46 protein-coding genes, 2 tRNA genes, 2 pseudogenes, 1 riboswitch and 1 other annotated feature (1 of these 52 only partly in view) are annotated in these 46,164 nt (G+C 47.6%); of the genes and pseudogenes, 22 read left to right on the top strand and 28 right to left on the bottom strand.

The genetic code is table 11. The annotated features are described in order from the left end of the window. Together pheT and pheS are read right to left on the bottom strand one after the other, a co-directional pair. Window positions 1-739, bottom strand: partial view of a phenylalanine--tRNA ligase subunit beta gene (gene pheT, locus CZ379_RS22280; RefSeq protein ID WP_110933625.1) — the 5' end (the start) only. The gene continues 1,712 nt to the left of window position 1, outside the view; only the first 739 of its 2,451 coding nucleotides appear in the window; it begins with the start codon at window positions 737-739; the stop codon falls past the left edge of the window. A 29-nt stretch (window positions 740-768) separates the two neighbouring features. Beyond that, entirely contained in the window at window positions 769-1,803 is a 1,035-nt protein-coding gene (pheS, locus tag CZ379_RS22285; protein WP_110933626.1) for a phenylalanine--tRNA ligase subunit alpha, read from the bottom strand. 149 nt (window positions 1,804-1,952) lie between these two features. After that, window positions 1,953-2,261: a binding site (T-box leader), on the bottom strand. A gap of 169 nt (window positions 2,262-2,430) precedes the next feature. Here pheS and CZ379_RS22290 point away from each other — a divergent pair. Beyond that, window positions 2,431-2,643 (top strand): YwbE family protein, encoded by a 213-nt coding sequence (locus tag CZ379_RS22290; protein WP_110933627.1) that lies wholly within the window; start codon window positions 2,431-2,433, stop codon window positions 2,641-2,643. A gap of 71 nt (window positions 2,644-2,714) precedes the next feature. Here the strand turns inward: CZ379_RS22290 and CZ379_RS22295 are convergent, their stop codons facing one another. Next, window positions 2,715-3,422, bottom strand: coding sequence for a general stress protein (locus CZ379_RS22295; RefSeq protein ID WP_110933628.1), 708 nt, complete (start codon window positions 3,420-3,422; stop codon window positions 2,715-2,717). 206 nt (window positions 3,423-3,628) lie between these two features. Between CZ379_RS22295 and CZ379_RS22300 the strand changes: the two genes are divergently transcribed. After that, entirely contained in the window at window positions 3,629-3,919 is a 291-nt protein-coding gene (locus CZ379_RS22300) for a hypothetical protein (RefSeq protein WP_110933629.1), read from the top strand. Window positions 3,920-4,109: 190 nt separating this feature from the next. Here the strand turns inward: CZ379_RS22300 and CZ379_RS22305 are convergent. The 4 genes from CZ379_RS22305 to CZ379_RS22320 all read right to left on the bottom strand — a co-directional run bounded on the left by CZ379_RS22305 (window position 4,110) and on the right by CZ379_RS22320 (window position 7,732). After that, window positions 4,110-4,183, bottom strand: a tRNA-Gly gene (locus tag CZ379_RS22305). Between the two features lie 71 nt (window positions 4,184-4,254). After that, window positions 4,255-4,331 (bottom strand) — tRNA-Pro (locus CZ379_RS22310). A 115-nt stretch (window positions 4,332-4,446) separates the two neighbouring features. After that, window positions 4,447-6,582, bottom strand: coding sequence for a putative bifunctional diguanylate cyclase/phosphodiesterase (locus tag CZ379_RS22315; RefSeq protein ID WP_110933630.1), 2,136 nt, complete (start codon window positions 6,580-6,582; stop codon window positions 4,447-4,449). Window positions 6,583-6,772: 190 nt separating this feature from the next. Beyond that, window positions 6,773-7,732, bottom strand: a complete 960-nt coding sequence (locus CZ379_RS22320) for an aldolase catalytic domain-containing protein (protein ID WP_110934511.1) — start codon at window positions 7,730-7,732, stop codon at window positions 6,773-6,775. A 203-nt stretch (window positions 7,733-7,935) separates the two neighbouring features. On the opposite strand from CZ379_RS22320, the gene CZ379_RS22325 reads away from it, so the two are divergent. From CZ379_RS22325 to CZ379_RS22335, 3 genes are read left to right on the top strand one after another with little or no spacing between them, the layout of a single operon-like run. After that, the gene (locus CZ379_RS22325) at window positions 7,936-8,187 is read left to right on the top strand and encodes a FeoA family protein (protein ID WP_110933631.1); all 252 of its coding nucleotides are present in this window, start codon (window positions 7,936-7,938) and stop codon (window positions 8,185-8,187) included. After that, window positions 8,184-10,205: a ferrous iron transport protein B gene (feoB, locus tag CZ379_RS22330; RefSeq protein WP_110933632.1), complete on the top strand. Its 2,022-nt coding sequence runs from the start codon at window positions 8,184-8,186 to the stop codon at window positions 10,203-10,205. The genes CZ379_RS22325 and feoB overlap by 4 nt, the downstream gene beginning before the upstream one ends. Before the next feature lie 30 nt (window positions 10,206-10,235). Next, entirely contained in the window at window positions 10,236-10,403 is a 168-nt protein-coding gene (locus tag CZ379_RS22335; RefSeq protein WP_110933633.1) for a FeoB-associated Cys-rich membrane protein, read from the top strand. 22 nt (window positions 10,404-10,425) lie between these two features. On the opposite strand, the gene CZ379_RS22340 is transcribed toward CZ379_RS22335, so the two are convergent. The 7 genes from CZ379_RS22340 to ilvB all read right to left on the bottom strand — a co-directional run bounded on the left by CZ379_RS22340 (window position 10,426) and on the right by ilvB (window position 18,640). Then, window positions 10,426-11,571: an ATP-binding protein gene (locus CZ379_RS22340; RefSeq protein WP_110933634.1), complete on the bottom strand. Its 1,146-nt coding sequence runs from the start codon at window positions 11,569-11,571 to the stop codon at window positions 10,426-10,428. Between the two features lie 264 nt (window positions 11,572-11,835). Continuing rightward, the gene (locus CZ379_RS22345) at window positions 11,836-12,243 is read right to left on the bottom strand and encodes a hypothetical protein (RefSeq protein ID WP_110933635.1); all 408 of its coding nucleotides are present in this window, start codon (window positions 12,241-12,243) and stop codon (window positions 11,836-11,838) included. A gap of 261 nt (window positions 12,244-12,504) precedes the next feature. Continuing rightward, a complete protein-coding gene (gene leuB / locus CZ379_RS22350) occupies window positions 12,505-13,584 on the bottom strand; it encodes a 3-isopropylmalate dehydrogenase (protein ID WP_110933636.1) in 1,080 nt (359 codons plus the stop codon). A gap of 242 nt (window positions 13,585-13,826) precedes the next feature. After that, window positions 13,827-14,933, bottom strand: a complete 1,107-nt coding sequence (locus CZ379_RS22355; RefSeq protein ID WP_110933637.1) for a glycerol dehydrogenase — start codon at window positions 14,931-14,933, stop codon at window positions 13,827-13,829. 194 nt (window positions 14,934-15,127) lie between these two features. Continuing rightward, window positions 15,128-16,120: a ketol-acid reductoisomerase gene (ilvC, locus tag CZ379_RS22360; protein WP_110933638.1), complete on the bottom strand. Its 993-nt coding sequence runs from the start codon at window positions 16,118-16,120 to the stop codon at window positions 15,128-15,130. A 280-nt stretch (window positions 16,121-16,400) separates the two neighbouring features. After that, entirely contained in the window at window positions 16,401-16,895 is a 495-nt protein-coding gene (gene ilvN, locus CZ379_RS22365; protein ID WP_199925736.1) for an acetolactate synthase small subunit, read from the bottom strand. Then, window positions 16,895-18,640, bottom strand: a complete 1,746-nt coding sequence (gene ilvB, locus CZ379_RS22370) for a biosynthetic-type acetolactate synthase large subunit (RefSeq protein WP_110933639.1) — start codon at window positions 18,638-18,640, stop codon at window positions 16,895-16,897. The genes ilvN and ilvB overlap by 1 nt, the downstream gene beginning before the upstream one ends. A gap of 685 nt (window positions 18,641-19,325) precedes the next feature. On the opposite strand from ilvB, the gene CZ379_RS22375 reads away from it, so the two are divergent. Then, window positions 19,326-19,781, top strand: coding sequence for a GNAT family N-acetyltransferase (locus tag CZ379_RS22375; RefSeq protein WP_110933640.1), 456 nt, complete (start codon window positions 19,326-19,328; stop codon window positions 19,779-19,781). Between the two features lie 16 nt (window positions 19,782-19,797). On the opposite strand, the gene CZ379_RS22380 is transcribed toward CZ379_RS22375, so the two are convergent. The 5 genes from CZ379_RS22380 to CZ379_RS22400 all read right to left on the bottom strand — a co-directional run bounded on the left by CZ379_RS22380 (window position 19,798) and on the right by CZ379_RS22400 (window position 22,989). Beyond that, on the bottom strand, window positions 19,798-20,112 hold the full coding sequence (locus CZ379_RS22380; protein WP_110933641.1) for a hypothetical protein: 315 nt from the start codon (window positions 20,110-20,112) through the stop codon (window positions 19,798-19,800). A 217-nt stretch (window positions 20,113-20,329) separates the two neighbouring features. Further along, a complete protein-coding gene (rplT, locus tag CZ379_RS22385; RefSeq protein WP_055109039.1) occupies window positions 20,330-20,689 on the bottom strand; it encodes a 50S ribosomal protein L20 in 360 nt (119 codons plus the stop codon). Between the two features lie 30 nt (window positions 20,690-20,719). Continuing rightward, a complete protein-coding gene (rpmI, locus tag CZ379_RS22390; protein ID WP_019639356.1) occupies window positions 20,720-20,920 on the bottom strand; it encodes a 50S ribosomal protein L35 in 201 nt (66 codons plus the stop codon). A gap of 76 nt (window positions 20,921-20,996) precedes the next feature. After that, window positions 20,997-21,491, bottom strand: coding sequence for a translation initiation factor IF-3 (gene infC, locus CZ379_RS22395; RefSeq protein ID WP_110933642.1), 495 nt, complete (start codon window positions 21,489-21,491; stop codon window positions 20,997-20,999). 259 nt (window positions 21,492-21,750) lie between these two features. Further along, window positions 21,751-22,989 carry a glycosyltransferase family 2 protein gene (locus CZ379_RS22400; RefSeq protein ID WP_110933643.1) on the bottom strand — a complete coding sequence of 413 codons (1,239 nt, stop codon included), beginning with the start codon at window positions 22,987-22,989 and terminating at the stop codon, window positions 21,751-21,753. Between the two features lie 615 nt (window positions 22,990-23,604). Here CZ379_RS22400 and CZ379_RS22405 point away from each other — a divergent pair. Both CZ379_RS22405 and CZ379_RS22410 read left to right on the top strand, forming a co-directional pair. Next, window positions 23,605-24,132, top strand: coding sequence for a phosphatase PAP2 family protein (locus CZ379_RS22405; RefSeq protein ID WP_110933644.1), 528 nt, complete (start codon window positions 23,605-23,607; stop codon window positions 24,130-24,132). Window positions 24,133-24,184: 52 nt separating this feature from the next. Further along, window positions 24,185-25,318, top strand: coding sequence for an MGDG synthase family glycosyltransferase (locus CZ379_RS22410; RefSeq protein WP_110933645.1), 1,134 nt, complete (start codon window positions 24,185-24,187; stop codon window positions 25,316-25,318). 130 nt (window positions 25,319-25,448) lie between these two features. Here CZ379_RS22410 and trmB read toward each other — a convergent pair whose 3' ends face one another. Beyond that, entirely contained in the window at window positions 25,449-26,156 is a 708-nt protein-coding gene (trmB, locus tag CZ379_RS22415) for a tRNA (guanosine(46)-N7)-methyltransferase TrmB (RefSeq protein WP_110933646.1), read from the bottom strand. A gap of 385 nt (window positions 26,157-26,541) precedes the next feature. Between trmB and CZ379_RS22420 the strand changes: the two genes are divergently transcribed. The 4 genes from CZ379_RS22420 to CZ379_RS22435 are packed head-to-tail and all read left to right on the top strand — an operon-like array spanning window position 26,542 to window position 29,471. After that, window positions 26,542-27,492 (top strand): tRNA modification radical SAM protein MnmL/YtqA, encoded by a 951-nt coding sequence (locus CZ379_RS22420; protein ID WP_110933647.1) that lies wholly within the window; start codon window positions 26,542-26,544, stop codon window positions 27,490-27,492. Between the two features lies 1 nt (window position 27,493). Next, entirely contained in the window at window positions 27,494-28,075 is a 582-nt protein-coding gene (locus tag CZ379_RS22425) for a tRNA 5-(aminomethyl)-2-thiouridylate-methyltransferase MnmM (protein WP_110933648.1), read from the top strand. Window positions 28,076-28,102: 27 nt separating this feature from the next. Next, window positions 28,103-28,501 (top strand): VOC family protein, encoded by a 399-nt coding sequence (locus CZ379_RS22430; RefSeq protein ID WP_110933649.1) that lies wholly within the window; start codon window positions 28,103-28,105, stop codon window positions 28,499-28,501. 28 nt (window positions 28,502-28,529) lie between these two features. Beyond that, window positions 28,530-29,471 carry an alpha/beta hydrolase gene (locus CZ379_RS22435; RefSeq protein WP_110933650.1) on the top strand — a complete coding sequence of 314 codons (942 nt, stop codon included), beginning with the start codon at window positions 28,530-28,532 and terminating at the stop codon, window positions 29,469-29,471. A 577-nt stretch (window positions 29,472-30,048) separates the two neighbouring features. Here CZ379_RS22435 and CZ379_RS22440 read toward each other — a convergent pair. Both CZ379_RS22440 and recQ read right to left on the bottom strand, forming a co-directional pair. Further along, window positions 30,049-31,941 carry a B12-binding domain-containing radical SAM protein gene (locus CZ379_RS22440; RefSeq protein WP_110933651.1) on the bottom strand — a complete coding sequence of 631 codons (1,893 nt, stop codon included), beginning with the start codon at window positions 31,939-31,941 and terminating at the stop codon, window positions 30,049-30,051. A gap of 12 nt (window positions 31,942-31,953) precedes the next feature. Then, a complete protein-coding gene (recQ, locus tag CZ379_RS22445) occupies window positions 31,954-33,798 on the bottom strand; it encodes a DNA helicase RecQ (RefSeq protein ID WP_110933652.1) in 1,845 nt (614 codons plus the stop codon). Window positions 33,799-34,015: 217 nt separating this feature from the next. On the opposite strand from recQ, the gene rlmD reads away from it, so the two are divergent. Beyond that, window positions 34,016-35,596, top strand: coding sequence for a 23S rRNA (uracil(1939)-C(5))-methyltransferase RlmD (rlmD, locus tag CZ379_RS22450; protein WP_110933653.1), 1,581 nt, complete (start codon window positions 34,016-34,018; stop codon window positions 35,594-35,596). A gap of 54 nt (window positions 35,597-35,650) precedes the next feature. Further along, a pseudogene (locus tag CZ379_RS22455) lies at window positions 35,651-36,007 on the top strand (MFS transporter); the annotation flags it as partial. 182 nt (window positions 36,008-36,189) lie between these two features. Here CZ379_RS22455 and CZ379_RS27015 read toward each other — a convergent pair. Beyond that, complete coding sequence (locus CZ379_RS27015; protein WP_110933654.1) at window positions 36,190-36,321, bottom strand: AraC family transcriptional regulator; 132 nt, start codon at window positions 36,319-36,321, stop codon at window positions 36,190-36,192. Continuing rightward, complete coding sequence (locus CZ379_RS22465) at window positions 36,287-36,658, bottom strand: winged helix-turn-helix transcriptional regulator (RefSeq protein WP_110933655.1); 372 nt, start codon at window positions 36,656-36,658, stop codon at window positions 36,287-36,289. Before CZ379_RS22465 ends, CZ379_RS27015 begins: the two co-directional genes overlap by 35 nt. 238 nt (window positions 36,659-36,896) lie before the next feature. Between CZ379_RS22465 and CZ379_RS22470 the strand changes: the two genes are divergently transcribed. From CZ379_RS22470 to CZ379_RS26830, 3 genes and pseudogenes are all read left to right on the top strand, one after another. After that, window positions 36,897-37,472 (top strand): NAD(P)H oxidoreductase, encoded by a 576-nt coding sequence (locus tag CZ379_RS22470; RefSeq protein ID WP_110934514.1) that lies wholly within the window; start codon window positions 36,897-36,899, stop codon window positions 37,470-37,472. Window positions 37,473-37,967: 495 nt separating this feature from the next. Continuing rightward, the gene (locus CZ379_RS22475) at window positions 37,968-38,549 is read left to right on the top strand and encodes a DUF4256 domain-containing protein (protein ID WP_110933656.1); all 582 of its coding nucleotides are present in this window, start codon (window positions 37,968-37,970) and stop codon (window positions 38,547-38,549) included. A 6-nt stretch (window positions 38,550-38,555) separates the two neighbouring features. Further along, window positions 38,556-38,822: pseudogene (locus CZ379_RS26830) on the top strand (DUF1698 domain-containing protein); the annotation flags it as partial. Between the two features lie 139 nt (window positions 38,823-38,961). Here the strand turns inward: CZ379_RS26830 and CZ379_RS22485 are convergent. Continuing rightward, on the bottom strand, window positions 38,962-39,705 hold the full coding sequence (locus CZ379_RS22485; protein WP_110933657.1) for a metal-binding protein ZinT: 744 nt from the start codon (window positions 39,703-39,705) through the stop codon (window positions 38,962-38,964). 210 nt (window positions 39,706-39,915) lie between these two features. Then, a riboswitch (ZMP/ZTP riboswitch) is annotated at window positions 39,916-39,998 on the top strand. Between the two features lie 56 nt (window positions 39,999-40,054). On the opposite strand from CZ379_RS22485, the gene CZ379_RS22490 reads away from it, so the two are divergent. Further along, window positions 40,055-40,627 carry a DJ-1/PfpI family protein gene (locus CZ379_RS22490; protein ID WP_110933658.1) on the top strand — a complete coding sequence of 191 codons (573 nt, stop codon included), beginning with the start codon at window positions 40,055-40,057 and terminating at the stop codon, window positions 40,625-40,627. A gap of 30 nt (window positions 40,628-40,657) precedes the next feature. Here the strand turns inward: CZ379_RS22490 and CZ379_RS22495 are convergent, their stop codons facing one another. Further along, the gene (locus tag CZ379_RS22495; protein WP_110933659.1) at window positions 40,658-41,050 is read right to left on the bottom strand and encodes a VOC family protein; all 393 of its coding nucleotides are present in this window, start codon (window positions 41,048-41,050) and stop codon (window positions 40,658-40,660) included. A 262-nt stretch (window positions 41,051-41,312) separates the two neighbouring features. Here CZ379_RS22495 and CZ379_RS22500 point away from each other — a divergent pair, with 262 nt between their 5' ends. Further along, complete coding sequence (locus CZ379_RS22500; RefSeq protein WP_110933660.1) at window positions 41,313-41,741, top strand: MarR family winged helix-turn-helix transcriptional regulator; 429 nt, start codon at window positions 41,313-41,315, stop codon at window positions 41,739-41,741. Window positions 41,742-41,765: 24 nt separating this feature from the next. After that, entirely contained in the window at window positions 41,766-42,401 is a 636-nt protein-coding gene (locus CZ379_RS22505; protein WP_110933661.1) for a nitroreductase family protein, read from the top strand. Between the two features lie 42 nt (window positions 42,402-42,443). Here the strand turns inward: CZ379_RS22505 and CZ379_RS22510 are convergent, their stop codons facing one another. Then, window positions 42,444-43,277: a methyltransferase domain-containing protein gene (locus tag CZ379_RS22510; RefSeq protein WP_110933662.1), complete on the bottom strand. Its 834-nt coding sequence runs from the start codon at window positions 43,275-43,277 to the stop codon at window positions 42,444-42,446. Between the two features lie 289 nt (window positions 43,278-43,566). Here CZ379_RS22510 and CZ379_RS22515 point away from each other — a divergent pair, with 289 nt between their 5' ends. Further along, entirely contained in the window at window positions 43,567-44,166 is a 600-nt protein-coding gene (locus CZ379_RS22515) for a DUF2087 domain-containing protein (protein ID WP_110933663.1), read from the top strand. Window positions 44,167-44,330: 164 nt separating this feature from the next. On the opposite strand, the gene CZ379_RS22520 is transcribed toward CZ379_RS22515, so the two are convergent. Next, entirely contained in the window at window positions 44,331-45,248 is a 918-nt protein-coding gene (locus tag CZ379_RS22520; RefSeq protein WP_110933664.1) for an aldo/keto reductase, read from the bottom strand. 132 nt (window positions 45,249-45,380) lie between these two features. On the opposite strand from CZ379_RS22520, the gene CZ379_RS22525 reads away from it, so the two are divergent. Continuing rightward, the gene (locus CZ379_RS22525; RefSeq protein WP_110933665.1) at window positions 45,381-45,755 is read left to right on the top strand and encodes a MerR family transcriptional regulator; all 375 of its coding nucleotides are present in this window, start codon (window positions 45,381-45,383) and stop codon (window positions 45,753-45,755) included. The last annotated feature ends 409 nt before the right edge of the window (window positions 45,756-46,164 follow it).

Here is a 46,164-nt window from a genome sequence, read left to right on the forward strand (position 1 = left end):
GGTTCTGCATCCATTGCGGGGAAGTGCTGATCGTAACATCTGAGATGTATCTGACCGCATAACGGCTGCACAGCTCCTCCGCATTAATTTTTACCGCAATCCGTTCGCTTGCAGGCTCCGCTACCTCTATGAGCTTCTTGTCCGGCTCAGGCAATTTGATTTCCCTGCCCAAAATAGCCGCCACCTCGTAGGCTGCGCCCAGCATGCTCAAACAGTCGGATCTGTTCGGTGTAAGGTCGAAGTCGAGCACCTTATCATCCAGTCCGAGCAACTGTGTAATCGGTGTACCGATTTCAGTGCCCTCAGGCAGTACAAGGATGCCTTCCTGCTGTTCCTTCGGAAGCAGCTTGTCATTGAGGCCAAGCTCCTTGGCCGAACAGATCATCCCTTGAGAGAGCACACCGCGCAGCTTGGCCTTCTTGATGTCGAGCCCGCCCGGAAGCTTTGCCCCGACGAGAGCAACTGGCACCATTTGCCCAGCATCAACATTTTTGGCGCCGCACACGATTTGCAGCTCTTCCTCTTGGCCAGCATCAACGATACATACATTCAGCTTATCCGCGTCTGGATGCTTTTCCTTGCTTTTGACATAACCAGCAACAACTTTAGTGACTCCCTTATTCCGATTATCAATCGCATCGATCTCAATTCCGGAACGGGTAATTTGCTCTGCTAATTCCTCGATGTCTACTTGATCCAAAGATACATATTCCGACAACCATTCGGTTGATACTTTCATGCTTAAGATCCCTTCCTTCTTATACAGGATTAAATTCGGGCGAATTGCCCCAAGAATCGCATATCATTATTAAAGAAGTGGCGAATATCGTCTACGCCGTATTTGAGCATAGCAATTCGCTCTACGCCCATGCCGAAGGCAAAGCCGCTGTACTGCTCAGGGTCATATCCGCTCATTTCCAGGACTCGAGGATGAACCATGCCACTGCCCAAAATTTCTAGCCAGCCAGTATTTTTGCATACTCGGCAGCCGTTTCCGCCACACTTCATACAGGTAACGTCTACTTCGACGCTTGGCTCGGTGAATGGGAAGAAGCTTGGACGCAGCCGAATTTGCGTATTCGGCCCGAACATCTCGCGAGTAAATTGCAGCAAAGTGCCTTTTAAATCGCTCATGCGGATATTTTTGCCGATTACGAGTCCTTCGATTTGATGGAACTGGAACGAATGCGTTGCGTCATCATCGTCACGACGGTAAACGCGGCCCGGGCAAATCACCTTGACAGGCACCTCGCCTTTCATCGCCTCCATCGTCCGCACTTGTACCGGGGATGTTTGCGTACGCATGAGCAGATCCTCGGTCAGATAGAAGGAGTCCTGCATATCGCGGGCGGGGTGGTTTTTCGGCAAATTAAGAGCCTCAAAGTTATAATAGTCGGTCTCAACCTCAGGCCCTTCGGCAATACGGTAGCCCATTCCGATAAAAATGTCTTCGATATCCTGAATAACCTGGTTCAACGGATGCACACTACCTTGCTTCAGAGGCCGTCCCGGCAAGGTGACGTCTACTTTCTCCGCTGCAAGACGCTGTTCCGTCTCCAGCCGCTGAAAATGCTGCTGCTTCTCTTCGATCAGATCTTCAATCGCTGTACGAACTTCATTCGCGACCTGTCCAATGACAGGTCGTTCCTCTGCGCTTAATGCGCCCATGCCCCGCAGAATTTCAGTTAGCGCACCCTTCTTGCCCAAGTATTTGACCCGAAGGTCGTTCAATTGCACAGCATCGGCTACGGCATTCAATTGAGCCACGGCTTCCTGCTTGAGTGCTTCCAAACGTTCTTTCATGGATAATCCTCCTTAGGTTGAATAAGAAAAACGTCGATCGACGTACTCTTTATGGAGACTACGCGATATTTTTCTTGCGATATCAGGAATTCTTACTCGCATTTCTTATACTTTCTGATATCTAAATAAAAAAAAGCCTTTTCTCCCTGGAAAGGGACGAAAAGACCGTGGTACCACCCTTGTTAGAGCCTACAGCAGAATTGCATACTACAACCATCGTTAAAGGATGCGATGCCGCACTAATAAACCAACGGCAAGCCTGCTAATTGACTCTCACTCAAAGCGACGTAACGGGTCGCAGCCGGTATCCTCTACTTAAACGTCCGTAAAAACAAACGGTTCAAGGAACTGCTCCGGAGTGAACTTCAGCAGTCTGTTTCCCTAGAGACGCTCTCAATCTATGGCGACTCTTCCCTGTACGGAGGCTTCTGCCTACTCTTCTCCATCATTGCATTTACATTTAAAGGTCATCATATCCGCAGCCTAACCGGCGACGGCTTATCTGTTATTATATGCAAAGTTCACAGCGATGGCAAGGTGTCAGCCTTCTTTATTGCAAGCTTCTTTCATAAGGGTAAAGAAATATGCTAAATTATAATCACTGTACATCACCAAGGAGTTGAATTCATGAACGGCAATATACGCAGCAATATTAAACAAGGCCTAACCGTTGATATCGTCCTCAAAAAGGATCAGGCCACCGGACGGCTGACCCGCGGTATCGTTAAAGACATTCTGACCAATTCAGCGAATCACCCGCATGGAATTAAAGTGCGCCTTCAGGACGGCCAAGTCGGCCGCGTCAAAGCGGTTATCGCAAATTCCGGAAGCGAAGCCTAAGCGGAGATTCAAAATAGAGATGAATATGTAAAAAGAACGGACAGCGTAACTGCCCGTTCTTTTTTATATTTTCACCAGAATCTGCGATCTTGTCTGCGATCCCTGGATCTGCGGTAATCTTGTTCATCCCAATCTTCATCCCGCTCATTTACGGAATGATCACCGCCTTCCGGGGGTATTTCTTGATAAAATGTTCCCGCCGTTTCCCTCGTCTCCATTCCAGTTTGCGGCACTCCAGTCTCTCTATGAATTGCTGTATTCGAATGATGTGCATCGGTGAGTCCAAAATTTTTCGAATTCAATGCGTGATGCTCTTGAAAGATTCGATAAATATCTGCTCTTTGCGCTTCATTCGCGTCCACGAGTACGAGAATCCGGTCATGCTCTACATAGCTGCCGTATTCCTTAGCTTCATTCTCGGGAATGCCAAGGCCGATGAGCCCTCCAACAAGCCCTCCTGCCCCTGCACCTACCGCCGCTCCCGCCAATGCAGCAGCAATAGGCCCCGCCGCCACGATCGGGCCAATTCCTGGTATCGCAAGTGCGCCAATACCCGCCAGCAACCCTGTGAGACCGCCTACGATGCCTCCTGTCGCTGCTCCTGAGGCCACGCCTTCCGGCGCTTTCGTCCCAGTCTCTTCATTCATGGCATCCATGTGTTCCTTGTTCCTGCCGACGACTGAAATATTATCGATCGAATAGCCTTGTCGTTTTAATTCCTCTATTGCATTTGTTGCATCCTGTTCCGAAGCAAAGACGCCTACGATTTTCTTCATCATGTCGACTACCTCCTCAGGAATGTCAAAGCAAATACGCTACATTGGATAATTAACCACTACAACGACGTTTAAACTCAGCTAAAATTATGTTTTCCCGCGATTAGCCATGTCCACGCGCGTACACCAATCACATTTCGGAAGCATAGAGTGTATTTCAGAGATATTATTATCGAAACAAATATCTATAACGGAAGAGGGGAGTTCCCATGGCTTCTCCGTCAAAAAACGGAAAATCAAAAACTTCCTCATCCAAATCCAAAAAAAACAAAAGCCTGGAATATACCGTCGCAGCGCTTTTGTTGACCGGAAAATTAAGAGTCGATTCCGTGCAGTTATTTAGAGAAGCTTCGTTGGTCATTACCTTGACTGGCCAATACAAAACGCTGGCTATGAACGGAACGAATATAGATAAAATGGTGAAATTTTTGGATAATAACGGGGATATGACGTTAAACGAAGTGATTGAGGCTCTAAAGAAAAAATCGAATAATTCTTAGGTTTTTAGGAGGGATGAGGATGAGCAGCTTCAATGGCGAAGCCTTCGCCGAGCTAGTGATCATATTGATCATAGCGGGATTGTTCTTCTACGGATCGACAGATATCGAAAATCTCACGACCGCACCTACAAATGATTAAACTGCACCTCTACAACAAAAAAACTGCCATTTGGCAGTTAGCTTTTACATATGGAGCGGGTGATGGGAATCGAACCCACGCTATTAGCTTGGAAGGCTAAAGTTCTACCATTGAACTACACCCGCATCAGTACCCACAAAAGTGATGATATGCTTTGAAGCGAATGACGCTTACTTTTGCAGAGTTAATTGTATAGTGGTCGGGACGACACGATTTGAACATGCGACCCCCTGGTCCCAAACCAGGTGCTCTACCAAGCTGAGCTACGTCCCGAGGCTTCAACCGAGCAAACTGCTCGTGAAGACAAAAATAAATATACCACTTCTCTTACATCATTGCAACAGCTAATTTATTACAAATCCATTACCGCGTCACAGTAAACCTGACATTACGGAGCCTGTAAGCTTAATGCCATGCGGGTAAGGAAACGACGTTCGAACAATCCGGCAGGCACGGGCTTGCTGAATAAATATCCTTGTCCCTCGTGGCAATTCTGGAGCTTGAGGAATTCAAGCTGCTCCTCGTTCTCCACACCTTCTGCCGTTACTCTCAGCTTCAAATGGTGAGCCATCATCGTAATGGTAGAAACAATGGCGGCACCGTTTCCGTCCAGCATAACCTCTTTGACGAAAGAACGATCAATTTTAAGCCGGTCAATCGGCAGCATTTTCAAATAATAAAGCGAGCTGTAGCCGGTTCCAAAATCGTCGATGCTAATATGAACACCAAGCCGCTTTAGCCTCTGCAGTTGCTCAAATGCAATGTCGATATCGAATGTCATGCTTTCGGTCACCTCCAGCTCCAAGTACTGCGCTTCCAGGCCCACCTCCCGCAGGATCCCATCAATTTTATCGACCAAGTTATGCTGACGAAACTGCCGCATAGACAAGTTAACCGATATGCAAACAGGATCATACCCCTCATCCTGCCATTTCTTATTAATTCCGCAGGCCGTACGAAGCACCCATTCCCCAAGCGGAACGATAAGTCCGCTATCCTCGGCAACCGGAATGAACTCCCCCGGCGAGAGCAGCCCCTTGCGCGGATGGCTCCAACGCACCAATGCCTCCACGCCCACGACACGACCGCTATTCAGACTCACCTGTGGTTGAAACTCTAGAAAGAACTCTCCCCGCTCCAGTCCTTTACGCATATCGTTCTCCAGTTCTATTCTGGAATGGGTCTGATTCTTAATGGCCGCCGTATATCGAACGAATTCGAGTCCTTGTTCCTTTCCGTTGTGAACCGCCATATCTGCGTTCTGAATAATTTGATCTCCGCTATTTCCGTCTTTGGGGTAAATCGACAATCCCATGCTGAGTGAAATATGATATTCTGTTTCCTCAATCGTTACCAAAGGATGGATCGATTTAAGCAGTTGTAAGGCTCTAATCTCAATCGCGCGCGGATCAGAGTATTCCGGAATGATTACTGCAAACTCGTCCTCGCTCATGCGATAAACACCTTCCTCCGGCAAACAGCGCCGACTTAACCGCTCTCCAACCTCAGTCAGCAGCTTATCGCCCGCACGATATCCAAAGGAATCGTTGATCGCTTTAAAGCGATTGATGTTCATGACGGCTACCCCCGTGCAAAGTCCCGCCTTGCCTTCAGGCGCAAGATGTATAGCCAGTTGTTCTTTCAGCCGCCGGAGGTTGGGCAGATTCGTCAGATCATCGTGATAGGCCATGTGCATCATTTGTGCTTCTGCAAGCTGTTGGCCGCGAAACGGTTCCTCGATCGTCAGACGGTATACCCCTTTTAATACGTAGTAGTAAGAGATCCCCATAAACCATTCGCCAGCAACGTGAGCAATGCCGATTCCAAATGGGTCAGCAGCCGTTATTAATATATGGCCGATCATCATAAATAATAGTGCACAGACGACCGTTAGAGCCGCCGGCGGGCGCTCCTGCCGGTGTCTGTACAAAATTGCAAAAATCCCGAGGGCATAAAGAAACGGAATACCGATCCACATCGCTTGTTTGGTCGATCCGAGCGCTTGCGGGCCAAGCAGATGCGGAAGCTGATGCTGATATTTGTACAAGAGCATAATTACAATAAATAATACAATGGCCGATCCAGAAAATGCCGCTGCTTTATGGCGCGCTGACACCTGCTTATCCGGCACGCTGAAAATGATCAGCATCCCTGCTGCTCCGACTAGATGCGATAACAATATGAACCACGCAGAGATCGTATATCCCGGTATAAAACCAAACGCCGATATCCCTGTGAAGGCAGCGATATGAAGGATATCCAAAGTGCCGACTATAAAAAATAATACGGCAGAGTACAGCCGCTGTCTGGACAGCTTATCTGTAAACAGCATCCACCCCTGTGCGAATACCGCAAAGGCCACTGCTCCATACATTAGACCTGCCAGCAAATACATAGCCTGACGTACTGACGCTGAAATAACGGGAAAAGCCATTGTCGAAGAAAAGTAAACAACACAGAGCATAGCAAGTAAACCGAGTGTTCCCTGAATGACTGTAGTTTTCTCTTCTTTTCTGATTCGCATAGTGTTCAACCCCCGGAAATGGTATAATGCGGTGCCCAGTCGTGATGTTCATAACGAAACTAGGTATGATCCCGATGGTTATTAAAAACAGACTGTTGTAAATTAGAATAATTCAACATTTTTCGTTGAATTTCCTGCTTCTTACGCAAAAAAAGCACCATGGCTGAGGTTGACCACGGCGCTTTCTGCTTTATTTTTTCTCGAAGCTGACTTCAGGCGTTGTTAACTTATCATAGAACTCAACCGCGTTGTCTTTTTCCGCCGAGGCCCGTAAAGCCATTGCGGAACGAGGATGCTCATCCAGAGTTCCCGTAATCATGTAAGGAATGAGGTAACCCCACTCTTCCTTCTCGCGAAGCGGAATCATAAGCTCCTCCAATATCTCAAGCACAGGACGGAGGTTATATTTCGTGTTCTTTAGATGGGTAACCAGCAGCTCCGTAGGACAGTTTCCCGCCGCCCGGCCCATTCCGTAAACAGAGGCATCAAGCAGTTCTACGCCATTCTCGACAGCGACCAGTGTGTTGGAGAACGCCAGCTGCATATTATTGTGCGTATGCACTCCTAGGCGTTTATTAGGAAGATGCGTCTTAAACTTAGTAATCAAATGTTCCATATCTTTATAATCGAGGCTGCCATAAGAGTCAACAATATAAACTACGTCTACGACACTATTCTTAATCATTTCAAAAGCTTCCAGCAGTTCGTGCTCCATGACGTTAGACAGCGCCATGATATTGATCGTCGTCTCATAACCGCGGTCATGAAATACTTGCACCAGCTGCAGCGCTTTGTCTACATCCTTTACGTAGCAAGCTACACGAATCAAATCAAGAAGACTCTCGCTGCGGGGCAAAATATCATTCTCGTCAACACGTCCAATATCAACAAGCGCGGATAGTTTGGTATGGCCCTTTTGCGGAATAACCTTACGCAGGAATTCATCATCCAAGAAACGCCAAGGCCCTGCCGAATCTGCGCCCTTTAACAATTTTGGAGAGTTCTTATATCCGATTTCCATATAATCAACACCTGCTTCGTTTAAGCCGGCATAAAGCTTTTGTACAAACTCCACGCTGAAATCCCAATTGTTGACTAAGCCGCCGTCTCGAATGGTGCAATCTACGATCTTGCTCTGGTTCACTTTCATGTTACCGATTCCCTTCATCATATGTTTTACTATCCATCTTACTTTAATGGAATTAAGAAAGTAAAGTAATTATTGTCATGAACTTTATCACAGTGACAAAGAGTGCATCATGTTATATTAACTTCATATCTAATTGAGATTGATTATCACTATCCTTTAACTAAAAGTAAAAATCCGTACACATTTAAAGGAGTCGATGTCTGATGTACGCTAGCGACACTTGCAGCAAGTGCTTGCTTCATCTTAAACCTGGAGCCTCAGGCTGTATTCAGCATTTTGGCAATATTGATCCGATGCTAAAACAGCGGCTCGCCGATCTTGGAGTTACGGAAGGGTCTTATGTTACTGTTAAAAGATACTGCCCCTGGGGCGGTCCTGTCACGCTGGAAAGCGGCGGACAGCTTCTCGGTATTCGCAAGCAGCAAGCTTCATATATTGAGGTGGTCGTATCATGACCCTTGCCGCATTAATCGGAAATCCCAACACGGGAAAAACCTCATTATTCAATAAATTGACTAGCTCCTACGAATATATCGGCAATTGGTCGGGCGTTACAGTAGAAAAGAAAATCGGCCAATTTCGCAACAAGACAGGCTATCTTACCGATCTTCCCGGCATTTATACGCTTCAGCCTCTATCTCAGGATGAAGGAGTTGCAGCTTCATACCTGATCAACGAATCTCCGGAGTTATTCATCAACATCGTTGATGCCTCGCAATTGGAGCGTAATTTATATCTTACTCTTCAAATACTAGAGTATGGCAGACCTGTCATCATGGGATTGAATATGATTGATGTTGCCGAAGCAAGCGGGCTGGCCGTCGATTCAGAGCTGCTAGCAAGGCAGCTAGGGATCTCCGTAGTACCGCTAATCGCCAGGAAGGGAATTGGCACTGACTTCTTATTAGAAGAAATAAATTCAGCCGACCATTGCTTCCCGGACTTTACTCTAAACTACGGGGATATTATTGAAGAAGCAATTACATTAATTTCCCGGGAATTAATCGCTGTTCCTCCAGAGAATTTGAGCTATTCCTCAGAACGTTGGCTAGCTATACAAATATTAGAACAAAATTCTGTGGTTACTTCTTCGCTTTCTTCCTACGCCAGCCTGGATAAGCTCTCCTCCATCCAAAACGCGGCGAATGAAAAGCTAAGGAAGTCAGGTAACGCAGAATCGCTTTCGGATCGTATTCGCTTCATTCGCACGGCAAAAATTCAGGAAATCTGTCGTCAAGCCGTCGATACGTCCGGCCAAAAACCACACACTCTAACCGAAAAAATCGATAGAATTGCAGCGCATCCGGTATGGGGCATCCCCATCTTTCTTTTAGCCATGCTCGTCGCCTTCCAATTAACCTTTGATTGGCTTGGCAACCCGCTGTCCGACCTGCTGGACGCCTTCATCAGCGGGCCGCTTAGTGAGCTTGCCAGGCAAGGCCTTGCAGCTGTTGATGCTTCCGCTTTTACCCAGGCGCTTATTATAGACGGGATTATTGCTGGGGTAGGAGGCGTGCTTGTCTTTCTTCCGCAAATCCTCATATTGTTCTTCATGATTTCATTTATCGAGGATTCCGGCTATATGGCCCGGATTACTGTCATGATGGATAGATTTATGCAGCTGGCGGGTTTAAATGGAAAGGCAATGATCCCCTTCATTCTCGGGTTTGGCTGCAATGTGCCAGCCATTATGGCTTCGCGCAGCATTGAACAGCCCAAAGAGCGGACTTTGACGATGCTGTTGATCCCACTTATGTCCTGCTCTGCCAGACTGCCCGTATATGCATTGTTTGCCGGCATTTTCTTTACAAAACATCAGGCACTTGTTGTGCTCTCCTTATATATATTAGGGATTGTTCTTGCACTTCTACTAGCCAAATTATTCTCCCTAACGATGTTCAAGGACAAACATTCCTTCTTTATGATTGAGCTACCGCCTTACCGCATGCCCCAATCCATCACTTTGCTGCGAAGCACTTGGGAAAAAGGCAAAGGATTTCTGCGCAAGGCTGGGACTTTTATTCTTGGAGGTACCGTGCTGATCTGGCTGCTCACATACTTTGGCCCTGGCGGAGCCAACGTAGAAATGGACGATAGTTACCTCGCTGTTATAGGCGGCTTGTTCGCCTCTGTGCTGCAGCCGATTGGCTTTGGGACTTGGCAGTCCGGGGCATCGCTTGTGACTGGTTTCATGGCGAAGGAGGTCGTCGTATCGACGATGAACATCATTTACCATGTGCCGGATACGGCAGGACTGCAGGAGCAGATCTCGTTATCATTTACACCGCTTCAAGCCTACAGTTTTATGGCATTCATTCTTTTGTATACACCCTGTCTTGCGACAGTCGGTGTGCTTCGCAAGGAAACCGTATCTTGGAAATGGACGCTGTTCTCCATTGGATATTCACTGCTGCTCGCATACTTTGTAGCACTTGTTATTTACCAGGGCGGACGGTGGATTGGATTCATCTAACTAAATAAACAAAGAAAGAAGGAGCATACCATGATCGATTTTATCATTGTTGCCCTCGTGTTCAGTTATGCTGGCTGGGCTGTTTATAAAGGCTTTAAAAAAGGCAAAAAAGGCGCTTGCGCCTCCTGCTCCCAACAACGATCCTGTTCAGCAGGCTGCGATAATTCATCAGCACCTTCCCCAGACAAGCATTTGTAATTTTTAGTTCAGGAGAGCTTTGTTAGGAGCGCTGCTCTCCTGAAGACTCCACCACTTTAAAAGATACGATTGGAAGCGCTATCACAAAAACTGTCCCCATCCCTTTCATACTATCCACTGAAATATTGCCTCTGTGATTTCTAATAATACGGTAACTGACAGACAAACCGAGCCCGGTACCTTTCTCCTTCGTCGTGAAGAACGGGTCGAATAATCGACTTAGAAGTCCTTTATCCATGCCGTTGCCGTTATCCTGTATGGAAATATGCACATAATTATTTACGATCTTCGCATCCAAATGGATTGCCCCGGAATACTCGGGATCTTCTACTTCCCCAATAGCATCCATGGCGTTCTTAATGATGTTCAGCAAAACCTGCTTAATTTGTTTGACATCAATGGAGACATACATTTCCTCATCCATGACTTCTAAATGGATCTCGCAGCCTTTCATTAAAGCCTCGCTCTCAGTCAGCAGCACGACCTCCTTCAACAAGGATGGTACGCTGATTACGCTTTTTTGCGGCGCAGAAGGCTTCGACGAATTTAGAAACTCATGAATAATGTCATTGGCCCGATCGATTTCCGTTAATATAATGCGTGCATACTCATCGCGGCCAAGCTGTATCAAATGCGGACGTAGAAGCTGGATAAAACCCCGAATAGCGGTTAGTGGATTGCGAATTTCATGGGCAATCGCTGCGGAAATTTTACCAAGCATGGCAAGCTTGTCATTCTGATAGGCAGTCTGTTCAATCTGCTTGTAATCCGATACATCTTTTACACTAAGCAAATAATCTCCTTCCATCTGATCCCCGTAGGTAATCGTTATTAACCAATGGCGACCGTATTCATCGATAAGCTCATGATATGTTTTGCGATGAAAAATAGCTTCTCTGTATATTCGTAATATTCTACGCTTCTTGAAACGACTAAGGTGAGGGTGACGTAGCATCTGCAACAAGTTACAACCGATAAGTGACTGGCGGGGCATCTCCATAAGCTTGGCCATCTGTACATTAATAAATGTCAGCACGCCTTCGCTATCAAACAGCATTATTCCGCTATCGAGATTTTGTAGGACATTCTCATACTTGTTCTTGACAAGCTGCGTCGATTGAAATGCTTTGACAGACTGCAGCAAAGTTTCCTGGAATTCACTTAACAAGTTGATTCCCCCTTTTCCCACAACAATGGTATTCCTGCAAATATCGACAATATTCAACCCTACTTCAAACACGGCCTTACCGTTTCAAAAATTAAGCTCTTCTAATTGCTATATCTTAATTGAGAATTTTGATCACTATAATCATAGTAAACTTTTCCAATTAACGTCAATCAGAGATACTGTCGAAAAAAGATAGATCATAAAAAAATTTATAAATAAAAAAATAAAATAGTCCTCTACAGAGGACTATTTCATACTTGCGACCTATTTATTATAGTGCAGCCTAGCTTTCCGGCGACTCATCACTGCCAGTCGCTTCTTCAGCTCGCTCTCCCATTTCGTATCCTGAATTCCTTTTGCTACTGCAAGGAGATCCAGAGCCATGTCAATTTGACTCTGTACAATATCAAGTGGATCCTCATCCTCTACATTGACACAGTTGCCAAAAATCGTTTCTTCGTCCTCCATAATAAAGTCTCCGAAGTCGATTTCCGATACACCGTCCCCATGCGCATATTCCGCCAGTATTTCATATTCGTGTTCCACTTTATAATGAACTTCGACCCGATGACATACCGGACAAAGCAGCAGGGGAACATTATGAACCTGTGTACGATAATGCTTCAACGTTCCCTTCGTTCCAACCATGCTAGCTCCGCAACAAAAACTCATTCCCCATCACCCTTTCCCGAGTTAGACTTCGGTATATATTTTTGAGGTATCCTTATATTGCATTAGGCTTCCTTTAATTTATTCGCGACGGCTTCTTTAGATTCCTCCGGATACTCTTAATTATAAACTGTTTTTTGCAAATATTAAGCTTTAAGAACTAATTTCTTTGTATAAAAAACCCCTGTCTCTAGGCATAGCGCCAGACAGGGGTGTATTGGTAATCAGTAAATATTACGATTCGCTTGCCGATTTCCTGTAACTTTATTTACGGATTGCCGCTACGATCAGATCGCCCATTTCCTGAGTTCCGATCGCCTTGCTCTTGTCTACCGCAATATCACTCGTACGGTGTCCAGCGTCCAGCACCTCTGCCACCGCTGCCTCGATCGCATCCGCCGCGTCAGCATAACCGAAGGTTAAGCGGAACATCAGTGCAACGGACAATATCGTAGCGATTGGGTTTGCCAGGTTTTGTCCGGCAATGTCAGGCGCAGACCCATGTACAGGCTCGTACAAACCAAAGCTGCCTTCCCCAAGGGATGCGGAAGAGAGCATTCCGATCGATCCAGTCAGCATCGCCGCTTCATCGCTAAGGATGTCCCCGAACATATTTTCCGTAACGATGACGTCAAAGCTGGAAGGACGGCGCAGCAGTTGCATAGCGCAGTTGTCTACAAGCACGTGCTCCAATTCAACATCCGGGAACTCTGGAGCAATTCGGATCACCACTTCACGCCATAAACGGGAAGTTTCCAGTACGTTTGCTTTATCGACAGAAGCTAGTTTTTTGCGGCGCTTTTGCGCTATTTCGAACGCCTGGCGTACGATCCGCTCAACCTCATTAACATTATAAGCGCAAGTATCCACAGCTTCTTGTCCATTTTCCGTCTCGCGGCGGAACTTCTCGCCGAAATAAATCCCGCCCGTTAGCTCCCGAACAACCATCAGATCCGTTCCTTCAAGGACTTCCGGCTTCAGCGTAGAAGCATCCTTCAAACAATCGAAGACGACCGCCGGACGTAGATTCGAGAACAGTCCAAGCGCTTTACGAATACCGAGCAGCCCTGTCTCCGGACGAAGCTCCTTCGGATTGTTATCCCATTTCGGACCGCCAACAGCTCCAAGCAGCACAGCGTCAGCACGCTGACAAACTTCCAATGTTTCTTGCGGCAGCGGGGTTCCCTTCTCATCGATCGCAATGCCTCCAAACAAGGCATGCTCTGTTTCAAAACGGTAGCCGAACAGTTCCTCCGTACGCTTCAATACCTTCTCGGCTTCTGCAACTACTTCCGGCCCGATACCATCGCCTGCGATTACTGCAATTTTCTTCACTTCTGTCATGACCTACAACTCCCTCTCATTCGCTATACTTCACTGTACTCTTCGAACAATCCTCTCCTTCTGTTGTAACATAACGGGTAAGGATAGACAAAGATATAGAATCTATTAATGCTATAGGTTTTAACTATAACAGATATTATCGTGTAATATAAGGCCTGACCGAGAATGCAAAAAGGAATTAACCAGCCTTCTGTCTGGTTAATTCCTGAGGTAGTGGTGATTTCGTGTGTAACTCGAAAAAATTAGTCGCCGCGATATGATTCAGCTATAGCATTCGCTGCTACAATGGCATGATACACATCGTCCGGAGTTACCGGAAATGGCATATTGCCCATAGTATCCCCTTCAGCACAAGCGGCTTCTGCCACCTGCCGCCATTCCGATTCTACGAACTTCGTCACACCGAGGTCCTTTAAAGTCAGGGGAAGACCAACCTCTTTTACGATGCCGATTACCGCCTCCAGTTCCTCCTTAGGGGCATTCTCAAGTATGAGTTGGGCCAGCAGTCCGAAGGTTACCTTCTCTCCATGCTGTGCCTTATGGAGCGCCGGAACCGCGGTCATGCCATTATGTATGGCATGGGCTGCAGCCAGGCCGCCCGACTCGGCCCCGACTCCGCTCAAGTAAATCGTCGCCTCGATCGTATCCTCCACCGCTCTCGTAGCCACTCCTCGCTCTACTGCGCGCTGCGCTTTAACTGCGTTTTCGAGCAACGTGTCATAGCACAAGCGAGCTAAGCCGAGTCCAGTCGTCGATGGCTTCATCAACGCCAAATTATCGCCGTAAGCTTGGTAGCATGCTCTCGCCTCGAAATACGTAGCCAAAGCGTCGCCAATCCCAGCTGCAAAAAAACGCGGCGGGGCAGCAGCTAAAATTCCGGTATCCGCCAATACGATATCCGGATTGCTCGGCAGAAACAGATATTCATCAAATGAACCATCCTTCTTGTAAATAACCGCCAATGCCGTACATGGGGCGTCCGTCGAGGCAATCGTAGGAAAAATAACAACTGGCAGCTTCTCATAATACGCCGTAGCTTTGGCGGTATCCAGCGTCTTGCCCCCGCCAATGCCCACGACGATGTTGGCTTCGGCACCGCGAGCCAGCTCACGATGTCGATTAATTTCTTCCTTCGTGCACTCATAATTGAATTTTTCGAATACCGCTTTATTGCCGCCATCCTGGATCGATTTCCCCGCCTCACGCTGGGCACGCTCCAAAATAAACTCGTCGCAAATAATATAAGCGTTGTCCCCAAAAAACTTCATGTAGTCATTGAAGCTGGAAAGAAGCCTTTGGCCTGAAATGTATTTTTTAGGGGATGTCACTGATTTAACATTGTTCTTCATGCTTGTCTAGTCTCCTTTTGTTAAATTTCGTAGTTTGTTTTCCCCATTAAGGTAAGCCAATCATCTCTGATTTAAACATGCTTTATCTAAACAATTCGCATTGGTTGTTTGAGCGGATACGCAGCCAGCCGGGAAATAAAAAAGCCGCAGAGAGTAATCTCCACGGCTTGATTTAGAGCATATAAGTATAAATATTACTTCTTGATCCAGTGCATCAGACCGCGAAGCTCTTCACCAACAACTTCGATTGGGTGGCTAGCTTCATTGCGGCGAGTAGCTGTCAAGAACGCACGGTTGGATTGGTTCTCCAGGATGAAGTCGCGTGCGAATTTACCTTGTTGGATATCGGACAGCACTTCCTTCATCGCTTTCTTCGTTTCTTCGGTTACGATGCGAGGGCCTGTAACGTAGTCACCATATTCCGCTGTGTTGGAGATGGAGTCACGCATAGTAGCAAGTCCACCTTCGTAGATCAGGTCAACGATCAGTTTCAATTCATGCAAGCACTCGAAATATGCCATTTCTGGAGCATAGCCAGCTTCAGTCAATGTTTCGAAACCAGCTTTGATCAGGGCGCTTACACCACCGCACAGAACAGCTTGTTCACCGAACAGATCTGTTTCTGTTTCTTCACGGAAGGAAGTTTCGATAACCCCTGCACGAGTACAGCCGATGCCTTTAGCATAAGCAAGACCGATTTCTTTCGCTTTGCCTGTAGCATCTTGATGAATAGCAATCAACCCAGGAACGCCGAAGCCTTCAACATACGTCCGGCGAACCATGTGGCCTGGCGACTTAGGAGCAACCAGAAGGACATCGTTGTCTTTGGAAGGTACGATTTGTCCAAAATGCACGTTAAAGCCGTGAGCGAACAAGAGAGCTGCGCCTTTCTTAAGGTTCGGAGCAATTTCACTATGGTATACAGAAGCTTGAGTCTCGTCCGGCATCAAAATTTGAACTACATCCGCACGGCTAGTTGCTTCAGCAACCGACAATACTTCAAAGCCGTCTTCCTTGGCTTTGTCGAAGGATTTACCTTCGCGAAGACCGATGACTACGTTAAGTCCGCTGTCACGCAGGTTTTGAGCGTGAGCATGGCCTTGGCTTCCGTAGCCGATGATCGCAATCGTTTTTCCTTTCAATACGCTAAGCTCTGCATCTTTTTCATAGTACAAAGTAACTGCCATTTCTTATAGCCCTCCTAAAATTTACGGGGCCGCCTTTAGCGGCTCCCTTATATTAGTTTCTATCCCCATGGTGAGCGGGTGCTTCAAAGGGTCGTTGCCTTAGTGACGGGGAATCAGTATCTTCCGATCAAAGATCGATTCCCTTCAGAAGTCGATTGCTTGGCGAATTGAATCGATCCTCTCAAGCACCCGCTCAGCGATGCGGGATTTGAATATGAAGTATTGCCCTAGAAGCTGCCTAAGCATTAATCAGGTTAGTATCAAGCTACCTAATACTTTCCTAGGCGTTACCGCGAATCATCGCCGTCACACCGGTGCGAGACAGCTCGCGTATGCCGTATGGTTGGAGCAGCTCGATCATGGCGTCGATTTTCTCCGTGTCGCCGACGACCTGCACGATCATGCTATTCGTCCCGATATCAACTACAGCAGCGCGGAAGGTTTCGACGACGCCCATAATTTCCGGGCGCTCCGCCGGCTCCGATTTCACTTTGATCAGCGCCAGTTCACGGGCGACCATCGGCTTGGAGCTAAGATTAACTACCTTAATGACATCGATAAGTTTATACAGCTGTTTCTCGATTTGTTCCAGCGTCTTATCATCGCCTTGAGTCACGATGACCATCCGGGACAATCCCTCTTCCTCGGACTGGCCAACGGTGATGCTCTCGATATTGAAACCGCGCCGACCGAACAGGCCGGAAACACGCTGCAGAACTCCGGGCTGGTCATTCACTAATACCGCTATTGTATGGCTTGTCATTGTCGTTGTCATTATTCACAGTCCCCCATCAACATTTGATCAATGGTGGAACCCTGGGTGACCATCGGATACACGTTTTCCCCTTTGCTGACCACGAATTCCACCAGCACAGGCCCCGGCGTGTCCATTGCTTCGTTCCAGGCTTGCTTGGCTTCTTCCTTATTGGTAGCCCGCAGTCCTTTCACACCGTATGCCTCCGCCAATTTCACAAAGTCCGGACTTCCGGCTAGATCGATATAGCTGTAGCGATTCTCATATATGAGCTCTTGCCACTGGCGTACCATGCCGAGTACCTGGTTATTGATGACGACAACTTTTACCGGGATGTTATGGATGGCGCAAATCGCAAGCTCCTGCGCGCACATCTGCATGCCGCCGTCGCCGTTGATCGAAATGACGAGCCGATCCGGATGGGCCATCTGTGCCCCGATCGCTGACGGGAAGCCGAAGCCCATCGTACCAAGCCCGCCGGATGTGATCCAAGAACGCGGTTGATTGAACTTGTAATACTGGGCGGCCCACATTTGGTGCTGACCTACGTCAGTCGTCACGATTGCCTCGCCCTTCGTCGTATCATTCAGCAGTTCGATAACCCATTGCGGTTTGAGCTCTGTTTCGGAATCCTTGTACTTATACGGCTTGTCAGCCATCCACTGACTGACCTGACTTCTCCAAGCATCCGCTTTGTCGGCGCGTCCCACTAATGGATTAAGCAGTTCGAGGACTGTTTTTACATCGCCGACTACCGGGATTTCCGTTTGCACGTTCTTGCCGATTTCCGCAGGATCGATATCGATGTGTACTACTTTAGCATGAGGAGCAAATCCGTCAAGCCGTCCTGTGACGCGGTCATCGAAGCGAGCTCCGATGTTGATCAGCAAGTCCGATTGTTGAATCGCCTGGTTAGCCGTATACGTTCCATGCATCCCCGGCATGCCCATCCATAGGGAATTTCCGCTTGGGAATGCTCCTAAGCCTAGAAGCGTCGTCGTAATCGGAATTTCCGTCCGAGTAGCGAACTCTAGCAATTCTTCATGGCCCCCGGAATAGACGACACCGCCGCCGGCCAGGATCACCGGACGCTCAGCCTCTTTAATCGCTGCCGCTACCTTCTCCAATTGATGATGGTTCGGAACAACCTTTGGATTATAGCCGCGAAGGTTAACGGTCTGTACCGGCTGGAACAAAGTCTTGTTCGCGGATACGTCCTTCGGAATGTCGATCAACACCGGCCCCTTGCGCCCCGTATTGGCGATGTGGAATGCCTCATGAATGACACGCGGCAACTCCTCTACGCTGCGAACCAAATAGCTATGCTTCGTAATCGGCATCGTAATGCCGGTAATATCCGCTTCCTGGAAGGCATCCGTTCCGATCAGACTGGATACGACGTTCCCGGTGATAACCACCAGAGGAACCGAGTCCATGAACGCTGTAGCTATTCCGGTGACCGTGTTCGTCGCCCCCGGTCCCGAAGTTGCGATACATACCCCTACTTTGCCGCTCGCCCGTGCATAGCCGTCAGCCGCATGAATCGCTCCCTGCTCATGTCTTGTCAGCAAGTGATGAAAGTCGTTAAATCCATACAACGCATCATAGATGTACAATACGGCCCCGCCTGGGTATCCGAAGACGCATTCGACACCTTCCAACACCAAGCTCCGAAGCAATATTTCAGATCCCGTAATGACTTCTGGTTTCATCCATTTCTCACGTAATTGTTCTGTAGACCGCACTGCTGGTATTTGCGCGCTCATCAGTCATCCTCCTTCCAAAATTTAAGTATTTCTAAAGAAATACAACAAAAAAACCTTCCGCCCGCCAGAACAGTCTCCTGTTCCGAGGGACGAAAGGTTATCGCTTCCGTGGTACCACCCATTTTCACCTGACACTTCACAGTGCCAAGCCTTGACGAGTAGAGACAGCTATGTCCTTACCCGTGGTCTCTAACGCAGACCTAACGATTTTCCCTAATAGGCTTGCACAGAAATGATCGTGGTGATCATTCTTCGGCTTCGCTTTTCAGGAAAACAGCTCCGAGGTGAGCTCGCATTTAAGGGATTAATGGTGAATGGTCTCAGCAAATCCATCCACTCTCTGAGCAAAGAGCCCTTAAACCTTCGTCCTCTTCATCGCAGATACACTATGAACGTTAAAAATGTTTAGACACATTATATGATTAGTTCACGCATAGAGTCAATACCCTTTTGCCACATGTTTCATCGCGATTCCTCAAAACACCTCATCACACTGCTGAATTACAGGGATAAAAGGTCTTTGGAAAACTTATTTTCCCGGATCATTTCTTTGCTTTTAAAATCCTTCCAAGGAATTATATTCCCAGCATTGCCGCAGATTGATTTTATAGGAACCGATCCGCCTTCCCCCTTCATATGATGTATAAAGTGCCTAAATACGCAGTGCAAGGAGGAGTGCGAGCGAATGATCCGATATAGAAGACCTCAACAGGATGATCCGATCATCATCCAACTTATCAAGAAGGAGCTTGTCCCTCATTCCAGCATGTCCAAACCGGATTTGGAGAAAACAATTCAGGATATTCCCAAGCGGCTTACGCGAGGCATAACTCTCGTCGCCTCACCTTATTATGAGGCTGATCCCATAGGCTTTATCCATTTCATGATCCATGGTGAGCTGCTGTACATCGATATGATGGCCGTTGCTTCCCAGCAGCAGCGCAAGCGCCACGGCAAAACCCTAATCGCGCATGCAGAAAACTTGGCAGGCTCCAGAGGCTGCACTCAAGCAAAAGTCATGGTGGACCAGGATAATGCCCGGGCCCACCTTTTCTACCAAAAGTCCGGTTATGATATGGTTCGGTATATTCCCGTATCGCGATGCTATGAATTGGAAAAAAAGCTTCTTATGCGACTCTAGGCCAGTTATGGCGCTTCTACCGGTAATAACCGTATGGATAGCCGTAGCCTCCGTATCCGCCATAGCCTCCATACCCGTAGCCATAACCATAAGGATACCCTCCGTAACCATAGCCGTAGCCGTATGGTCCCGTTCCAATTGCCAGCAGATCAAATAAAACAAGTGGAATAAGCGCCTTTGTTTTCACTTTTTTGCCTGGCTGCCGAACGATAAGACGATTTCCGCTTATTTTAACCAGCTTGCCCGTAACGATGGTGCCATCTTTCTTCACAGCAGTTATAGATTTGCCAAGCCATTTCTCGGCTTCTTTTTTCGTAACCGATTTGCTCACTTCAATCTTCCTCCCCGAATAAGAGATTTACTTTCAGATCCGAGACAAAACGACCCGCCAGTTCATCCTACAAAATATTCGCTTCGTCTTCATATCAGTGTATTCAAGAGGGAGTCCTTTCGCTTCCACCATCGCCTTGCCTATATAAAAAAGCGTGTTGAGAGCAAATAAAAACAGGCGCCCCAAAAGGGGCGCCTGTTAAGCGCTGATGCAACAATTATGCGTTGATTTTCTCTTTAGCTACGGCAGCCAAGGAGTTGAATGCGTTCAAATCGTTCACAGCAAGATCAGCCAGCATTTTACGGTTGATGTTCACCTCAGCCAGCTTCAAGCCATGCATCAATTTGCTGTAAGTCAGTCCGTTCAGACGAGCTGCAGCATTGATACGTACGATCCACAATCTGCGGAAATCGCGCTTTTTCGTGCGACGATCACGATATGCGTACAGCAGGGATTTCATTACCTGCTCGTTAGCTGTTTTGAAAATACGGTGTTTCGAGCCAAAGTAACCTTTAGCAAGCTTCAATACTTTTTTATGACGACGACGAACAACGAATCCGCCTTTTACTCTTGCCATATCAATAAACCTCCCAGAAATTTAAGTGAATTATTTCAGATTTGCAAGCTGCTGTTTCAAACGTCTAACATCCCCAGCATAAGCTACAGGGCTGTTCGCCAGAACGCGTTTGCGACGGTTGGACTTGTGGGACAGCAAGTGGTTGCGGTTCGCTTTGTAACGTCTTACTTTACCCGATCCTGTAATTTTAAAGCGGCCTTTCAGGCTGCTGTGGGTTTTCATTTTAGGCATTGTACTTCCCCCTCAAAGTTTGTGGGCACAGCTTAGCAGCAGCTCTGTATCAACGGAGCTCCATGCAAGCGGGCGCTTAGTTTTTCGGTGCCAAAATCATAATCATGCTGCGGCCTTCAAGCCTAGGAATCCGCTCGATCGAAGAAATTTCTGCAACCTCTTCTTTCACGCGATCCAGAATTTTCCTTCCGTTATCAGCATGAGCAATTTCACGGCCACGGAAACGCACCGAGCATTTCACTTTGTCGCCTTCTTTTAAAAATTTGATCACATTGCGCAGTTTAGTCTGGAAGTCATGCTCGTCAATGTTTGCACGAAACCATACTTCCTTAATGTCCACTGTCTTCTGATTCTTACGGGCTTCCTTCTCTTTCTTCTGCTGCTCGTAACGGAATTTGCCGTAATCCATGATTCGGCATACCGGCGGCTTAGCCGTCGGCGCCACGTTCACCAAATCCAGATTCAGATCGATGGCCATTTGCAGTGCCTCGCGGATCGGCTTGATGCCGATTTGTTCACCTTCAGCGCCTACCAAACGGACTTCCTTCGCCCGTATCTCATCATTGATCAAATGTTCCTTACTGATAATTCTACACCTCCACTTTAATCTTCGGTCGTTATGACCTGTTTTAAACTAAATAAGGGATGCAGGTGTCCACCTGCATCCCAAATTGATCATCAATTCATCATGAATAGATATATTCATAAATCATCGGATCAAAACCAGCCGACATCATCGGACAGGTGAGAAGACAGCGCCTCTGCTTACAATCCATATTCTTTGTTCCATGCTCAAATAATTTACCACATCGTCAAACAATAGTCAAGCATTAACCTTGCTTGCTCTGAACTTCCTCCAAGCGAACGACGCGCGTATGCTCGGTGTGGCTCCACTGCTTGTTGTTCTGCGTGAAGAACGCATAGAAAGTGATCGGCCACCAGGAAATCAAGTACAACGGGAACAAGACGAGGTACGCGTAAACCTTCTTTGACTTAACCTCCTCGAGTACCATTGCAGCCAGGAAAATAAACACATTGGCCGCAATCGCAACGAACGATATCCATAACGGCAAATATCCGTACAACGTGGCGATATTCGGGCCGTTAAAGAAGGACTGGTCGATCCAGATCAAGGCGGTGAGCAAGAACGTAATGAGCACGATATATACGTTCGCTCCATAGAGTGCCATATCCAGCTTTACCATGCTCCGCTCTTTGATACTCTGCCAAAGAAGCGGGAAGAAATAGCGTCGAGCTACCGTAAAATGTCCTTGCATCCAGCGCAGACGCTGGCGAGCGGACGCTTTGAATGTGAGCGGCTTCTCGTCGAACAGCTTCGCGTCATAGTTGAACACAGGATGGATTCCCTTCTCGACGCAGCGCATCGTGAACTCGAGATCCTCTACCAGGCTTGTTGCACCCCAGCCAATCTCCTTCAGCAGTTCGGTCTCAAAGCACATGCCCGTACCGCCAAGGAAGTTAGCCAGGCCTAAATTATGCCTTGAGAGCTGCCATAGACGGTTGCAGTACCAGTACGAAATACCGTAAGCCGCAGTAATCCAGGAATCCTCCGGATTCTTCGTATCGATGTACCCTTGAATCACGCGGGCGCCAGAGCATAAATCGTTGTTCATTTCGTTCAGAAAATCCGGATGTGCCAAATTATCGGCGTCAAACATGACGACCGCATCATATTGGCGCGGCATTTTCCAAAGCTGCTTCAGCATCCATTCGATGGCATAGCCCTTGCCTCGCAAATTCTCATTCGTGCGAATGCAAGCGGTCATGCCATGGCTGCGAACGATGTCTACCGTTCTGTCGGTACAGTTGTCGCAAATGACAAATACGTCATAAAGCTCTTTCGGGTAATTCAGCTGCTTCAAATTTTCCATCAAGGCTCCGACTACAGTCTCCTCGTTATGCGCTGCTACCAGCACCGCAAATGACTTCGTCGGCGGGAATTGAACTTTTTTCTTTTTCTTGTACATCCCGAACAAAGCCAAGCCAAATTGATAGATCCCAACTACGGCCAGTACGATTTGCAACGATATCAAAATGGTGTCCATCATGATTTCGTATACCCCCTTTAACCCCTTTTAAATTTACGATTCTTTTTTTTCTCTAAGTGGGCTTTTGTTTCTCTAAGTCATGACCCTGCGTATTCATCGTTCCTGGAAAAAATTAAATCTTCTGCAGCGCATAAAGATTTTCCATGACTTTGCAGCATTTGTCAAAGTCCATCTTGTGCCATCCTTCCCCAAATATAAGCGAAGTCGCGCTATAATCGCATACGACGCCACCGCTACCTGCGGAGGGTGCGGTTATTTCTTATTTTCATCAATTTTGGCGTTTTTTATTTCATCTGCACCTCATGAATTGAGCGTAAGCAGCTTATATACACGGCCTTTGTAAACATAAACGAATAATAAAGCATAAAAGTTTACTAAATTGCTCATTTTATTTTAAACTTTTTTGCTATGATTTGAATCATTGTATAAGGTGGATAGGCGCAAAGTCAAAATTAGGGTAATAACTTCAAACAAAAAATAAGGCCTCTGTCCTTGAAATGATCACGGATTAAAAATATGATAAGTCTAACCTGAAAATGCCTTGCTGCATTTGACGGATTGGATCTATAGCAGTTTCTTGGCCGTTCTCGCGGGCAACTATAGCGGAGGGATTATATGACTCGATTATTGCAAATATTAAAACGGTTCGACCAAAAGCTTTTTGTAGGGATTAACGGCCGCCTGCACGGCAGCTTTCTAAATTTCTGGCTCTATTACCTGACTCACCTGGGAGGAGCCACATTTACGATCTGCTCTTCGCTGCTAGTATGGATCTTGGCACCGAAGCCCTGGAGCATTGTAGGTCTTCAGTCCTGTGTAGCGCTTGCTGCCAGCCATATTCCCGTAGCGCTTGTCAAGAAGACCTACCCGCGGGTTCGTCCATATTTAACCCTCCCGGGTACAAAAACGTTCCGTAATCCGCTGACGGATCATTCTTTTCCATCAGGCCATACAACAGCGATCTTCTCCGTCACGATGCCGTTCATGCTGCTCGAACCAGGGCTTTCGTTAATATTCGGACCGATCGCGTTGTTGGTTGGCATTTCTAGAATATATCTCGGCTTGCACTATCCTTCAGACGTCCTGGCAGGCGCCGCAGTTGGCACCTTAACGGCCTTTGGCACAGTTGCATTATGGCCATAAAGGGGATATTGTTAAGTCGAGGAAAAACCTTCTGAGAAAAGGTGAATCGAAAGTGTCTAAACAAAGAGTCTTGCTTTTATCTGAGGGATTTGGAGCCGGTCATACCCAGGCAGCCTATGCGCTTTCCAGCAGTCTACGCAAGCTAGCACCTCACATTCAGACGAAGGTACTCGAGCTTGGTAGCTTTCTGAACCCTAGAATGGCTCCACTGATCATTACGGCATACAAAAAAACGGTATCAACGCAGCCCCGTCTTGTACGAATGATGTACCGCAGCAATTATAAGAGATCCTTGAACCGATTGACGACGGCGGCGCTCCATCGGATATTTTACACACGTGCCACTCAGATTATCCGCCAGCTCCATCCCGATGTCATTGTATGCACCCATCCGATTCCTAGCGCTGTTATTTCGCGTATGAAGCGCCTAGGTCTAAATGTCCCCCTCTGTACCGTCATTACAGATTATGACGCGCACGGAACATGGGTCAGTCGGGAAGTGAACTGTTATCTGGTCTCTACGGAGCAGGTCAAAGTAAAGCTGCTCGAACGGGATGTGGATGAGAGCAAAATCCGAATAACCGGCATTCCCGTTCATCCGAACTTCTGGGAAAGACATAGCAAAGAAGAAATTCGCCGTCAATTCGCCCTCAAGGATATGCCTACAGTCCTAGTCATGGGCGGCGGCTGGGGATTTATGAAGGATGAGTCGGTCAATTCATTACTCGCTCTGCATAGCGACAAAATCCAGGTCATTTTCTGCTTCGGAAGCAATCAGAAATCGCTGGAAAAGATGAAAAAAGACCCCCGATTCATTCATCCAAATATTCGGCTTCTCGGCTTCACTCGGGAAATTGATAAATTAATGGAAGTATCCGACCTGCTGATTACGAAACCCGGAGGCATGACCTGTACAGAAGGATTAGCCAAAGGAATACCAATGCTATTCCATAAGCCTCTCCCGGGCCAGGAGGAGGAGAACTCCCAATATTTCGAATCACAGGGCTGGGGAACCTTGATGAACTCGCTCGACGATATCAAGCAATGGATTTATCGCCTGACGGATCACTACGATGAGGTGGCCCTTGCTAGAGAGAAGGTGCTTGAGCAAATCGCCAAATATCATCCGATGCAGAGCGCCCAAGTGATCATGGACTTGCTGGACGAAAGCAAAGTGCCCTCTTGAGGAAGAAAAATTTAAACTATCGACGACGAAGCGTACTCGCTATCAAGCGCGGGACAGCCTTCTTCGCTCAAGCCAAACAGGCCGCCGATGATTCGGTGGCCTGTTATCATTAGGATATGCGCAAGGCGCATTAGAACTGCTCCATTTTATGCTCATGATAGCGCGACAAAGCCGCTTCTCCAACCATCACCTCGCAGCGGTGAATGTTCACTCCCTGATTCACGAATTTAGTCTCGTATTCTGTCATTACATGCTCTTCATTGATGCCCCCCTGATGGAGATCCAGCGAGATGTTACTCATCTGCAGCCCGCAAGCCGCAAATGCGTTCAAAGAGAACTGGAACAGCTCTCTAGAATCTGTCTTGAAGTGGATCTCTCCGTTCTCGTTGAGCAAGGAGCGGTATTTCTCCAAAAATCTCGGATGGGTCAGCCTGCGGCGACCATGCTTCTTCTTCGGCCACGGATCGCTGAAATTCAAATAAATCCGCTCGACCTCATTCGGCGCAAAAAACTCCTCGATTGACTCGATATTTCCCAGCGCCAGCCTTACGCTTTGCGGCTCCTCCTGACCCTGCTCCTGCCAGATCCCGCGCACCTTCTCGCTCGCTCTGCGAATCAACTCATCATACATATCCATGCCTATAAAATTAACATCCGGGTATTTCACACTCATTCCGCTTATAAACTGTCCTTTACCCATTCCCAGCTCAATATGAATCGGACGGTCGTTGCCAAAAACCTCAGACCAGCGTCCCTTGTATTCCCGTGGTTCCAAGACAACGAGATGTTGCTGCTGCTCCAGGTTTTCCCGAATTCCTTTTCTGCCGCGTAACCGCATGTCATTCCTCCGCTTTCTATATTCCATGATTGTGGCTCATGCCACAAAGTTTTCTGATACTGCAATTATTGTGCCGAAGATCGTCCCTCTTGTAAAGGGGAGAACAATGAAAAAGGAATCTTGCGGCCGCCGGGGAGACGGTTTACGCAGATTCCTTTTTCGATATATTTGGAATTGGGGTCCAAACCTAATTTGTAATACATTCAAAATAACATAATCTGTAATCTATCGCAAGAAAGTAGCCGGGTGCTGTTCCCATTTTTCCACATATTTTGATACAATAAAGCAATGGCAATCCCCAGTTAATGCGGCTTAACGGGAATTGCTTCAAGCAGTAAACTTTTGTGACAATATCAAATTATTACGACAATATAAAGGAGTTCTGATGAATATAGAACTAAATTCTCTACCCAAGCTATGGGGAGATAAACGTTTCCATACCTGGAATACCGAGATGCGCGAACAGTTTGGCGAAAAAGTATTCAAAGTGATGCTGGATGCAGGCTTCACTTGTCCAAACCGTGACGGCTCCATTGCCAAAGGCGGGTGCACATTCTGCAGTTCCCGCGGATCCGGTGATTTTGCGGGAAGCAGACGCGACGATCTTGTGACTCAATTCAACAAAATTCGCGACAGACAGCATTTAAAATGGCCCCAAGCAAAATACATCGGTTATTTCCAAGCCTATACGAACACGTATGCCCCTATCGAGGAGCTGAGGGAATACTACGAAGCCATTCTGGAGCAGCCTGGCGTCGTCGGCTTGTCGATCGCTACGCGTCCGGATTGCCTGCCTGACGATGTTGTGGACTATTTGGCCGAGCTCAATGAAAGGACTTACCTTTGGGTTGAGATGGGGCTGCAGACTATTCACGAATCTACTTCTCAGCTCATTAACCGAGCCCATGATACGCAGTGTTACCTGGATGCGGTCGAGAAGCTCCGGGCGCGCAATATTCGCGTATGTACGCATATCATTTACGGGCTGCCGCAGGAAAGCCATGAAATGATGCTGGAGACCGGCCGAGCCGTTGCGGCGATGGATGTACAGGGAATCAAAATTCACCTGCTGCATTTGATGCGTAAAACGCCGATGGTCAAGCAATACGAGGCGGGGCTACTTCGTTTTCTTGAGAAGGACGAGTACGTGAAGCTCATCGTCGATACACTTGAATTTCTACCGCCGGAGATGATCGTGCACCGTCTCACCGGCGATGCGCCAAGAGAGCTTCTGATCGGCCCGATGTGGAGCTTGAAAAAATGGGAGGTGCTCAACTCGATCGACAGCGAGCTGAGACAAAGAGACACCTGGCAAGGAAAATACTGGAGGGGATAAGATGGGCTTCATGTCTGTACTGAGCTTCGCCCATAAACTGATCGGAGAACGGCTGCAGCCTGGCGAGCCCGCAATCGACGCTACGGCGGGTACCGGCCAGGATACCCTCTTCCTCGCTCGTACTTGCGGCCGCCGCGGGCAGGTGTATGCCTTCGATATCCAGTCTGAAGCGCTTGCTCTTACTCGGCAGCGGCTGGATCGAGAGCCTGAAGCCCGGCTGGCTGAGGTTACGCTGCTGGAGCGAAGCCATTCAGAGATGGAAGAGGCGCTGCCAAGAGAACTTCGCGGAACAATAGGCGCGATCATGTTCAACCTCGGTTATCTTCCTGCCGAGGGGGCTGATGCCAACGTTATTACGCTGACGGACAGCACGCTGGCCGCGCTTGAATCCAGCCTCAGGCTGCTTAGGCCAAAGGGAATTGTTACCACCGTGCTCTACCCGGGACATGCGGGAGGCGACGCAGAGGCAAGCGCTGTGGAGAGTTGGGCGGCTTCTCTTCCGCCTTCCTCCGGGCAAACGATCGTATATCGGCAAATCCAGAAGCCGGCCGCACCTTATTTGATTGCTATCGAAAAAAAGTAAAAAAATACGATAAGGGGAGTTTAATATATGACGGTTCGAAAAATTGAACATATCGGCATCCGCGTCTCCGCGCTGGAGGATTCCATCGAATTTTATGAGCGGGTGATCGGACTTAAGCTGCTGCATATTCTCGGCGAAGTAGACGACGAGCTGCGCCTTGCCTTCCTCGCCTTCCCAGGTCAGGACAACGTTGAAATCGAATTGATCTCTCTCCGAGGCGGCGCAGAGCTGCCAAGCGAAGGTCGCGTGCATCATATCGCCTTTACGGTCAGCCGCATTGAAGAGGAATATAAGCGAATCGCCGGACTTGGCCTATCAGGCTTGGATCCTGAGATTCGCTCGATCTCAAACGGCAGCCGTCTCTTTTTCTTTAATGGGCCGGATGGAGAACGAATCGAATTCCTAGAGCCTGCGCATTTAGCGTAAAATAACGTCCCGAAATGAGGTGAATCCGTTGCTGGAGCAAACTTTTACTTTCACCAACGATGCGCAAAACGAAGTGTTCGTCTATGTGTGGTATCCAGAAGGAAAGAGTGCCAGTGGTTTGCTGCAGGGCGTACTGCAAATTGCCCACGGCATGGCAGAGACAGCTAAACGCTATGCGCGCCTAGCCGAAGTGCTTACCGCGCGGGGCTGGATCGTCTTCGCGGGAGACCATAGAGGACATGGCAAAACGGCGGGAACCGACGCTGAGCTGGGCTGTATCGGGAAAGACGGCTTTGGCGGAATGGTGCGGGATATGAGTGCGCTTAGCCGGATTATCCGGGATCGCCACCCCGATTTGCCCTTATTTTTGCTAGGTCACAGCATGGGATCCTTCCTGACGCAAAAAATAATGTACACCGCGCCGGAACCTTATTCCGGCTTCATTCTTTCCGGAACCAACGGGCCGCGCGGGTTGCTGACTTTCGGCGAGAAGCTGGCCAGGCTGCAGTGTCTCGTGCAAGGTGAGCGCCACCCCAGCTTAATGCTGAACGGACTTGTTTTCGGAACCTACAACAAACGTTTTCTCCCGCCCCGCACACCATTTGACTGGCTCTCCAGAGATGAAGCGGAAGTGGATAAATACGTAGAAGATCCGCATTGCGGATTTCTGTGCAGCGCCGGATTTTTCCAAGGCTTCTTCTCATTGCTGCAGGAAATCCATCGTCCGAAGCGGATGAGAAAAATCCCGAAGGACAAGCCGATCTATATTTTCAGCGGTGACGAAGATCCCGTAGGCTTGCAGGGCGACGGTGTAAGGAAGCTTGCTGCGCTGTACAATCTGCTGCTGATCAGGGACGTTGAGTTGAAGCTCTATTCTGGAGGCCGTCATGAAATGCTGAACGAGACGAACCGGGATGAGGTAACTCGCGATCTCGTCGACTGGCTGGAGCGCCACGTATCGACCGGCTAGTGCACACGCGTGGCGAATGCCTGAGGGACATAAGCGATTGTCGGGTGTGACACGGGGCGAATGCTGGGAAGAGCGCGAGCGAATGCCTGAGGGACATGAGCGATTGTCGGGTGTGACACGGGGCGAATGCTGGAGATATGCGTGTGATTATATAAAGCGACAGGCTGGTGCACTGCCGGGGACTGGGCGAGCAATTGCGTTGAGCCACTTGCGGCGAATGCCGGGAAGAGCGCGAGCGAATGCCTGAGGGACATGAGCGACAGGCTCATGCGCTGCATAATTCAAAGAACCGCCCAAAAAAACATGGGCGGTTCTTTGTGCTTATTTTTTAACACATACTCAACACTCTGCTTGGATCTAGGTGTATTTCTGCAACTAGAACATTGCTTTTAGCCCTTCTTCGCCTTTTCACCGCAATCTAACTGCATGAATCCATCTAGTTGGTACATTCAACGATCAAGCGCACCTTTTAAATGCATCAAATACATTAGATCGCATTAAATCCATCTAATATCATTTCATTTAATGTTTGTATAATTCAAAATCTATTTATTATCCGCTTAATGTTATTCACTGTTTAAACCTTCGCAAGCGGCCACGAACAAAACAGTGGCTTCTCGTCCTCCGTCTGCTGATACAGTACGACCAGCAGGCTTGGCTCCATGCTCTCCGCAGAGATCTCCTTGCCCCCTAGTACATCCTCCAGCCGGAACGGAAGTTCCTCTAGAACGGCGAACTTCTGCAATTCGCGCTCGCTCAAATTTCGCCCGGTGAGCTGGGACGGACGGCCTTCCCGCAGTATAGCAACCTGCTCATGCCGACCATCAAGCCGCTCAGTAATCTGCTCAGACGAACCCTCGGCTCGCCCGGGGACCTGAGGCAGGCGGCCCTCCTGCTGTGCGGCAAACTGCCCAGGCTGACCCTCCAACTGCTCGGCCAGCACACTCAAATACCTTCCACGAGCATCCTTCCCGATACGATCTTCCCACCAGATTTTGCGCGGCTTGTACTTATGTCCGAGGAAGTAATCGAGCTTCATGAGCCCCAGGACGACATCCGGCGTTCTCAGCTCGCGCTGGCCAAGAAACTCGTGCAGACGGAGAAACAAATCCTCAAGCTGGTGGCCGATGCGCTGCCACCCCTGCTCCTCCCAAAAATCCCCGAATTCCTGAAAGAAATCGAACGGGGAGTCGAATTCTGCCTTCATCAGATAATTTAGCGTATGATCCATCCGGTGCGCATTCCAGTATTTCTCTAGCACGTCCTCCAGCCGCTTCAATCGAACGATGTCAGCAAAGGACAGCACATCATTGCTGAGCATTTCGTAAGGAGCGTGCTCCATATATTTATAGTTGTATTTTGCCGCGTCGTTGCGAAGACCGGTGCCGCGCAACATTTTCAAAAAGCCGAGCTGCAGTTCCTCCGGCCCCAGCGCGAACACATCATTAAATGTCTTGCGGAACGTGGCATAATCCTCAAGCGGGAGTCCAGCAATCAAATCCAGATGCTGAGCGATTTTGCCGCTTTCCTTAATCTTGGTCACGGTGCGCGTCAGCTTCGTAAAATTCTGTCGGCGCTTCACCAGCTCATTTGTCGGATCATTCGTTGATTGCACACCGATTTCGAACCGAAAGATGCCCGGAGGAGCATTCTCAGCCAGATAATCAAGTACCTCGGGGCGCATAATGTCCGCGGTAATTTCAAACTGGAAAATGCAGCCGCGATGGTTCTCGATCAGGAATTCGAACATTTCCATCGCATAGCTGCGGTTGATATTAAAGGTTCGGTCAAGGAATTTAATGATCTTGGCCCCATTATCGATCAGATACAGCAAGTCCGACTTTACCCTCTCAATATCGTAGTACCGCACACCGACCTCGATGCTGGACAAGCAAAATTGACAGCTGAACGGACAGCCGCGGCTTGTCTCGAAATAAATGATGCGCTTGCTGAGATCCGGAAGATCCTCGGGAAAACGATGCGGAGAAGGCAGCGTGTTCAGATCGGACTTAGGCCGTCCCGGATTGACGATCACCTCGTCGCCTTTGCGATATGCGGTTCCGAACACATAATGGAACTTGCGATCCCCGGACAGCTCCTGCAGCAGATGGTGGAATGTCTCTTCTCCATCTCCCATGACGATGAAATCCACGCTCTTGACGCGCTCCATCCAGTACTGCGAATCATAGGATACTTCCGGCCCGCCGAGGACGATGGTCGTCTCCGGCAGCACTTTTTTCAAAATATCAATAACGCGAATCGTCTCTTCAATGTTCCAAATATAGCAGGAGAACCCGATCACATCGGGCCTGCGCTGAAACAAGTCGGACACGATGTTCATCGTTGGGTCTTTAATCGTATACTCGGCGAGCTCGATATCAAACTCATTTCCGCTGTAAGCCTTTAGCAGGCGGATCGCCAGCGAGGTGTGGATATATTTTGCATTTAATGTAGTTAAAATAACCTTCATGATTTCACAGTCCTATTCCATATTTTGAAAAAAGTCGAGAAACGCCTGTCCGTATTTACGGTACTTCACTTCCCCGACTCCTTTAATGTTCAGCATATCCGCTTCGCTCGTCGGGCAAACAACACTCATTTCGCGAAGAGTAGCATCGTTAAAAATAATGTAGGACGGCACGCGCTCCTTCTCGGCCAAATCCCGGCGGATGAGGCGAAGCTGCTCGAATACCGTCTCATTGACGGCTGACGGATCATCGTCGTAAGCCCCTCTGCGGCGACGGCTGCCTCCCGCAGTCTGGGCCGCTGCCGGCTCAGGTTCGCGCATCATCACCTGATGCTGCCCCTTCAGTACATCGACCGCCAGAGGCTGCAGCCGGACGACCGGATATTGTCCCTCGGAAAGGGCGAGATACCCTTCGGCTATAAATACATTGATCAGTTCGGAAATCTCCTTCTCGGTACGCTTTGGCATCATGCCATACGTGGGCAAGCTATCGAAGCCGTATTGGAGCACCTTTTTGTTGCGGGAGCCCTTGAGCACCGAAGCAACCATCGTGACGCCGAAGCGCTCCCTCATCCGATGAATGCAGGAGAACACGATCTGGGCATCCCGGGTCATGTCCGCCAGCTCGCGCTCATCGGTGCAGGAGCTGCAAATGCCGCAAGGCTTGCGGTCATGCTTCTCCCCGAAGTAGTCGAGCATGCCCCAGCGCAGGCAACTGGTCGAATAGCAGTATTCGATCATCTGCTGCAGCTTGCGGTACTCATTGCGTTTGCGCCCATCATCCTGCGGGTTCTGCTCGATCAGGAATTTCTGCGTCATAATGTCCTGCGGGCTGAACAGCAAAATGCACTCGCTAGCCTCCCCGTCCCGTCCGGCGCGGCCGGCCTCCTGTACATAAGCTTCCATATTCTTCGGCATATTAAAGTGAATGACGTAACGGACGTTGGATTTGTCGATCCCCATGCCAAAAGCATTCGTCGCGACCATGACGCGGATATCGTCATAAAGAAACGCCTCCTGGCTTGAATCCCGCTCATTGTCGGACAGTCCCGCGTGGTATCGTCCAGCCGGAATGCCGCTCTGACGAAGCCGCTCGTACAGATCGTCGACCTCCTTGCGGGTCGCCGCGTAGACAATCCCCGGCTGGTGGCCGTGCGTTTTCGCGTAATTCAGCACGAAATCGCGCTTGTTCTCGCCGCGCAGCACGGACATCGCCAAATTGTCGCGACCAAGTCCGGTGACGAACACTTCCGGTTCACGCAGCTGGAGGAGCCGGGTCATATCGTCCATGACCTCCGGCGTCGCCGTCGCCGTAAATGCCGCCACGATCGGCCGATCTGGCAGCCCGTTCACGAACGGGGCCACTGCGAGGTAGCTCGTGCGGAAATCATGACCCCACTGCGACACGCAGTGGGCTTCGTCAACGGCGACACAGGAAATCGTCAAGCTGCCCATTTCCTCGCGGAACCAGTCGAGCTCCAGCCGCTCCGGCGCGACGTACAGCAGCTTCAATTCGCCTCTTCTCGCCGCCCGGATGCGCTCGTTCACCTCTTTGCCAGACAGCGTGCTATTGATATAAGCCGCAGATACCCCGGCTGTTGTGAGCGCGTCTACCTGATCTTTCATGAGCGAGATGAGCGGCGACACAACGAGCGTAAGACCGGGCAGCATAAGCGCGGGAATCTGGTAGCAGATGGACTTTCCGCCGCCCGTCGGCATAATGCCGAGCGTGTCGGCGCCAGTCAAGACACTCTCGACGATTTTTCGCTGGCCTTCCCGGAAATCAGGGTAACCGTAATATTTTTGCAAATAAGATTTGGCTTGTTCCATTAAAGTGGATTGCTTGGATTGCATATTCATTAGAAAATAAGCTCCTTACTTATAACCATCGTTTATTGCATACGTTCCTTATCCAGTTTACCGGGAGTGGGCGCGTTGGGCAAACGGTTTTACATTTTGCAGCGGTTTTCGAGGAAGCCGAACGTTTTTGACACCTTTTCAGCCCCTGCATGGTGGTTGTCCTATCAGCGTGGTATATTGGATTTGTACATTTTATAAGGATGGAGCTAAATCAATCATGAAGGAATCGCCAAGATCCCCTAATCAACATAAAAATAACAACAGGGCGTCAAAAAGCAAGCATTCTGCTGGCGGATATGCAAAGTCTGGAGCGACCCGAAGCGCGAGTCAGCAGGAGCTACGCGGTGCCAAGTCCCCCAAATCCCTACGGACAAGGCCGGATGCTTCGCATAATGCCAAGCAGCAGACCCGCATCTCCGGGCGTGAGCATGCCGAGGAGCTGCGTATCGACGATCAAATCGTCGTTACGATCAAACGGCTCGGCATTAATGGCGAGGGCGTCGGATATTACCGCCGCAAGGCGGTTTTTATCACAGGAGCGCTGCCGGATGAAATTGTTCATGCTAAGGTAACCCGAATCGAGAACAAGTTCATTGGCGCAGAGATCGTGAAAATCGAGAAGCTGTCGCCCCAGCGGGTCGATGCGCCATGTCCGGTGTTTGGCATATGCGGCGGCTGCCAAATTCAGCATATCTCTTATCCCGGCCAGTTGAAGAGCAAGGAGGAGATCGTGCGCGAAGCGTTCTCTCGTTATGCCGGCATGCAAGAGCTTCGCATGAAACCGATTCTCGGCATGGAACACCCTTGGGGCTACCGCAATAAGGCCCAGCTGCAGCTCGGCTTGCAGGAGGAAGGCGTCATTGCCGGACTTTATGCTGCGAATTCGCATAAGCTAATCGATATTACGGGCTGTCCGATCCAGCATCCGAAGGTGAATGAGGCGGTCGACAAGACGAGAAATGTCTTGCAGCGGCTGAATATTCCGGTCTATGAAGAGAAAAGCAATCAGGGGCTCGTTCGCACGATCGTCGTACGCTGGGGCTTCCAGTCTGGGCAGCTGCAAGTAACGCTAGTAGCAGCGAATGACCGCATTCCGCGGCTGGGTCTACTGATTAAGGAGCTAAGGCTGGCCATGCCGGAGCTGACCAGCATCGCTCTGAACGTCAATCCGAAGAACACCTCGCTCGTGTTCGGCAACAAGACGACGGTACTCTGGGGCGCGGATAGCATCGAGGAAGCGCTAGGCGATCTGGAGTTTACCCTCTCCCCTCGCGCCTTCTTCCAACTAAATCCGCTACAGACAGTCAAGCTGTATGAATCGGTGCGCACTGCGGCTGCCCTCACGGGCAAGGAAGTCGTCGTCGACGCTTACTGCGGTACGGGTACGATCGGGCTATGGCTCGCCCCTTACGCCAGCGAGGTGCGCGGCATAGAGTCGATCCCCGAAGCGGTGGAGGACGCCAGGGCAAACGCGGCCCGCAACGACCGCGGCAATGCCTCCTTCCACGAGGGGAGCGCCGAAGAGCTGCTTCCCCGCTGGGTGAAGTCCGGCTTCAAGCCCGACGTCATCATCGCCGACCCGCCGCGAACCGGGCTTGATCCCCGCTTCATTGACGCGGTGCTGCGGACAAAGCCGAAGCGCTTCGTGTACGTGTCTTGCAATCCTTCAACCTTGGCGAAGGACTGCAAGGAGTTGCTGGACGGCGGCTACTCGCTCGAATGGGTGCAGCCGGTGGACATGTTCCCGCAGACAAGTCATGTGGAAGTGGTAATATTGATGGTGAGAAGAGAGAAGTGACAGATTCGCTGAATTAAGAACTGGACAGACGGGCAACACATGTGGAGTCGATAAGTTACTGTTTTTGCACTTGCTTACGCTTTGGGTACGCCATTGCTTATGGCTCTTACCGCACGCATGGAGCGGAGAAAGCTGCTGCTTTATTCGTTGGGAATATTCGTCGTTGGAAACGCAATTACCTTTGCTTTTTCAAGCTTTGGATTTTTAATCGGATCTCGGGTTATCTTGGCACTCAGTACGGGGGGATTCTTCGTAACTGCCTTGACCGTAGCCACTAAGCTGGCTCCGCCTGATAAACAGGGCAGCGCCATCGCAACACTTCTTATGGGATTTAGTACCTCGCTGATTATCGGGGTTCCTCTTGGACGGGTGATTGCTGCTTCCTACGATTGGAAAATCATATTTGGCGGTTCTCGCAGCTCCGCTCACTCCAGACGGCAGAGGAGCAAGACTTAGTAGAGGCAGGCTTAGGCTTCATTCATTGCCTCAGGAATAAACAATAAGCCGGCTTCCCTCCGTCATAATTACGCTGACGATAGGAAGCTGGCTTTTGCATGTGGCATGTGTATTGTGGCTATCATCTCCATTAGTTATTAATGCTCTGACTCTCGAAATTCGGAAGGGGTATAGCCGGTATAATTCTTGAATGTCGTGCTAAAATATTGGGCGTTATAGCCTATCCTTTCAGCCTTAAAACTCTTCCATAACCTTGGATTTGTCGCCATGAACCTTTTCCAGGTGATCCTCTCCCCAAAAGCATAAATGGTCTAGCGCAGGTTTTAATCCCCAGCCGTAGGAAGTTAACTCATACTCCACTTTAGGTGGGATCTCTTTATAGACCTTTCGTGCAACAATCTCATCCTTTTCCAAGCCTCTTAGTTGAGTGGTCAGCATCTTTTGCGTAATGTCGGGCATTAACCGCCGAAGCTCAGACGTCCGTTTCCGTCCTGTCATCAAATGATAGATGATTAAAGGCTTCCATTTCCCCCCCATTACTTCTAATGCCGCCTCCACTCCAACTCTATACTTCTTTTGAACGCTGTTATTCCTCTTTTCAATCATCTCTTATTCCTCCGTTAAAAGGCTACGCTTGCTTAGAACAACAAACCGCTTCCATCCGTTACTCAGGCCAGTTTCTAGGGATTCTACCTAGGGTACTTCCATGTTCCTATGGTACCTGTATCATCCTATAGAACTTAAAAGTGCGTACTTCCAAATTATGCTCCTACTGTTTATAATAGCCTCAGTCATTGATCATGGCTACAAGTTAGCTGTTGAGAAAGGTAGTGAAGATACAAGTATGAGAGTATTAAGCGTTGTTTCGCACCCGAGAAAAGATTCCCTGACCTTTCAGGTTGCCGATCGTTTCGTACAAGGTCTTGCCGAGGCTGGCCACGACTATGAGATATTGGATTTACACGGGATTGGCTTTGACCCTGTTTTAAAAGGAGTAGATGAACCTGACGGTTCAGCTGCGGAACAGTCCTTTTCCCCTGAGGTGGAAATGGAAATCAGGCGAATGAAGGAGCATGATGCCTTGGTATTTATTTTTCCAATTTGGTGGTGGCATTTACCAGCCATGCTAAAAGGTTATATTGATCGTGTATGGAACAATGGGTTTGCGTACGGTTCGAAGCAACTTCATCATCAGCATGTCTTGTGGATTGGTTTGGCGGGCGCTTCCAAAGAACAGTTAAAAAAGCGTAACTATGATGAAATGATTACTCATCTGCTCAATGTGGGAATTGCAGATTATTGCGGTGTTTCCAATTCCAAGGTCGAATTTTTATACGAGACTTTGGATTCTAATCCCAAGCATTATGAGATGTTGCTTAACCAAGCTTATCACTTAGGGTTAAATTATGCCAAGGAATAGTAGCCTTAAGTTAAGTCTGAACTCTATGGAATCTGTCAAAAGAAATGCGCTAAACCAATAATGTGAATTTGCATCTTATTTGAGGGTCTTACTTCAAAAGTTGACGTTACAGAAAACCTAGTGATACGTATTAGGTTGCTAACATAATTTAAAAAGGAGTGTACAAAATGGACAAATTGTGGAGTAAAATTAAAATTGGAAATATGGAATTACCTCATCGTTTAGCAATGGCACCTATTTTAGAAGAAAATTCAGCAGTTTGCTGATTTGGAAATAACGGATGAGGAAATGCTTCGCGTAGTCCTTCATCGTCTGGTCAAATCAAATAGAGATAGCGGTGGACGGCAGAATTGCTTTATTTTGTAACTTCAGAAATCCAGAATTTATGAGGGCTTAACTGCTCCCTAAACTATTTGTCAATAATGGGCACTCTACACATGTGGAGTGCTGTGTGTCGCTCTTGAGGAAATAGCATATTTGAAGGGAGAAATAAGCATGACAAAAAGAAGTGAATCCAGTAATAAAATGGAGCTGTTGCCAGAGCAATGTGAAGGATTGCTCAAAACATTGAAAGCCCGTTTTGAAAAAAACATGATCCGGCATAATGATCTTGAATGGGCTGACATACAAGCAAAGCTTGAAGCGAGTACCGAAAAACTATGGTCGCTCCATGAAATGGAAACGACTGGCGGTGAACCGGATGTGGTTGGCCATGACAATAAGACGGGCGAATACATTTTTTACGATTGTTCCGCTGAAAGTCCTAAGGGCCGCAGAAGTGTTTGTTACGATCATGAAGCGCTGGAGTCAAGAAAAGAACATAAGCCAAAAAATAGTGCTATTGAAATGGCAACTGCCATGGGCATTGAGCTTTTAACGGAAGAACAATACCGGGAGCTGCAGAAACTTGGAGATTTCGATAAGAAAACATCAAGCTGGGTGCTAACGCCTGCCAGCATTAGAAAACTCGGGGGAGCTATTTTTTGCGATCGTCGTTACGACACTGTTTTTATGTATCACAATGGAGCAGAATCCTACTATGCCGCCAGAGGATTCCGCGGCTCGCTAAGGGTCTAAATTTTAATGACGACAATATTTTGTATGAAAATACTTTTTGAAAAATACAGTAAGATGGATCGTTCCACAAAGGGGCTTGCTGGGGCCGGCGAATAGAAGACCCTTGAATCAATGTTGCCAACGCTTAAGGATAAACGAGTTTTGGATTTAGGGTGTGGATTTGGCTGGCATTGTCAGTATGCCGTAGAGCAAGGTGCTAAAGCTGTCACTGGAGTTGTAGAACCTCAACCATCGGAACATCTGCTTCACACTGTTAGTGGAATGGAAGATGAGCTTCGCCGACCTATGATTGCTAATTATTTCAGCGAAGAAAAAATAACCTATATCATAAAGCTACAAAGGCATCGAGATGAAAAATCTTGATGCCTTTTTTTATAACTATTGTAAAGGATGATCGCCTGATAGCAACAAATTAATGTGCATTCATTTCATCTACGATTTCTTCTCCATCCAGATTAGTAGGATAATAAGTTGGCCAATGTTCCAATTCTTTTAATAGAGTGGCATGATCTTCATCTCCAAAATAGATATGGTAATGGCCGGCTTTGGTGGGATAAATATTATGATCACTGAACTGGACATGTGCTGGTACGCCGACTGCTTCTCCAACTAAGTCAAACAAATAACGAACGCCTCTTTTTCCAGATTCATAAGTCAAGATTTCGTAGCCATGATACTTATACTCTCCTGTTCTTCCCTCCCCGCTTTTATAAAATGTTATCGTATTATCCTGAATAACGATGCGTTCAAGGTCTGTTTTATATCCGACTGAGTAATATTCCTTGTACTCTTCAAAGGTTTTATCTTTGTTTGTTTCGGCTTTTTTATGTAATACCTTATCTAAACTTCCATCTAACAAGTATGGATAGACAGATTGCCAGTCCCCTCCCCAATCGGATAATTCCCGGTCTTTAATTTCGTCATCTTCAAATATTCCCGCATATATTTCTTTCTCTTTCTCATTATGGTGATCATGATTGCCATGGCTGTGGTCATGGTTATGATCATGGCTATCATGGTTTAGATCAGTGCTTCCTGCAGATTCCAAAGAAACAGAAGCCTCTTCAATTGGCGTTTTCTCATTTTCCTGACAGCCTGTAAGCATCGCACCTGTTAAGCAGAACACGGCAATGGATTGGGCAAGATTTTTTTTCATAATAAACTCTCTCCTTTTCCTTTTTTATGCAAATCGTAATTATTACTATTTACACCTCTGCGAATATACTACGTTTTGAATTTAATGTCAATATAATTCGTAATATTTACGATTATACAACATTCATTTTACCCTAGCCCATCATTTCCCTTAGTTCATAAAACCCTATTGTAAAATACAGGAACATTTGTTATAAATATAACAATCAATAAATCTATGTGCGACTGGCGTAAACGTGGAGAACCACGAGGAAGCACATATGTTCATATTAGCCGTACGCCTGGGCAAAGTATTTGGTTTAGTGACCAGATGCTTTTTTTATTTCATATCGAAAGGTTAGGTGAAAGGGATGAGGATGGCTTTTATTCTGTTTGACAACATGACTACGCTCGATTTTGTTGGCTTCTATGAAGCTGTAACCTGGATGGGGATTTTAAACGTTAAAGAAAATGTGCGATGGGATTTTTGTTCCACGAAAGAAGAAATTAAAGACGACCGAGGATTAACTGTCAAAATAGATCATATATCCCCAGACCTGACGAACTATGATTTAATATTTGTCCCGGGAGGAATGTCTACAAGGCAGCTTAGGTATGATTCCGATTTTATTTCATGGATTCAAACAGCGCGAGAGGTAAAATACAAAGTGTCTGTGTGCACAGGGGCTTTGATTTTGGGAGCAGCGGGGTTTTTAGAAGGCAAAAAGGCAACCACCAACCCCTACGCTTACGAACTGCTCCGCCCTTACTGCACTGAAGTCGTGAAGGAACGTTTCGTAAGGGATGGGAACCTATTCACAGGCGGCGGAGTGGCGGCTTCGATTGACTTGGGGCTATATGTTGTTGAATCTCTTACCAACAAAGATGCAGCCCAGCGTATTCAAGACTTGATGGACTATCCCTACTATCCGTCAGCTAAATAGATTCAAACCTGCTATTGATTTTCGATGGGATTATTGGGAACGCTCTTTATTTTTCTCCATGACAGCAAAATAGTTTTCCTCGTCATCTGCAAAGTTAAATACTCTGCCGGTAGGCAGACTTACGATTTCCCCAACTGTAATATTTTTTCCAGATAAATCACTATGCAGTTCATCGAGGTTATCCGTGAAGAACATTAAAGACGGTGTTCCCAAGTTTACTCCCGGCGACATTTTAGCAACGAATTCCTTGTCATGGAGAATGATGCTTGTTTCAGCCTCCTTGGTTGGAGCAATTTCAATCCATCTCATTTGATCGTTATTCTCTTCAGAAATTATGCTAAAGCCTACCTTTTCCGTCCAAAAACGCACCGCCCTATCCTGATTATTCACATACAACATAATTTGTCCTACCTGACTCATCATATATTGCTCACTCCCTTTACAGAATCTATTGCAAATTATTAGACAAACTCAAGAGTTGTCAGAAATTTCCCTTTAAATTCTAATAAAAAAGGCAATCCAATTCAAGCTGGAAATCAATACTCACTTGCATTTCTTGTTATTATGTAATACATTAATTGACGGGTCAATATTTGACCCCTCAATTAAACGAGCATTGCAAATGCAACACGCTGCTGGAGACAAAAGGCAGGCTCGTTGGTTACCGCACCCGGGAGGTTATTCAATGAATTGCTCAGCTACAGATCAAGAGCGTATTTTGTTTCTGCTTAAAGATTTCTGCAATCAGATCGGCCCGAAGTTTGAACGTAGTGCCCAATTGAGTTTGTCCCGCTACGAGCTTTTGTATCAACTGTACCTGACGGACGAGATGAATCAGTCTACACTGCAAAAGTCGGTCAACATCGATAATGCAGCCGTTACGCGCCATTTGAAGCAGCTTGAAGCTCAAGGTATGGTGGCGAGACGCAGAAATCCATCCGATCACCGTGAAACCTTTGTCAGCTTGACGAAGGAAGGACGGGAGCAAATTATTAGCTGCGGCACGGAAAAACGTAGTTTTACCCATCACATGTTCCAGGACTTCAGTTCGGAAGAACTTTATGCATTGACCGACATGCTGACTCGCATTCAGCAAAACATAAGCAAATATTAGATCTATAGGAGAGGAAGAATCCAAATGAATACAACCCATACTAAAGATTTCAAAGAAATCGTATTAGGACGCCGTTCCGTAAAAAATTATGACCCAACCGTAAAAATCAGCCGCGAGGAAATGACGGAGATTTTAGCCGAAGCAATGACCGCCCCATCTTCGATTAATATGCAGCCATGGCGCTTTGTCGTCATCGACACACCAGAGGGTAAAGCCAAAATGGCTGAACTGGCCATGTTCAATACGAATCAGGTCAACACTTCTGCGGCTGTTATCGCGGTCTTTGGCGATATGAACTGCATCGAAAATGCCGAAGAGATCTATGGAAAATCTGTCGAGCTGGGTTATATGCCTGAAGACGTTAAGGAAAAGGTGCTCAGCTCCTTCAAACCAATGTATGAAAGTTTGCCGGAACAGAATATGCGGGACATTGTGCTCATTGATGCCAGTCTCGTATCGATGCAGCTTATGCTTGTTGCTCGTGCCCATGGCTACGATACCAACCCAATTGGGGGGTACGACAAGCAGAATATTGCCGAGGCCTTTGGGCTCGATCAGGAGCGCTATGTTCCGGTTATGATCATATCGATTGGCAAGGCTGCCACCGAAGGCCGCCCATCGTACCGTTTGCCGGTTGAGGCTGTAGCCACCTGGAAATAATTTTTTTCACCCCAATGAGAAGCCGTTCTGTGGACGGCTTCTCTAGCACTCTAATGAGGTGATCTTCTGGGCGCTGATTGTAGTCATCGCGTGTTTGTGAGGGATGCCGGAGGAGCTGCAATCGAAGACAATTTCCGAGCTCTCTTGAATAAGCCAGTCCTGGTAATACGCAAGCAGCTCGCCCGAGTACCACTTATACGCATTCGGTTCTTTCTCCGGAGGTGGCGCAATAAACGGCTTATTTACGAACACATTCAGGATATGCATGCCTTTTTGATTTGTAAATCGTTTATAGTTGTCAAAAATCTCTTGGCGAAGCTCCGGTTTTATGTAATGCAAAACACCACTAGAAAAGACAATGTCAAAATGGCGATCTAAACGATAATCTAAAATATCCGCCTTAAATACGTTAACATGCACTCCGCTGTGATCTGCTAGTCTTTTTGTTTTCTCGATGCCGGCATCCGAAACGTCGAATGCTGTGACCTCATATCCATTTCTTGCAAAGAACACGGCATCCTTGCCCTCCCCGCAGCCAATATCCAGCAATTTCAAGGGCTTCACAGGCGGCATCCTCTGCAAAACCTGGTAGCATTCCTGGTTGGGTGCAGTCCCCCAGTAATAATCTTGCGTTTGATATGCTTCCTCATAAATCGTTATCGGTGTGTACTGTGAAGCGTACCCAAGAAGTTTATCGGTGCTTACTTCCAAGGTTCTTGAGAGCTGAGGCAATAACGAAATATCCGGCATGGTCTGAGCATTCTCCCATTTGGATACAGCTTGAAAGGAAAGACCAAGTATTTGTGCAAGCCCCTCTTGGGTCAGTCCCCTTTCTTTGCGATAGATCTTTATATTTCTTGCTAATGTTTCTTTCATTTTCTCACGCCCCTCTATGTAACTCCAATTGTATTGGAATTGCTTGGAAGGGACAATAACTTCGTATTTGAATTTTTAAATCGTTCAACCGCTGGTTGAACGCCTTGATTTACTTGGCAATAAAAACCCGAATTGTGTCTGATCGCCAGCCATTCAAGTCCCGCTCCTGCCCGCTACCCCATGAAATTCTTTTTATTAATCATTGACAATACATTGCGACTGGCTTAGAATCTAATTTATCATTCATCTAATTAGATATTTGTTAAATTTCATATGGAGGTGTCTTGACTTGCAGCTAGACAAGGTGGTGACCTACCATAAAGCACTCGCCGACCCTACTAGAATTCGCATGCTGATTTTACTTGCGGACGGCGAACGGAATGGACAAGAACTGGCTAAGAAACTGGGAGTAACTCCCGCTACCATTACTCACCATGCCGCAAAATTGCGGGAAGCCAGTTTGATTAACGAACGCCGGGATAAGAACACGATCTTTTTCTCGCTGAACCATTATTTTCTGAAAAATAGCGCTGACGCCTCGATCAATCTGATTCAACGTGCGTCTGAAGGAGGAACGAATATGTTCGATGAGCAGCAACAACGCCTGAAGGAATCCGTCATTAAAAACTTTTTTACCGCTGACGGCCGCCTGAAGAGCATCCCTGCCCAACTAAAAAAGAAGCTGATTGTGCTGGAGCATCTGGTATCCCGCTTGGAGATGGGGCATAAATATAGCGAACCGGAAATCAATGCGTTCATTAAGAACTATCACGAGGATTTTGCCACGATTCGCAGGGAATTCATCATGCATCAATTCATGTTCAGAGAGAACGATATTTATGAATTGAACCCGCAGGAGATGTGGGCTAAGTGGGAGAACCTTTCATAAGTATCTCGGACTGTTCCGAATCCGTAAGCATGTTATCCATCGATAAAAGCAGCATTATTAAAGCGGGCGCATCAACAACATGCACCCGCTTTCTAATTGCTTCTGTAATCGGTACAACAGCTCCATGGTTGAACTGTTAGTTAATAAAGCCCTTCCTGCCCTAGTTACGGAAGCACATTCCCCGCTGCGCGGTAAATGCCGTACCATTCTTCCCGAGTCAGCTTGATGTCGGCGGCTTTGCAGCAATCCAGGATTCTCTCCAGGTTCATTGTACCTGTCACTGGCTGCATCTTTGCTGGATGACGAAGAAGCCACGCAATGGCGATTGTCGTGTTGGAAACCTCATATTTTTCCGCGATTTCATCGATTTTCTGATTCAGTTCCGGGAACTTCTCGCTGCCAAGAAATACACCTTCAAAGAAGCCGTATTGGAACGGCGACCATGGCTGGATCGTGATATCATTCAGCCGGCAATAGTCCAATATGCTCCCATCACGGTTCACTGCAGCCGAGTTCTCCATATTTACGTTAATTCCATTGGAAATCATATTTGCATTCGTGATGCTCAATTGCAGCTGATTGGCGACCAGCGGCTGTTTCACATGCTTCTTCAGAAGCTCGATCTGCATCGGATTTTGATTAGACACCCCGAAATGCCTTACCTTGCCGGAGCTCTCCAATTGATCGAAAGCTTCTGCGACCTCTTCCGGCTCTACCAAGGCATCTGGACGATGCAGTAGCAGCACGTCGAGATAATCCGTTCTCAATCTTTTCAGAATACCGTCCACCGAATTTAATATATGCTCCTTCGAGAAGTCAAACATGCCTTGGCGAATGCCGCACTTGGATTGCAGGATGATCTTCTCGCGCACGTCATCATTCATATGGATCGCATCGGCAAAAATCTCCTCGCATTTGCCTCCACCGTAAATATCCGCATGGTCAAAGAAATTTGCACCCGCTTCGAGCGAGGTCTGTACAAACTTCTCCGCCTCAGCTTGTCCCAGTGAATTAATGCGCATACAACCGACCGCAATCACCGGCACCTCCAAATTGCTAGTTCCAAGTTTCATCGTTCTCATGATTCATATCCTCCTTGTCTAGATCTTTTGAATCATCTCCATGTATTGTACAATAGAATTTTAAAGCTTAAAGTTAACTTCAAGTCAAGAGTTGGCTGCTAATATTTGAAATCGTGGAAGGGAAGATGGCAGATGAGCTATTCCATTAAACAAGTGTCTGAAAAAACCAAATTGCCTAGTCACACCCTGCGCTACTATGAAAAAGAAGGACTGCTGCCGTTCATAAAGCGAACGGAGGGCGGCATACGCCGTTTCTCCGACGATGATTTGGACTGGCTCGGATTAATTTGCTGCCTGAAGGAAACAGGCATGCCCATAAAGCAAATCAAGGAATTCGTAGATTTAAGCGTGCTGGGCGCAGATACATTGGAGCAGCGCTGCGAGATGTTAGTCGAGCATAAAAAGAGCGTTGAAGAGGATATCAAAACGATGGAAAAGCATCTGCAAAAGGTGACTATGAAAATCAACCATTTCACCGCACAGTATGAAGAGCACGCTCGCCTTTGATTTCTCGCAATTAAGATAACCCGATGGAATAATTAATATGCTCAATCCGTGATGGCGAACCTTCGCTATCTCTTGTCATTAAGCAGGAGAAGCACCGCGTGGCGAAACTTCATTGCGAGCATGGAGCCCTGTTAAAAATCATAACAGGGCTTTTGCATTTTTTAGAAGCTTCATCCCCTACGACAATGGAGAGATTTTTCTCCCTCGATCATACAAACCTCCCCCTTCATACAAATACATCTACCAATTACAATAATAGGTAAATAAAGACGAAGGAATCTTTTCTCGCAGAAAAATGTAAACGCTTAAACACCTGCTTTTTTCGCCTTTCCTATTATGAACCTGATCTTGTTTTAAGAACATCTTCCCCCCCCCCCCATTGCCACCTTTATTTGGATGATTTGCTATT

The organism is Paenibacillus bouchesdurhonensis (assembly GCF_900155685.1).
In the GTDB taxonomy this organism is placed as follows: Bacteria; Bacillota; Bacilli; order Paenibacillales; family Paenibacillaceae; genus Fontibacillus; species Fontibacillus bouchesdurhonensis.

What these genes read in the sequence shown, in the direction of transcription:
- pheS (WP_110933626.1), bottom strand. Translation starts at nt 1,803, where the DNA reads ATGAAAGAACGTTTGGAAGCACTCAAGCAGGAAGCCGTGGCTCAATTG.
- CZ379_RS22290 (WP_110933627.1), top strand. Translation starts at nt 2,431, where the DNA reads ATGAACGGCAATATACGCAGCAATATTAAACAAGGCCTAACCGTTGAT.
- CZ379_RS22295 (WP_110933628.1), bottom strand. Translation starts at nt 3,422, where the DNA reads ATGATGAAGAAAATCGTAGGCGTCTTTGCTTCGGAACAGGATGCAACA.
- CZ379_RS22300 (WP_110933629.1), top strand. Translation starts at nt 3,629, where the DNA reads ATGGCTTCTCCGTCAAAAAACGGAAAATCAAAAACTTCCTCATCCAAA.
- CZ379_RS22315 (WP_110933630.1), bottom strand. Translation starts at nt 6,582, where the DNA reads ATGCGAATCAGAAAAGAAGAGAAAACTACAGTCATTCAGGGAACACTC.
- CZ379_RS22320 (WP_110934511.1), bottom strand. Translation starts at nt 7,732, where the DNA reads ATGAAAGTGAACCAGAGCAAGATCGTAGATTGCACCATTCGAGACGGC.
- CZ379_RS22325 (WP_110933631.1), top strand. Translation starts at nt 7,936, where the DNA reads ATGTACGCTAGCGACACTTGCAGCAAGTGCTTGCTTCATCTTAAACCT.
- feoB (WP_110933632.1), top strand. Translation starts at nt 8,184, where the DNA reads ATGACCCTTGCCGCATTAATCGGAAATCCCAACACGGGAAAAACCTCA.
- CZ379_RS22335 (WP_110933633.1), top strand. Translation starts at nt 10,236, where the DNA reads ATGATCGATTTTATCATTGTTGCCCTCGTGTTCAGTTATGCTGGCTGG.
- CZ379_RS22345 (WP_110933635.1), bottom strand. Translation starts at nt 12,243, where the DNA reads ATGAGTTTTTGTTGCGGAGCTAGCATGGTTGGAACGAAGGGAACGTTG.
- leuB (WP_110933636.1), bottom strand. Translation starts at nt 13,584, where the DNA reads ATGACAGAAGTGAAGAAAATTGCAGTAATCGCAGGCGATGGTATCGGG.
- CZ379_RS22355 (WP_110933637.1), bottom strand. Translation starts at nt 14,933, where the DNA reads ATGAAGAACAATGTTAAATCAGTGACATCCCCTAAAAAATACATTTCA.
- ilvC (WP_110933638.1), bottom strand. Translation starts at nt 16,120, where the DNA reads ATGGCAGTTACTTTGTACTATGAAAAAGATGCAGAGCTTAGCGTATTG.
- ilvN (WP_199925736.1), bottom strand. Translation starts at nt 16,895, where the DNA reads ATGACAACGACAATGACAAGCCATACAATAGCGGTATTAGTGAATGAC.
- ilvB (WP_110933639.1), bottom strand. Translation starts at nt 18,640, where the DNA reads ATGAGCGCGCAAATACCAGCAGTGCGGTCTACAGAACAATTACGTGAG.
- CZ379_RS22375 (WP_110933640.1), top strand. Translation starts at nt 19,326, where the DNA reads ATGATCCGATATAGAAGACCTCAACAGGATGATCCGATCATCATCCAA.
- rplT (WP_055109039.1), bottom strand. Translation starts at nt 20,689, where the DNA reads ATGGCAAGAGTAAAAGGCGGATTCGTTGTTCGTCGTCGTCATAAAAAA.
- rpmI (WP_019639356.1), bottom strand. Translation starts at nt 20,920, where the DNA reads ATGCCTAAAATGAAAACCCACAGCAGCCTGAAAGGCCGCTTTAAAATT.
- CZ379_RS22400 (WP_110933643.1), bottom strand. Translation starts at nt 22,989, where the DNA reads ATGATGGACACCATTTTGATATCGTTGCAAATCGTACTGGCCGTAGTT.
- CZ379_RS22405 (WP_110933644.1), top strand. Translation starts at nt 23,605, where the DNA reads ATGACTCGATTATTGCAAATATTAAAACGGTTCGACCAAAAGCTTTTT.
- trmB (WP_110933646.1), bottom strand. Translation starts at nt 26,156, where the DNA reads ATGCGGTTACGCGGCAGAAAAGGAATTCGGGAAAACCTGGAGCAGCAG.
- CZ379_RS22420 (WP_110933647.1), top strand. Translation starts at nt 26,542, where the DNA reads ATGAATATAGAACTAAATTCTCTACCCAAGCTATGGGGAGATAAACGT.
- CZ379_RS22425 (WP_110933648.1), top strand. Translation starts at nt 27,494, where the DNA reads ATGGGCTTCATGTCTGTACTGAGCTTCGCCCATAAACTGATCGGAGAA.
- CZ379_RS22430 (WP_110933649.1), top strand. Translation starts at nt 28,103, where the DNA reads ATGACGGTTCGAAAAATTGAACATATCGGCATCCGCGTCTCCGCGCTG.
- CZ379_RS22440 (WP_110933651.1), bottom strand. Translation starts at nt 31,941, where the DNA reads ATGAAGGTTATTTTAACTACATTAAATGCAAAATATATCCACACCTCG.
- recQ (WP_110933652.1), bottom strand. Translation starts at nt 33,798, where the DNA reads ATGAATATGCAATCCAAGCAATCCACTTTAATGGAACAAGCCAAATCT.
- rlmD (WP_110933653.1), top strand. Translation starts at nt 34,016, where the DNA reads ATGAAGGAATCGCCAAGATCCCCTAATCAACATAAAAATAACAACAGG.
- CZ379_RS27015 (WP_110933654.1), bottom strand. Translation starts at nt 36,321, where the DNA reads ATGGCGACAAATCCAAGGTTATGGAAGAGTTTTAAGGCTGAAAGGATA.
- CZ379_RS22465 (WP_110933655.1), bottom strand. Translation starts at nt 36,658, where the DNA reads ATGATTGAAAAGAGGAATAACAGCGTTCAAAAGAAGTATAGAGTTGGA.
- CZ379_RS22470 (WP_110934514.1), top strand. Translation starts at nt 36,897, where the DNA reads ATGAGAGTATTAAGCGTTGTTTCGCACCCGAGAAAAGATTCCCTGACC.
- CZ379_RS22475 (WP_110933656.1), top strand. Translation starts at nt 37,968, where the DNA reads ATGACAAAAAGAAGTGAATCCAGTAATAAAATGGAGCTGTTGCCAGAG.
- CZ379_RS22485 (WP_110933657.1), bottom strand. Translation starts at nt 39,705, where the DNA reads ATGAAAAAAAATCTTGCCCAATCCATTGCCGTGTTCTGCTTAACAGGT.
- CZ379_RS22490 (WP_110933658.1), top strand. Translation starts at nt 40,055, where the DNA reads ATGAGGATGGCTTTTATTCTGTTTGACAACATGACTACGCTCGATTTT.
- CZ379_RS22495 (WP_110933659.1), bottom strand. Translation starts at nt 41,050, where the DNA reads ATGATGAGTCAGGTAGGACAAATTATGTTGTATGTGAATAATCAGGAT.
- CZ379_RS22500 (WP_110933660.1), top strand. Translation starts at nt 41,313, where the DNA reads ATGAATTGCTCAGCTACAGATCAAGAGCGTATTTTGTTTCTGCTTAAA.
- CZ379_RS22505 (WP_110933661.1), top strand. Translation starts at nt 41,766, where the DNA reads ATGAATACAACCCATACTAAAGATTTCAAAGAAATCGTATTAGGACGC.
- CZ379_RS22510 (WP_110933662.1), bottom strand. Translation starts at nt 43,277, where the DNA reads ATGAAAGAAACATTAGCAAGAAATATAAAGATCTATCGCAAAGAAAGG.
- CZ379_RS22520 (WP_110933664.1), bottom strand. Translation starts at nt 45,248, where the DNA reads ATGAGAACGATGAAACTTGGAACTAGCAATTTGGAGGTGCCGGTGATT.
- CZ379_RS22525 (WP_110933665.1), top strand. Translation starts at nt 45,381, where the DNA reads ATGAGCTATTCCATTAAACAAGTGTCTGAAAAAACCAAATTGCCTAGT.